Raw genomic sequence first — 53857 nt, forward strand, 5'->3', positions numbered from 1 at the left:
CCGCGCCGGCCGCGGGCTTCATCAGGTCGAAGCTGCAGTCGAACACCATCAGCGGCGTGCCGGCGGCCTGCAGGGCCTGCAGTTGTTCGGCGGAGATCAGGGTGTCGTAGCGGGGGGTGGACATGGGAGCTCCTTGCAGGAACGTGGGGAGGAACGTCAGTGTTCTTCGGCCGGCGCCTTGGGCAGCGAGCGCTGGCGCAGGAAGGTGGCGGCGATGCCGCTCAGGATGATCAGGCCCATGCCGGCCCAGCCGCTCAGGTCGAGCCGGTCGTCGAACAGCACGGCGCCGTAGAAGGCCGCGAAGATGATGCCCGAGTACTGCAGGTTGGCGACCAGCAGCGTGCCGCTTTCGGTCTTGGCGGTGGCGTAGGCGCGCGTCATGCACAGCTGGCCCAGTGCCGCGAGCACGCCCACCGGCAGCAGCCAGGCGGCGTGCGCCCACGACCATTGGGCCCAGGGCGTGAAGCCGTCGATCACCGTGACCAGCCCACCCGCGACGGCCGAGCCGACCGCGAAGTAGAAGACGGTCCGGGCTTCGGGCTCGCCGGCCCGCGAGAGCGCCACCACCTGCATGTAGGCGAAGGCGGCGGTCATGCCCGAGAACAGGCCCATCAGGCTCGCGAAGCCCTGGCTGCCATCGACGCTGGGCTTGAGCATCATCACCACGCCCGCGAAGCCGATCAGCACCGTCAGCACCATCGTTCCCTGGAACGGCGGCCGGGGGATCGAGCCGTCGCGCCCGGGCACCGGCACCCAGGCCAGCAGCGCGCCGCCGACCAGGAAGGCCGCGATCCAGACGCTGCTCATGTAGTTGAGCGTGACCGCGGTGGCCAGCGGCAGGTGCGCGATCGCATAGAACCAGGCGCCCAGCGACACCACGCCGATCAGGCTGCGCCACGCGTGCATGCCGGGGTAGCGCGTGCGCAGCGAGACGCCGCGGTTGCGCGCCAGCAGCCAGAGAAAGACGATGCCGATCAGGCCACGGTAGAACACCAGTTCGGCGCTGGTGAACCAGGCCGAGGCGATCTTCACGCACAGGCCCATGGTGGCAAAAAACAAGGCGCCCAAAACCATCCACAGAGCTTGCATCGCTTTTCAGTCGTCCTGCTTCAGCAGCGGTTCGGTATTTTCGTGGAACACCGCGGAACGGGCTTTGCCCGGCCGCTGGTGTTGCCCCCGGTAGGGGGTGGGAGTAGCGACACGCAGTGCGCTACGACCTGGGGGCGAGCCGAGACCTGTACCACTCGTGGAATTGCTGCATGCCGTCTTCCATCGGGCTTTGGTAGGGACCGGTCTCGTTGTCGCCGCGCAGCATCAGCGCGCGGCGGCCGGCGTCCATGCGCTCGGCGATCTCGTCGTCTTCCACGCAGGTCTCCATGTAGGCGGCCTGCTGGGCTTCGACGAACTCGCGCTCGAAGGCGACGATTTCCTCGGGGTAGAAGAACTCGACCATGTTGAGCGTCTTGGTCGGGCTCACCGGATGCAGCGTCGACACGGTCAGCACGTGCGGGTACCACTCGATCATCACGTGCGGGTAGTAAGTGAGCCAGATCGCGCCGTACTTGGGCGGCTTGCCGCTGCGGTATTGAAGCAACTGCTCCTGCCACTTCTGGTAGACCGGGCTGCCCGCGCGGCCGAGCCGGTTGGCCACGCCCACGGTCTGCACCGAGAACTCGCGGCTGAATTCCCAGCGCAGGTCGTCGCAGGTGACGAAGCTGCCCAGGCCGGGATGGAACGGGCCGACGTGGTAGTCCTCGAGATAGACCTCGATGAAGGTCTTCCAGTTGTAGTTGCACTCGTGCAGTTCGACGCGGTCGAGCGCATAGCCGCTGAAGTCGAGGTCGGCGCGCGGGCCCAGGCTGGCCAGGTCGGCCGCCACGTTGCGACCGCTGCCGTCGGGGTTTTTCTCGAACAGCAGGCCGTTCCACTCCTCGATCGGGTAGTTGTGCAGGTTGAGGCAAGGGTCCTGCTCGAAATGCGGGGCGCCGATCAGCGTGCCGGTGGCGCGCGGGTCGGCGGCGGCATAGGTCCAGCGGTGCAGCGGGCAGACGATGTTGCCGCCGGTGCGCGCATCGAGTTCGCCGCGGCCCTGCAGGATCAGCGCCTGCCGGTGGCGGCAGACGTTCGAGATCAGCTCGACGCCCTTGGGCGTGTGCACCAGCGCACGGCCATCGTGCTCCTGCGGCAGGGTATGGAAGTTGCCGACCTCCGGCACGGACAGCCGGTGACCGACATAGCGCGGTCCATGGGCGAACAGCGTCTGCAGCTCGCGAGCGAAAAGGGCTTCGTCGAAGTACGCGGAAACCGGAAGTTGGCTCTGGGCCTGCTGCAGTTGAAGACTTAAATCAGACATGGGTGACCTGACCAAGCTCCCCACAGGGAGAAAAAAGGGAAAGGCGGCGCCGTCTGGCGGATGCGACGGCCCGAAAGAACATCGCCGGCGGGCGCCGGCGTGGAAGAGGGGTGATTGTACCCGGCGGACCTTTTCCTGCACGCCGAAGCGGCATCGTCCCCAGAAGCGCTCATGGCATTTTCCCTCGCCGGGGCTGCCGGTGGTGCCGGTTTTTGGTGCATGTGCCGGCACGCTGCGCCGTGGAAACTAAAATGCGACGTTTCATCCACGATCTCCCGCATGCCCAAGGCGCTTCCCCCTCTTTCCCAGACCGCTCCGGCCACCGCGGCCGACACCGGGCCCCTGCCGGCCAGCTACGAAGCCGGGCTGCAGGAACTCGAACGGCTGGTGAACGAACTCGAGTCCGGCCAGCTGCCGCTCGACCAGCTGCTGGGCAGCTACCAGCGCGGCGCGGCCCTGCTGGGCTTCTGCCGCGACAAGCTGCAAGCCGTGGAAGACCAGATCAAGGTGCTCGACGCGGGCCACCTCAAGGCGTGGTCGGCCGAATGACGGCCGTTCACACGGCAGCGGGCTGGGACGCGCAGCGCATGGCGAGCTGGAGCGGCCCGCACCTGGCCAGCGTCGAGGCTGCGTTGTCGGCCTGGGTCGGCGTCGATGCGCCGGTGCAACTCGGCGATGCGATGCGCTATGCGGTGCTCGATGGCGGCAAACGCCTGCGGCCGCTGCTGGTGCTGGCGGCCAGCGAGGCCGTGGGCGGCGTCGCTGCCGCCGCATTGCGCGCGGCCTGCGCCACCGAACTCATCCACGCCTATTCGCTGGTGCACGACGACCTGCCCTGCATGGACAACGACGTGCTGCGCCGGGGCAAGCCCACGGTGCACGTGCAGTTCGGCGAGGCCGATGCGCTGCTCGCGGGCGATGCCCTGCAGGCGCTGGCCTTCGAACTGCTCACGCCCGATGACGGCAGCGTCGCGCCCGCGGTGCAGGCCGCGCTGTGCCGGCTGCTGGCGCGCGCGGCCGGCAGCCAGGGCATGGCCGGCGGCCAGGCGATCGACCTGGCCAGCGTCGGCGTGGCCTTGAACGAAGCGCAGTTGCGCGAGATGCACCGCCTGAAGACCGGCGCGCTGCTGCAGGGCAGCGTCGACATGGGCGCGGCCTGCGCGCAGCAGGTGGCCCCCCAGGCGCTGGCCGCGCTGAGCGCCTACGGCGCGGCGCTGGGCCTGGCCTTCCAGGTGGTGGACGACATCCTCGATGTCGTCGCCGACTCGCAGACCCTGGGCAAGACCGCCGGCAAGGATGCCGCGGCCGACAAGCCGACCTACGTGTCGCTGCTGGGCCTCGACGGCGCGCGCGCGCAGGCCACGCAACTGCTGGGCGAGGCCCTGGTCGCGCTCGAACGCAGCGGTCTGGCCGACACGAATGCGCTGCGTGCGCTGGCACACATGGTCGTGGACCGCGACCGATAACAACAACACATCCATGGCCGAGCTGCTCCCCACCCTCCACGATCCTTCGGTCCTGCGTCAGTACGACCGCGCCCAGCTCAAGCAACTGTCCGACGAGGTGCGTGCCTGCGTGCTGGACAACGTGTCGCGCACCGGCGGCCACCTGAGCTCGAACCTCGGGACCGTGGAGCTCACGGTCGCGCTGCACCATGTGTTCAACACGCCGCACGACCGGCTGGTGTGGGACGTGGGCCACCAGACCTACCCGCACAAGATCCTGACCGGCCGGCGCGAGCGCATGCCCACGCTGCGCCAGCAAGGCGGCATCTCGGGCTTTCCGCAGCGCGCCGAGAGCGAGTACGACACCTTCGGCACCGCCCATTCGTCGACCAGCATCTCGGCCGCGCTCGGCATGGCGATGGCGGCCAAGCAGAAGGGCGAGGACCGGCATGCCGTGGCCATCATCGGCGACGGTGCCATGACCGCGGGCATGGCCTTCGAGGCGCTCAACAACGCGGGCGTGTCGGACTGCAAGCTGCTGGTGATCCTGAACGACAACGACATGTCGATCAGCCCACCCGTGGGCGCGCTCAACCGCTACCTCGCGCAACTGATGAGCGGCAACTTCTACGCGGCCGCGAAGAACGTGGGAAAGAGCGTGCTGCGCGCCGCGCCGCCGCTGTTCGAGTTCGCCAAGCGCTTCGAGCAGCATGCCAAGGGCATGGTGGTGCCGGCCACGCTGTTCGAGCAGTTCGGCTTCAACTACGTCGGCCCGATCGACGGGCACGACATCGATTCGCTGGTGCCCACGCTCGAGAACCTCAAGCAGCTCGATGGCCCGCAGTTCCTGCACGTCGTGACCAAGAAGGGCCAGGGCTACAAGCTGGCCGAGGCCGATCCGGTGGCCTATCACGGCCCGGGCAAGTTCGATCCGCAAGTGGGGTTGGTGAAATCGACCACGGTCGCCAAGCAGACCTTCACGCAGGTGTTCGGCCAGTGGCTGTGCGACATGGCGGCCCAGGACGGGCGGCTGGTCGGCATCACGCCCGCGATGCGCGAAGGCTCGGGCATGGTGGAGTTCGAGCAGAAATTCCCGGCCCGCTACCACGATGTCGGCATTGCCGAGCAGCATGCGGTCACGTTCGCTGCGGGCCTGGCCTGCGAAGGGCTCAAGCCGGTGGTCGCGATCTACTCGACCTTCCTGCAGCGCGCCTACGACCAGCTGATCCACGACGTGGCGATCCAGAACCTGCCGGTGGTGTTCGCGCTCGACCGCGCAGGCATCGTGGGTGCCGACGGTGCCACGCATGCGGGTGTCTACGACATCCCGTTCGTGCGTTGCATCCCCAACATGAGCATCGCCTGCCCGGCCGACGAGCGCGAGTGCCGCCAGTTGCTGAGCACGGCATATGCGCAGAACCATCCGGTGACGGTGCGCTACCCGCGCGGCGCGGGCGCCGGCGTCACGCCGCACCTCACGCTCGAAGCGCTTCCTTTCGGCAAGGGCGAAATCCGTCGCGAAGGCCAGCGCATCGCGATCCTCGCCTTCGGCACGCTGCTGTATCCCGCGTTGACGGCCGCCGAGTCGCTCGATGCCACGGTGCTCAACATGCGCTGGGCCAAGCCTCTGGACGTCGAACTGCTGCTGCAGGTCGCCGCCACGCACGATGCCTTCGTCACGCTGGAAGAGGGCGCCGTCATGGGCGGCGCGGGCAGTGCGGTGCTCGAGGCGTTGCAGGCCGCGGGCATTGCCTTGCCGGTGCTGCAGCTCGGTTTGCCTGACCAGTTCATCGAGCACGGCGACCCGGCGAAGCTGCTGGCCGGTGTGGGCCTCGACGCCGCCGGCATTGCGCGCGCGATCGAGGCGCGCTTCGACACCTTGATTTCCGCAGGGTAAACCCCCGCCGGACGCTGGAAGCCGTTTCTTACAATCTCGGCGACCCAAAAGGTCTTCAACGCGGTCATGGCCGCGTTTGTTTTTTTCCCCTTTGCAATCGGAGTCAATTCCAATGGATCGTCGTTCCCTTATCAAGAATGCCGGCATCGCTGGCGTGCTCGCCGCCGGCATCGCGCCCGCAGTGCACGCCCAGGCGGCCGTGCGCTGGCGTCTCGCTTCGAGCTTTCCCCGGTCCTTGGACACCATCTTCGGCAGCGCCGAAATGCTCTCGAAGACCGTGAAGGCCCTGTCGGGCGGCAAGTTCGAAATCACGCCGCATCCCGCCGGCGAACTGATGCCCGCCTTCGGCGTGGTCGATGCGTTGCAGGGCGACACCATCGAAATGGCACAGAGCGCTGCCTACTACTTCACCGGCAAGGACCCGATCTTCGCGTTCAGCTGTGCCGTGCCCTTCGGCCTGACCGCCCGCCAGAACGATTCCTGGAAGGAATACGGCAACGGTCGCAAGCTGCTGGACGCCTTCTTTGCGCAGTACAACTTCCGCACCGCCAGCGCCGGCAACACCGGCACGCAGATGGGTGGCTGGTATCGCAAGGAAATCAAGACCGTGGCCGACCTCAAGGGCCTGAAGATGCGCATGGGCGGCGGCGTGTTCGGCGAATCGATGGCCAAGCTCGGCGTGATCTCGCAGAACATGCCCGGAGGCGATGTGTACCAGGCGCTCGAAAAGGGCACGCTGGATGCGGCCGAATTCGTCGGCCCCCATGATGACCTGAAGCTGGGCTTCAACAAGGTCGCGCCCTTCTACTACTACCCCGGTTGGTGGGAAGGCGGCGCCGACCTCGAGTTCTTCATCAACAACAAGGCCTTCGCCAAGTTGTCGGACGAGAACAAGGCCATCCTGGATGCCGCCACCAAGGTCGCGGCCCGCGACATGACGGCCAAGTACGACGCCTACAACCCGGTGGCGCTGAAGAAGCTGGTGGCCGACAAGACCCAGCTCAAGGCCTTCCCGAAGGCCGTCATGGACGCCGGCTTCAAGACCGCCATGGAAGTCTTCGCCGAGCACGAAGCCAAGTCGCCGGAGTTCAAGAAGATCCACCAGGACATGCGCACCTTCCAGCGCGACCAGATCCTGTGGAACCGCTTCTCCGAGTTCCCGTTCAACCAGTACATGAACGGCGTGAAGGTCTGAAGCCGACGCCGGCCCTGTGGCCGGCGCCCCAAAGAAAAACCGCGCGATGCGCGGTTTTTTTTCGCCTGCGAACAGGCGGGGGAGCGGGGCGCCGAAGCGCCCCGGGTTCTCAGGGGCTCTTGGGCTTGAGCGCGTCCTGCAGCGCTTTCAGCGGATCGTCCGCGGTGGCCTCCGGCGCTGCGGGCGAGGGCTCCGCAGACGGCGGCTGGGGCGCGGCGCCGCCTTCGGGTGCGGGCTCTGCCGGTGCCGACGGTTCGGTGCCGGGCTCCTCGTTCGCACCGTAGCCACCGTCGGTGCTGCTCTCGGGCTGCAACTGCTCGCGCATCTGTTCGCCCACCTTGTCGAGGTCGTAGTTCTGCACCTTGTCCAGGCTGCCGGTGACCAGGCCCGGGAACGCGATCAGCACGCCGACCATGACCAGCTGGATGAGCACGAAGGGCACCGCACCGCGGTAGATCTGCATGGTCGTGACCGGCTGCATGATCTTCTGCGTGACGCGGTCGACGTAGGGCTTTTCGGGCGCCACCGAGCGCAGGAAGAACAGTGCGAAGCCGAAGGGCGGGTGCATGAACGAGGTCTGCATGTTGACCGCGAGCAGCACGCCGAACCAGATCAGGTCGATGCCCAGCTTGTGCGCGACCGGTGCCAGCAGCGGCACCACGATGAAGGACAGCTCGAAGTAGTCCAGGAAGAAGGCCAGCACGAAGATCAGCAGGTTCACCACGATCAGGAAGCCGATCTGCCCGCCCGGCAGGCCGGTCAGCAGGTGCTCGACCCAGATCGGGCCGTCCGCTGCCTGGAAGACCAGCCCGAAGACGGTCGCGCCGATCAGGATGAACATCACGAAGCTGCCCAGCTTGGTGGTCACGGTCAGCGCCTGCCTGAGCAGGTTCATGTCGAGCCGCTTGCGCACGACACCCATCACCAGCGCCCCGATCGCACCCATGGCGCCGCCTTCGGTCGGCGTGGCCACGCCCAGGAAGATGGTGCCCAGGACCAGGAAGATCAGCAGCAGCGGCGGGATCAGCACGAAGGTCACGCGTTCGGCCAGGCGCGACAGCAGCTTCAGGCCGGTGAGCTTGTTGAAGACCGCGATCACGAAGGCCACGAAGGTGCCGCCGCACATGGCGACCACGACCTTCTCGTCGGTCGCGACGAACGTGACTTCCTGGCCTTGCCACCAGGTGTGCAGCGCCGTCATGTTCTGCGCCAGCAGGATCGCGGCGACGGCCGAGATCGTCATCAGCACGACCAGCGACATGTAGCCGCTGCCGCCGTTGGGCTCGCGGTAGATGCGGGCCTCGGGCGGCAGCGCAGGCACGCGCTCGGGCTTGAAGATCGCCAGAAAGACGACGTAGAGGACGTAGAGGCCCACCAGCATGAAGGCCGGGAGAAACGCGCCCTTGTACATGTCGCCGACGCTCTTGCCCAGCTGGTCGGCCATGATGATCAGCACCAGCGAGGGCGGGATGATCTGCGCCAGCGTGCCCGAGGCGGCAATCACGCCCGAGGCCATGCGCCGGTCGTAGCCGTAGCGCAGCATGATGGGCAGCGAGATCAGGCCCATCGAGATCACCGAGGCGGCGACCACGCCGGTGGTGGCGGCCAGCAGCGCGCCCACGAAGATCACGGCGAGCGCCAGGCCGCCGCGCATCGGACCGAAGACCTGGCCCACGGTGTCGAGCAGGTCCTCGGCCATGCCGCTTCGCTCCAGGATCAGCCCCATCAGGGTGAAGAACGGAACGGCCAGCAGGGTGTCGTTGGCCATGATGCCGATGAGCCGCTGCGGCAGCCAGGCCATGACGGAAGACTGGAACACGCCCAGTTCGATGCCGATGAAACCGAAGAACAGCCCGCAGGCGCCGAGGCTGAAGGCCACCGGGAAGCCCAGCAGCAGAAAGATGATCAGCCCCGCGAACATGATCGGGGCGAAATTGGCAGTGATGAATTCCATGGTGTGTGTGCGTTGCGCTTCGTTCAGCGGGCCTGGGGCGCCGGCTCGGGCGTTCCGGGCTGGAGGCCGGCACGTTCGCGCAGCACTTCGGCCAGTTCTTCCTCGGCCGATTTCTCGCCCACCTTGAGCGTCGGGTCCGGCCCGTCGCCGCGCAGGAACGCGACGCGCTTGATCAGTTCCGACCAGCCCTGCAGCAGCAGCAGCGTGAAGCCCACCGGCAGCGCCAGCCACACCGGCCAACGGATCAGGCCACCGGAGTTGCCGGACATCTCGCCCGACTGGTACTGCGAGATCAGCATGGGCACCGTGTAGTACAGCACCACGAGGCACAGCGGCGTGAGGAACAGCGCGAAGCCGAGGATGTCGATCCACATCTGCGTGCGTTTCGACAGCCGGCTGTTGAGCACGTCGATGCGCACATGCTCGCGATGGAGCAGGGTGAACCCCGCTGCGATCAGGAAGGACCAGGCGAACAGATACCACTGGACTTCGAGGTAGGCGTTCGAACTCGTGTTGAACACCTTGCGGACGACTGCGTTCAGCGTACTGATGGCGGTAGACGCCAGAATGATCCAGATCGCGTACTTGCCCACTTGGGCATTGAGCCAGTCGATGGCTCTCGACAACTTCATCAGGCCTTGCATAGTTGCTCCATGTTTTGGGCGTGCTTGATACGAACGCACCCGACACACCGGCGTTGTGCGCGGGCGGGTCGGGTGCAGTGAGCCAGATTTTATCGGTGCACGGCGGCTTCTCCATGCGGCGTTTGCCCGTAGGGAGTCATTGAGCGGTGCACCGCGATAATCCGCGCATGTCTGCTGCCCCTGGTCCTGCATCGTTGCCCGCACATGCGACCCCGCACTCGATCGACTCGCCCGACATGCGGCGCGCCGGCCGCGAACTGCTGTCGCTGGCGCTGATCGACGCGCGCAACCACACGCTGCATCTGCTGTCGCTGTGGGAACAGGCGCAGGGGCGCGGCACCGCGTTGACGGAGGTCCAGGAGGGTGTGGTCCCGCCGTTCTGGCTGGGCGGGCATATCGCCTGGTTCTCCGAATGGTGGATCGCCCGCAACACGCAGCGCGCTTTCGGCCTCGACTGCCCCGCGCGCCCGACGCGGCTGGCGTCGATCGAGCCGCGCGCCGACGACTGGTGGAGCCAGCCGCCCGGTGCCAACGCCGAGCTGCCCGATGCCGAAGCCACGCGCGCCTACCTGCTCGAGACGCTGGAGTGCACGCTCGACCTGCTCGCGCGTGCGGCCGAGACGGACGCGGGCCTCTACTTCTACCGGCTGGCGCTGCTGCACGAGGACCTGCGCGGCGAGCAGCTGATCGTGATGGCCCAGAGCCTGGGCCTGCCCCTGGACATCGCGCTGCCGCCCGCGGCCGCACCGCGCGCGCCGCTCTTGATGCCGGCCACCCATTGGACGCTGGGCCAGCCCGCCGACGCGCCCGGCCTGGCGCTCGCCCAGGAAACCGGCACCGTGTGCATCGCGGTGCCCGAGTTCGAGATCGATGCACAGCCGGTGAGCTGGCAGCAGTTCGCGGAGTTCGTCGACGACGGCGGCTACGACTGCCAGGACCTCTGGCATGCGAGCGGCTGGCAATGGCTGGCGCAGCAACACGACGGTCGCCGCGCACCGCGCCATGTGGAGCAGATCGGCGCAGGGCCTCGGGGGGCCGGCGGCGCGGTGCTGCAGCGCCGTTTCGGCCGCATGGTGCAGGCCGGGGGCCACCACGCCGCGGTGCACCTGAGCTGGTGGGAGGCCGACGCGTGGGCGCGCTGGGCCGGGCGCCGCATCGCCACCGAGGTCGAATGGGAGATCGCGGCCCAGGCCGGCGCACACCGCGGTTTCGGCTGGGGCGGGGTGCACGAATGGACCGCGGGCACATTGCAGGCCTGGCCGGGTTGGCGTGCCGACCCGTGGAGCATCGGCACCGATTTCGATCCCGCACCCGCCTTCGGCACGGCGCGCGTTTTGCGCGGTGCGTCGTTCGCGACCCGCGCACGCATGCGCTCGACGCACTGGCGCGGCTTCGCGCTGCCGGCGCGCGACGACGGCTTCTTCGGCTTTCGCAGCTGCACGCTTTGAACCGGATGCGGGCCGGCCATGACCTGCGAGGTCATCGACGCTGCGCGCGCCCGGCGCGATCCTTCGTGCACCCCGCGCCGTTGCGGGGAGCCCGCACCAAAGGAATCTCATGAACACCGCAACTCTCGATGCCACCGGCATCGCCAATGGCTACATCGCCGTCTGGAACGAAACCGATCCGCTTCGCCGCCGTCGCCTGCTCGAAGCCGGCTGGAAGGCCGATGCCAGCTATGTTGACCCGATGGCGCAGGCGCGCGGAATCGACGCCATCGATGCGCTGGTCGGCGCCGTGCAGCAACGCTACCCCGGCTTCCGCTTCAGCCTCAAGGGACAGGCCGATGCGCATGGCGACAACCTGCGTTTCGCCTGGACGCTGGGGCCTTCGGGCGCCGAGGACCTGATCGAGGGCTCGGATTTCGCGCAAGTCGACGGCGGCAAGCTGCACGCGGTCGTCGGTTTCCTGGACAAGGTGCCGGCTGGCGCCTGAGACGGTTAGCGCGTCGGCCCGACACGGCCTTCGTCGAGCGACACCACCGACTGCGCCAGCGCCTCGACATCGCTCGGGTCGTGCGTCACCAGCAGCGTCGGCACCTGCACGCGCTCGAGCATCTCGGCCAGTTCGGCGCGCAGCCGGACCCGCAGGACCGTGTCGAGCGCCGAGAGCGGCTCGTCGAGCAGCAGCACGCGCGGCTGCGGCGCCAGCGCCCGGGCCAATGCCACGCGCTGGCGCTGGCCACCCGACAGGTGGCGCGGCCGGGCCGTGCGCAAGGTGGCCAGGTCGAACTGATGCACCAGCGCGTCGATGCGCGCGCGCTGGGCCTCGTCGGGGCGCTGGCCCAGCCGGCAGAGGCCGAAGGCCAGGTTCTGCTCGACCGTCATGTGGGGGAACAGCGCGTAGTCCTGGAACACCAGGCCGACACCGCGCGCACGGGTCGGCAGGTCGATGCCCTGGGCGCTGTCGAGCAGCGTTTCGCCCGCCACCCGCACATGGCCGCGCGCATGCGGGGCCAGCCCCGCGATCGCCATCAGGACGGTCGACTTGCCGGAGCCCGAAGCGCCGATCAGCGCGGTGCGCCGCGTCGTGGAAGTGAACCGCGCATCGAGCTCGAAGCGCCGCCCGGGCGATTCCAGCAGGGTCTGCACATGGATGTCGAGCACGGGGGTCATGGGCGTCAATGCCTGGCCTGCAGCATGCGGCCGGACACCACCAGCACCACCACGCACACCACCGAGATCACCAGCGTGAGCCACAGCGCCTGCGCGTCGTTGCCGGCCTGCACGGCGTCGTAGATGGCGATCGACAGCGTCTGCGTCTTGCCGGGCAGGTTGCCGGCGATCATCAGCGTGGCGCCGAACTCCCCCATGGCGCGCGCAAACGCGAGCATCAGACCGGCCGTGATGCCCCGCACGGCGAGCGGCAGCGCCACGCGCGCGAAGATCTCGAACTCGCCCGCGCCCAGCGTGCGCGCGGCATGCAGGAAGCGGCCGTCGACGTCCTCGAAGGCGGCGCGCGCGGCCTTGTAGATCAGCGGCAGCGAGACCAGCGAGGCCGCGATCACCGCGCCCTGCCAGGTGAACATCAGGTTGATGCCGAACCAGCGGTCGAGGTACTGGCCCAGCACGCCGTTGCGGCCGATCACCACGATCAGGTAGTAGCCCAGCACCGTCGGCGGCAGCACCATCGGCAGCATCAGCAGTGCGTCGACGAAGTTCTTGCCGGCGAATTGCCGGCGCGCCATCCACCAGCCCAGCGCGATGCCCACCGCCCCTGCGAGCAGCGTGGCCAGCAGGGCGATCTTGAGCGTGAGCCAGAGTGGGGCGAGCAAGGATCAGGGCCTGGAGAAACCGAAGCCGTCGAGGATCTGCTGGCCGGCGGCGCTGCGCACGAAGGCGACGAAGTCCTTGCCGCCGGCCGCGTTCCTGCTGGTGGCGATCTGCGCGATGGGGTAGCTCACGGGCGTGGTGGTGGGCACGGTGAGCGCGATGCGCGTCTTCTCGCGTTCGACCAGTGCGTCGGTGCGGTAGACGAAGCCCGCATCGACCTCGTTGCGCGCCACGTAGTTGAGCACCTGGCGCACGCTCTCGCCGTAGATCCACTTGGGTTCGAGCGCGGCGGCGAGGCCGGCTTCCTGCACCGAGGCCATGGTGTAGCGGCCCACGGGCACCGACGACGGCGTGCCCGTCGAGATGCGCTTGTACGCGGCGTCGGACAGATCGGCCAGCCTGGCGGGCGAGGCCTTGGCACTCGCGGGAACGATCAGCACCAGCGTGTTGCGCGCGAAGTCGGCACGCGTGCCCTCGGCCAGCAGATGGGCCTTGGCGGCGCGGTCCATGGTGTCCTGGTCGGCCGAGGCGAAGACGTCGACCGGCGCGCCTTGCTGGATCTGCGCGAGCAGCGGGCCCGAGGCGGCGAAATTGAAGGTCACCTTGGCGCCCGGGTGCGCCTTTTCGTAGGCTTGCCCGACGGCCTGGAAGGCATTCGTCAGGCTGGCCGCGGCGGACACCACCAGCTCCTGCGCATGGAGCGCGACGCTGCCCAGCGAAAGAGCGGCTAGGAAGGTGGCCTTGTGCAGCCAGCGGGGAGTTGTCTTCATCGCGCGTCCTTCGGTTCGCTATTCAAATCGGGAATAGCGAAATCATAACAACGCCTGCATGCCTCTCGCTGGCGCAAGCGCTTGAAGCCAAACGATCCACGAGCGGTGTCGCGGCGGATATCGCCGTGGCCATTGCACAATGCCCCGCATGGCAAGCCCCCGACTCATCGACGCGCTCGGCCACGGCCCGAGCGACAAGCGCATCGACCTGCTGCGCGGCATCGCCCGCAGCGGCAGCATCTCGCAGGCCGCGCGCGATGCGGGCGTGAGCTACAAGGCCGCCTGGCAGGCCATCGACACACTGACCAACCTCGCAAGCGTGCCGCTGGTCGAGCGTGCGGTGGGCGGCGCGGGCGGTGGCGGCGCCGTGCTCACGGCCCATGGCGGCCATCTGCTCGAACTGGCCGAGGCGCTCGACACCGCGCGACGCGAGGTGCATGCGCGCTGGGCGGCCGGTGGGGCCGAGGCGGCGCCGCGGGCCGACGCCACCATGGCGCGATTGGCGGTGCGCACCAGCATGCGCAACCAGCTGCCGGCCGTGATCGAGGCCTTGCAGCCGACCGGCCGCACGGTGCGCGCCGTGATGCGGCTCGGCGATGCGATCGAAGGAGGCCGCATCGCCGCGCGTATCACCCAGGAAAGCGCCGAGCTGTTGGGCCTGCATGAAGGCTTGCCGGTGCTCGCACTGTGCAAGGCCACCGCGGTGCGCGTGTGCCGTGCCGACGCCGCGCCAACCACCCGGCGTGCGACCGGCAACCGGCTCGACGGCGCCGTGACGAGCGTGCTGCGCGGCGCGGGCGGCGACGAGATCGCGGTGCTGATCGGCGCCGGTCTGCAACTGGTCGGCTTCGCACCGCGCGACGTCGCGCTGCGCACGCGGCAGCGCGTGGCCGTGGTGGTCGACGAAGCGGCCGTGGTGATCGCGCTGCCGGCCTGACGCGGCCGGCGCGCGCGATCCGCACAGATCTTGTGCGGCAGGACGGCTGGCGCGCCGCGGCACGCGCTTCTACCATTCGAGCCGCCACATCGCATCGGGCATGAAAGGCACCCGCTCATAAAGCATTCCGGTATCCGCCAGATCACCGGCCCTGGCGATTCGGTCGGGCCACGGGGCGCGGATCGTCATCGATTTTCAGAACGCATCTCTCCGGGGCGAGCCCGTCTCGCACCCGGTTGCGTCGCGGCGTCCTCTTACTGTTTGCTGTCACACCCAAGGGAAAAATCATGAAGAAGAACACATTCAACTACCGCATCGGCGCCCTGAGCCTGGTGGCTCTGGCGGCGCTGACCGGCTGCGGCGGCGGAGGAGGGAGTGCGACGCCGACCGAAGCACTGGTCTCGCTGCCCGCCAAGGACCTCCAGTGGCACGACGTCCCCGGCACCGGCGGCATCCGCGCCGCGAACGTGCGCGGCGACATCACGGGCCAGGGCCCCTACGAGGCCTTCGTGGAATTCCCGGCCGGCTATGTCAACCCGCACCACTTCCACACGCAGGCACTGCCCACGGTGGTGCTGAGCGGCGTGTTCTATGCGATCTTCGAAGACGGCAAGAAGGTGCAGTACCCAGCGGGTTCGTACTACGACATCCCGGGCAAGCTGCCGCATTTCAGCGGCTGCGAGCCGGGCACCGACTGCCTGCTGTTCCAATACCAGGCCGACCACTTCGACCTCGTGCCCACGCCCGCGACCCGGTGAGCGACGGGGAGCGGGTAAAATACGTGCAGGGTGGCATGCCAATCAGGGCATGTCAGGTCATTGCGAAGGTCGGGCCGCCTCGCAGTTTCGTCACGATCGAAAACCATGACCGACACCCCGATCCAATGGATCGCGGCAGCCATCTTCGCTGTTGCCCTGCTTCACACCTTCGCCGCCAAGCAGTTCGAGCGGCTGTCCCATCGCCATCCCGCCCACGCCGGCCTGTTCCATCTGCTGGGCGAGGTCGAGGTCGTGTTCGGCTTCTGGGCCATCGTGCTGGTGCTGGCGATGGCCTTCGTCACCGGCGGCACGCAGGCGCTGGACTATGCCGAATCGCGCAACTACACCGAGCCGTTGTTCGTCTTCGTCGTGATGGTGATCGCCGCATCGCGGCCGGTGCTGCGCACGGTGATGGCGAGCGTCGACACCCTCGCGCGGATGCTGCCGGTGTCCACGCCGCTGGCCAGCGCCTGGCTGGGGCTGGCTGCGGTGCCGCTGTTCGGCTCGCTGATCACCGAGCCGGCCGCGATGACGATTGCCGCCCTGATGCTGGCACCGCAGATCTTTCGTCCCGAGGTGCCGGAGCGCGTCAAGTACCTGGCCCTGGGCGTGCTGTTCGTGAACGTCTCGATCGGCGGCACGCTCACCTCCTATGCGGCGCCGCCGGTGCTGATGGTCGCCACGACCTGGCAATGGGACAGCGCCTTCATGTTCGCGACCTTCGGCTGGAAGGCCGCGCTCGCGGTGCTGGTGAATGCGAGCGTTGCGACCTTCGTGCTGCGCCGCCATCTGCGTCCCGCGTCCGCGGCGTCCGACGGGAAAGCATCCGAGACGCGCGTGCCGCCGACGGTGGTGGCCGTGCATTTCGGCCTGCTGGCCGGCGTGGTGCTGTTCGCCCATCACCCCGTGTTGTTCCTGGGCCTGTTCCTGATGTTCCTCGGCTTCACGCAGGCCTATGAGCGGCACCAGAGCCCGCTGATCATCAAGGAAGCCCTGCTGGTCGGCTTCTTCCTGGCCGGCCTGGTGGTGCTGGGCGGCATGCAGCAATGGTGGCTGCAGCCCATCGTCTCGGGCCTGACGCCGGTCGCACTGTTCCTCGGCGCGCTGGGCCTGACCGCCATCACCGACAACGCCGCGCTGACCTACCTCGGCTCGCTGATCGTGGGCATCTCCGAGGAGTCGAAGTACATGCTGGTGGGCGGCGCGGTCGCGGGCGGGGGGTTGACGGTCATCGCCAACGCGCCCAACCCGGCCGGCGTGGCCCTGCTCAAGCGCGGCTTCGCCGACGAGACCGTCGGCGCGGGCGGCTTGCTGCTCGGGGCGCTGGGGCCCACGGCGGTGGCTGCGGCGGCCTTCCTGTTCCTCTGAGAAAAGAAGGCACCGGGCCGCCGCGTCCGTTCGGCGGCCTTACTTCTTCATGGCGTCCTTGGACATCGCGTCCTTGCCCATGGCGTCCTTCTTCATGCCGTCCTTCGACATCGCGTCCTTGGACATGCCGTCCTTCGCCATCGAATCCTTCTTCATGCCGTCTTTGGCCATCGAATCCTTCGCCATCGAATCCTTGGCCATGCCGTCCTTCTTCATCTCGTCGGCGGCGAAGGCCGAGACCGAACCGAGGGCGATGAAGGTGGCGAGGAGGGTGGTGCTGAGCTTGTTCATTGGGGTTTCCTTGATGTGATGAGAAAGTCGTCTTGAAGGGAATGGCCGGGTTCGACAGGGCGCCGGCCTCGCGTTGCAGCAGCGCTGAGCCTCGAGGTGCTCAGTTCCTGCCGAACCCGTTGTCACCCTGGTCTTCCCAATAGCTGCCAGGGTGGGTGTTGGTGAAGAAGGTCGCCTCGCTACCGCCAGCGCGTTGAGCCAGTGGGTGATGCGCATCCACACCGGGTGGATCGGGGTGCGATCGGGGGTGAGGTGGCGGTCTTGCATGGGGCGGATTGTTGGGGCCACCTGCTGGCCGAATCCTCACGAAGAGTTCAATAATTCGTGATAACTCCCGCGGCCGTCCCGTCGCAGAATGGGCCGACATGGAAACCGCCAAACGCGTGCTGATCGTCGAGGACGATGCCCACATCGCCGAGCTGCTGCGCATGCACCTGCACGACGAGGGCTATGCCGTGACCCATGCGGCCGACGGCGATGCGGGCGCACGCGAACTCGAGCGCGGCAGCTGGGACGCGCTGATCCTCGACCTGATGCTGCCCGGCATCGACGGCCTCGAGATCTGCCGCCGCGCTCGCGCCATGACGCGCTATACGCCGATCATCATCACCAGCGCACGCTCGAGCGAAGTGCACCGCATCCTCGGGCTGGAGCTGGGGGCCGACGACTACCTGGCCAAGCCCTTCTCGGTGCTGGAGCTGGTGGCACGCGTGCGTGCGCTGCTGCGGCGCACCGAGGCGATGGCGCGCAACGCGCGCATGGCGTCGGGCCGGCTCGATCTCGGCAACCTGGGCATCGACCCGGTGGCGCGCGAGGTCTGGGTCGACCGCAAACCGATCGAACTCACGCCGCGCGAGTTCGACCTGCTGTATTTCTTCGCGCGCCATCCGGGTCGCGTGTTCTCGCGGCTCGACCTGCTCAACCAGGTCTGGGGCTACCAGCACGACGGCTACGAGCACACGGTCAACACGCACATCAACCGGCTGCGCATGAAGATCGAAGCCGACCCGGCCGAGCCGCGCCGCATCCTGACGGTCTGGGGGCGCGGCTACAAGCTGGCGCCCTCCGACGCGCAAGAGGCCGCAGCATGAAGACGGGCTTCGCTTCGGCCAGCCTCTCGCGCCGGCTGTCGGCCGTCTTCGCGGTGCTGCTGCTGGCCTGCTGCGGCGCCTCGGCCTGGCTGCAGTGGTCGGCCGGCGGACGGCACGAGCAGGAGGTGACGCAGCGCCTGTCGATGGGCCTGGCCACCCACATCGCGGGCCATGCCGCGCTGATGCGCGCCGACGGTCTCGACGACACCGCCGTGCGCGCGCTCTTCGACCAGCTGATGGCGGTCAACCCCAGCGTCGAGGTCTATCTGCTGGCGGCCGACGGCCGCATCGTCGCGCAGGCCGCGCCGCCAGGGCATCTCAAGCGCGACCGCGTCGACCTGGCGCCCATCCGCCGCTTGCTGGGCGGCGCGGCGCTGCCGGTGTTCGGCGACGATCCGCGCGGCGAGGGCGGGCGCAAGGTCTTCAGCGCCGCGCCGCTGCAGGCCGACGGGCGCGACGCGGGCTACGTCTACGTGGTGCTGTCGGGCGAGGACCGCGACGCCGTGGCCGCCAACGTCGCGGCCGGCAGCGTGATGCGCACCACGCTGTGGTCGATGGCGCTGGTTGCGATGCTGGGCCTGGTGGCGGGGCTGGTCGCCTTCCGGCTCATCACGCGGCCGCTGCGCGAACTGACCGGCGCGGTCGAGCGCTTCGAGCGCGAGGGCGTGGCCTCGCTGGAGCAGGCCGCCCCTGCGCTGGACCGCGTGGCGCAAGGCGGCGGCGAGATCGGCCTGCTGGGCCAGGCCTTCCAGAAGATGGCGCAGCGCATCGCCGAGCAATGGCGCGAGCTCACGGTGCAGGACCAGCAGCGGCGCGAACTCTTCGCCAACATCTCGCACGACCTGCGCACGCCGCTGACCTCGCTGCACGGCTACCTCGAGACGCTGCAGATGAAGGCCGACACGCTCGCGCCTGCCGAGCGCCGCCGCTACCTGGAGATCGCGCTCGGCCAGAGCCGCAAGGTCGGCCGGCTCGCGCAGGCGCTGTTCGAACTGGCGCGGCTGGAGTACGGCGTGGTCAAGCCCGAGAAGGAACGCTTCGCGCTGGCCGACCTGGTGCAGGACGTGTTCCAGAAGTTCGAACTCGCGGCCGAGGCGCGCAAGCAGCGTCTGGTGGCCGACATCGCGCAGGGCCTGCCGGCCGTCCACGCCGACCTGGGCATGATCGAGCGCGTGCTCACCAACCTGCTGGACAACGCGATCCGGCACACGCCCGAAGGTGGCGAGGTCAAGGTCCGGTTGTCGGGCGAGGGCGCGGGCATACGCGTCGAGGTGAGCGACACCGGGCCGGGCGTGCCGCAGGAACTGAAGCCGGTGATCTTCACGCGGCCCGCGTTCGCGGCAGGCCGCCAGCGTGAAGGCGGGCTGGGGCTGATGATCGTCTGGCGCATCCTGCAACTGCATGGCAGCGACATCCGGCTGGAGCCGCACGAGGGGCGAGGGGCGGTCTTCAGCTTCGGGCTGCAATAAAAGAAGGTGACAGTGCTTGACTTCGAGTGCGCTCGAACTTCGAGAATGCACGCATGGACTCTCCGCTCAGCATCGACCAGGTGTCGCACCGCACCGGTCTCACGGCGCACACGCTGCGCTACTACGAACGCATCGGCCTGATCGCTGCGGTGACGCGCGCTTCCGGCGGCCAGCGCCGCTATGCGGCCGCTGACCTCGAATGGATCGGTTTTTTGCTGCGCCTGCGCGAGACCCGCATGCCGATCGCCCAGATGCAGGCCTTCGCCACCTTGCGCAGCCAGGGCGATGCCACGGCCGCGCAGCGGCGCCAGATGCTCGAGACGCACCTGGCCGAGGTACAGGCGTCCATCGCCGAGATGCAGCTCGCTGCCGGCATCCTGACCGACAAGATCACGCACTACCGCGCCGTCGAGCGCGGCCCTCATTCATCGCAAAAGGAAAAAGCAGCATGAAGCAACGTTCCATCGGCCAGAGCGGCCTCCAGGTCGGGGCGCTCGGCCTCGGGTGCATGGGCATGTCGGAGTTCTACGGCGAAACCGACGACGCCCAGTCGCTGGCCACGCTCGATCACGCGCTCGACGCGGGCGTAAGCCTGTTCGACACCGCCGACGCCTACGGCTTCGGCCTCAACGAGGCACTGCTGGGCCGCTTTCTCAAAGGCAAGCGCGAGCGCGTCACGGTCGCCACCAAGTTCGGCCTGGTGCGCAAGCCCGGCAGCTACGAGCGCCGCGTCGACAACTCGCCCGACTACATCCGCTCGGCCTGCGAGGCCTCGCTGCGCCGGCTGGGCGTGGAGACCATCGACCTCTATTACATCCACCGGCTCAACCTCGAGACGCCGCTGGAGGATTCGATCGGCGCCCTGGCCGAACTGGTGAAGGCCGGCAAGGTCCGCGCCATCGGCCTGTCGGAGGTCTCACCCGAGACGTTGCGGCGCGCGGCCGCGCTGCATCCGATCGCCGCCGTGCAGAGCGAATACTCGCTGTGGACGCGCGACCCGGAGCAGGGCGTGCTGCAGGCCTGCCGCGAGGTGGGCGCGGCCTTCTGCGCCTACAGCCCGCTGGGCCGCGGCTTCCTGACCGGCCAGGTCACGAGCGACACGCTCGACGCCAAGGACTTCCGCCGCTCCAACCCGCGCTTCGCCGAAGAGAACCTGCAGGGCAACCTGCGCATCGTCGAGACGGTGAAGGCGCTGGCGGCCGAGAAGGCCTGCACGCCGGCCCAGCTCGCACTGGCCTGGCTGCTGGCGCAGGGCGACGACGTGATCCCGATCCCGGGCACCAAGCGCATCCGCTACCTCGACGACAACCTGGGCGCGCTGAACGTCGTGCTGTCGGCCGACGATCTGGCCCGCATCGGCGCGGCGCTGCCGATCGGCGTGGCGGTGGGCGGGCGCTACACAGACGAAGGAATGAAGGGCTTGAACGCTTGAACGCCGCGGCTCAGCGCACGCGCGCCGACAGCTTGCGGTAGACCGTCGCGCGGCTGATGCCCAGCGTGCGCGCGGCCTCGGCCACGTTGCCGCGGGCCTCCTCGACCGCCTTGCGGATCAGCGCCGTTTCCACGTCGCGCAGCCGTGGGCGGGCCGAAGCGGGTGCCGTGCCGTGCGCCGGCAGTTCGGGCCAGGCCTGCAGGCGCAGGCCGGACCACAGCGGGATCTCGAGCGTGCGGTCTTGTCGGGCGGCGTCCCACAGCAGCCCCGTGGGCAGGGCGAACAGCGTGTCGGCCGCGGGTGCCGCGCCGGCCCCGGTACGCAGCGGCGCGTTCAGCATCTGCCGCGCGGCGGCATTGGCCGCGACCACGCGCGCATCGGCGTCGAGTGCGAGCAGTCCTTCGGATTCGTCGCCGCTCGCGCAGCCCGGCCAGTTCAGGCGCAGCATCAGCGCGTGCGGCTGCGCGCGCACCAGCGCGTTCCCGATGCTGCGCGCCGACCCGGCCGCCAGATGCCGCAGCTCGGGGCGTTCGACCGCCTGCACGCCGGTCAGGTCGAGCATGCCGATGCAGTCGCCCTGCGGCCCGAACAGCGGCGCGCCCGCGCAGCTGTAGATGCCGGTGTCGTCGAAGAAGTGTTCGGCGCGGTGCAGCCACACCGGCGCACGCTCGGCCAGCGCGGCCCCGATGGCCGAGGTGCCGACGGCGCGCTCCGACAGGTCGATGCCCACGCGGCCGATGTCGTGCGCGCGGCGCACCGAGTCGTCGCTGCCGGTCGGCAGCGCGCCGACCTCGATCACGATGCCGTCGGCATCGGTCAGCAGCGCGAAGTAGCGGGTGTCGGCGATGGCGCGCGACAGCCGCGCAAGCACCGGGCGCGCCGCAACCAGCAGCGCCTGGTGGCGTTCGTCCGTGTCGCGCACCGCGGTGGGCGACACCGGCTCGAAGCTCAGCCGCTGCTGCGGCCGGTGGCCGGCCGCCAGGCAGCGGCGCCAGGAGCGCAGCAGCCAGGGTTCGACCGGCGCGGCCAGGGCCAGGTCCTCGCCATGGATGCACTGCCGGCGCGCCTGGGCGATGGCAAGGAGGCGGCTGCCGTCGCGGGGCGAATGGGCGGGAGTGGTGATCATCTTGGGGTGAGGCGAAGCGGCGGCAGGGGGCGCGAAGCGGGGCGCGCTGTGCCATTTTGAGAATTTCACGGCCGACCTGCAAGCGGCAAGGGTTTTGCCTAGGGTAGGCCCCCGACCCCGCGCACAAGATGCCTGGGCCTGTTCACCCTATTTCCGGGGATCGCGACCCCGGAAATAGGGTGAACAGGCCCCAACCAGCCATCACCTACACGGAGACAGCCACATGCAGGTTTCTTTCACCGTCAACGGCCGCGCGGCCACGGTCGACGCCCCGCCCAACACCTTCCTCGTGCACGCGATCCGCGAGCATCTGCACCTGACCGGCACCCACGTAGGCTGCGACACCGCCCAGTGCGGCGCCTGCACCGTGCATGTGAACGGCCGCGCGATCAAGTCCTGCAACGTGCTCGTGGCCCAGGTGGCCGGCGCCGAGATCACGACCATCGAGGGCGTGGCCGAGGCCGACGGCACCATGCATCCGATGCAGGCGGCCTTCAAGGAGTGCCACGGCCTGCAGTGCGGCTTCTGCACCCCGGGCATGGTGATGAGCGCCATCGACCTCTGCACCTACCACCCGAACGCCAGCGAGACCGAGGTGCGCGCGCTGCTCGACGGCAACCTGTGCCGCTGTACGGGCTACCAGAACATCGTGAAGGCCGTGCAGTTGGGTGGCAAGAACATGACCGCGGCGGCTGGCAAGCCCGTCACGGCCTGAGGAGCACGCCATGGGTGCATCCGATTTCGCCAAGCTCCCGCACATCGGCGAGGCCATCCGCCGCAAGGAGGACTACCGCTTCCTGACCGGTGCCGGCAACTACACCGACGACGTGACCATGGCCGCGCAGAGCCATGCGATCTTCGTGCGCTCGCCGCACGCGCACGCCACCATCCGCTCGGTCGACACCGCCGAGGCGCTGAAGATGCCCGGTGTGATCGGCATCTTCAGCGGCAAGGACATCGAGGGCAAGATGGGCGGGCTGCCCTGCGGCTGGCTGATCAACAACCCCGACGGCACGCCGATGAAGGAGCCGCTGCACCCGATCCTGGCGATCAAGAAGGTGCGCTACGTCGGCGACCACGTCGCGATGGTGGTGGCCGAGACGGTGGAGCAGGCCAAGAACGCGGCCGAGGCCGTGGTGGTCGACTACGACGTGCACACCGCGCTGGTCAGCGTGGCCGACGCCGCGAAGAAGCAGAGCGGCGTGACGATCCACGACGAGGCGCCCGACAACCAGTGCTACAAGTGGACGCTGGGCGACAAGGCCGGTGTCGACGCGGCCTTCGCCAATGCGGCGCATGTGACGCAGCTCGACCTGGTCAACAACCGGCTCATCCCCAACCCGATCGAGCCGCGCGTGGCCATCGGCAACTACAGCCGGGCGACCGAGGAGTACGTGCTTTACGTGTCGAACCAGAATCCGCACGTCGAGCGCCTGCTCATGACGGCCTTCGTGCTGGGCCTGCCCGAGCACAAGGTGCGCGTGATCGCTCCCGACGTGGGCGGCGGCTTCGGCTCCAAGATCTACCTCTATGCCGAAGACGTCTGCCTGACCTGGGCCGCCAAGCAGCTCAACCGCAGCATCAAGTGGACCGGCGAGCGCTCGGAGTGTTTCCTGTCCGACGCGCACGGCCGCGACCATGTGAGCCATGCCGAGATGGCGATGGACAAGGACGGCAAGTTCCTCGCGATGCGGGTGCACACCGACGCCAACCTGGGCGCCTACCTGTCGACCTTCTCCACGGCCATCCCGACCATCCTCTACGCCACGCTGCTGGCCGGCCAGTACGCCACGCCGCAGATCTACGTCGAGGTCGATGCCTGGTTCACCAACACCGCGCCGGTCGATGCCTACCGCGGCGCAGGGCGGCCCGAAGCGACCTACCTGCTCGAGCGGCTGGTGTCGCGCTGTGCCTGGGAAATGAACCTTGCGCAGGACGAGATCCGGCGCCGCAATTTCATCAGCAGCTTCCCCTACCAGACGCCGGTGGCGCTGCAGTACGACACCGGCGACTTCCCCGCCTTGCTGAACCGCGCGAACGAACTGGCCGAGGTCTCGGGCCTGGCTGCACGCCGGGCCGAGAGCGAGAAGAACGGCAAGCTGCGCGGCATCGGCTATTCCAGCTACATCGAGGCCTGTGGCCTGGCGCCATCGAACGTGGCGGGCGCACTCGGTGCGCGTGCCGGCCTGTTCGAAGCCGGCGAGGTGCGCGTGCATCCGACCGGCAGCGTGACGGTGTTCACCGGCTCGCACAGCCACGGCCAGGGCCACGAGACCACCTTCGCGCAGCTGGTGGCGGCGCGCCTGGGCATTCCGGTCGAGAACGTCGACATCGTGCACGGCGACACCGGCCGCGTGCCCTTCGGCATGGGCACCTACGGCTCGCGTTCGCTGTCGGTGGGCGGCACGGCCATCATGAAGGCGCTCGACAAGATCGAGAACAAGGCCAAGAAGATCGCGGCCCACCTGATGGAGGCCAGCGACGCCGACATCGAGTTCGCCAACGGCGAGTTCACGGTCAAGGGCACCGACAAGAAGATCCCCTTCGGCCAGGTGGCGCTCACGGCCTACGTGCCGCACAACTACCCGCTCGACAAGCTCGAACCCGGCCTCAACGAGACGGCCTTCTACGACCCGACCAACTTCACCTACCCGGCCGGTACCTACATCTGCGAGGTCGAGATCGACAAGGGCACGGGCGAGGTCACCATCGACCGCTTCACCGCGGTCGACGACTTCGGCACCATCATCAACCCGATGATCGTGGAGGGCCAGGTGCACGGCGGCATCGTGCAGGGCATCGGCCAGGCGCTGATGGAGAACTGCGTCTACGACAACGAGACGGGGCAACTGCTCACCGGCAGCTTCATGGACTACGCGATGCCGCGCGCCCAGGACTTCCCCAACTTCAAGCTCGACACCTTGAGCACGCCCTGCACCCACAACCCGATCGGCTCCAAGGGTTGCGGCGAGGCCGGTGCCATCGGCTCGCCGCCGGCGGTGATCAACGCGGTGCTCGACGCGCTGGCGCCGCTGGGCGTCAAGGACTTCGACATGCCCGCGTCGCCGCACCGCGTGTGGGAGGCGATGCAGAAGGGCGCCACCACGCCGACCCAGCAACCGCAGACCCCGTCGCTCGCCGCGAGCACCCAGGGCCGTCCGCCCGTTTGAACCAGGAGCGACATCCATGTATCCCTTCACCCTCGAACGTCCGGCCAGCGTGGCCGATGCCGCGAAGCTCGCCACTGCCGGCGGCAAGCCGCTGGCCGGCGGCCAGACCCTGCTGGCCTCGATGAAGCTGCGGCTCTCGGCGCCCGAACAGCTGGTCGACCTCGGCGGCATCGCCGAACTCGCGACCATCAAGAAAGAAGGCGACGCCTTCGTGATCGGCGCGATGGCGCGCCACCTCGACGTGGCGAACCATGCCGAGATCAAGGCTGCCTACCCGGCGCTGGCCGACCTGGCCTCCCGCATCGGCGACCGCCAGGTGCGCGCCATGGGCACGCTCGGCGGCTCGGTCGCCAACAACGACCCGGCGGCTTGCTACCCGAGCGCCGTGCTGGGCTCGGGCGCGACCATCGTCACCGACCAGCGCGAGATCGCGGCCGACGACTTCTTCCAGGGCCTGTTCACCACCGCGCTGGCCGAGGGCGAACTGATCACCGCGATCCGCTTCCCGATCCCGAAGCGCGCGTACTACGAGAAGCTGCGCCAGAAGGCCTCGCATTTCCCGCTGGTCGGCGTGTTCCTCGCGCAGTACGACGCGGGTGTGCGCGTGGCCATCACGGGTGCGGGCAACGGCGTGTTCCGCCATGCCGGTCTGGAAGATGCGCTCAACAAGAGCTTCACGCCCGAGGCGGTCGCGGCGGTGAAGATCGATGCGAGCGACCTCAACAGCGACCTGCATGCATCGGCGGCGTACCGGGCGAACCTGATCACGGTGCTGACGCAGCGGGCGGTGGGGAAGGCGCTGGGCTGAGGACTCGAAGACGGACTGCCGGACGCAGAGGACGCAGAGATTTCGCAGAAGACGCAAAAAACATCCAGTTTGAGTTGTCACTTCTGCGTTCTCTGCGGAACCTTTGCGAGATCCGCGTCCGGAAGTCCGTTCCCTCATCCGCTACCCTCACTCATGACCTTCCCCAGCATCGATGCCGTCACTCTCGCGCTCCAGGGCGCGGGCTACTTCGCCGACCGCCGGCTCGCCACCGCCGTGTTCCTCGCGCTCAAGCTGCAGCGCCCGCTGCTGCTCGAAGGCGAGCCCGGCGTGGGCAAGACCGAACTGGCCAAGGCGCTGTCCATCGCCCTGCAACGCGAGCTGCTGCGCCTGCAGTGCTACGACGGCCTGGAGCAGCGCGAGGCGCTCTACGAATGGAACTACGCAGCGCAGCTGCTGCACATGCGCGCGGCCGAAGCCCACGGCGCTTCGAGTGACATCGAATCCGAGGTCTACCAGCCCCGCTACCTGATCCGCCGCCCCCTGCTGCAGGCGCTGCAGACGCCGGCCCCCGGCGCGGTGCTGCTGATCGACGAGGTGGACCGTGCCGACGAGCCCTTCGAGGCCTTCCTGCTCGAGTACCTGGGCGAGTACCAGGTGAGCATTCCGGAGCTCGGCACCGTGGCGGCCGTGGTGCCGCCGGTCACCATCCTCACCAGCAACCGCACGCGCGAACTCAACGACGCGGTCAAGCGCCGCTGCCTCTACCACTGGCTCGACTACCCCGAGCGCGAGCGCGAACTCGCGATCGTGCGCGCGCAGGTGCCCGAGGCCGGCGAGGCGCTGTCGCGCCAGGTGGCGGACTTCATCGGACGCGTGCGCAGCATGCCTTTCGCCAACGCCTTCCAGCGCGCACCCGGCATCGCCGAGAGCGTGGAGTGGGCGCGCGCGCTGGTCGCGCTCGATGCGCTGGTGCTCGACCCCGAAGTGGTGGTCGACACCGCGGGCATCCTGTTCAAGCAGCGCGACGACGTGGCCGCAGTGACGCAGGCGCTGGCGGCCGAGCTGCTGAGGCCCGAGGAGGCGGGGGCATGAAGACCGGACGCAGACGACGCGAAGGTTTCGCGAAAGAAAGCCAAAAGAAACCAAAAGAATTTCGGGTCTTCTTTTCATTGGGATTTTTCGCGTCCTTCGCGAAACCTTCGCGTCCTCTGCGTCCGGCCAAGTCCGAATTCGATACCGCGCCGTGGAACAGCTAGGAGACGCACGCCGCGGCAAGATGGCCGGCAACATCGCCGGCTTCGGCCGCGCGCTGCGCCGCGCCGGCGTGCCCACCGACGCGTCGCGCATCGCACTCGCCACCGAGGCCGCGGTGTGGGTCGGCGTCGATGCGCGCGAGGACCTCTGCGCCGCGATGGAGGCCGTGATGGTCAGCCGTGAACAGGACCGTGGCGTGTTCCGCGAACTGTTCGACGCCTGGTTTCGCGACCCCGAGCTCGCCAACAAGATGCTCGCGCAGATGCTGCCCAGCGCCGAGGGCAAGATGGAGCCGTCCAAGCGCCGGCCTCGGGTGCGCGAGGCCCTGGCCGCGCCGCGCGACGCCGATCTGCCCGCGCAGAGCGATCGCGAGGTCGACTTCGACGCGGCCATGACGGCCAGCGACCTGCAGCGCCTTCAGCATGCCGACTTCAACGCGCTGGGCGCGGCCGAGTACCGGTTGGTCGAGCGGCTGGCGCGCGACATCGCGCTGCCCGTGCCCACGCTGCCGTCGCGCCGCCTGCGTGTGGTGGCCGGCGGCGGCGCGCATGCGCGCATGCACTGGCCCGGCGTGCTGCGCGAGGCGGCCCGCACGGGCGGAGAGATGCTGCGCCTGCCGCGGCTCGCGCGCCGCGCGCAGCCCTTGCCGCTCTTGGTGCTGATCGACGTGTCGGGCTCGATGGAACGCTACGCGCGGCTGCTGCTGGCTTTTCTGCACGCGGCCACGCGCCGGGCGGGGCGGCGCGACGTGTTCGCCTTCGGCACGCGCCTGACCGACCTGACCCCGGCCTTCGCCATCGCCGATGCCGACGCGATGCTGGCCGCAGCCAGCGCCGCCATCGACGATTTCGCGGGCGGTACGCGCCTGGGCGATTCGCTGCACGAACTCCGGCGCACGCATGCACGGCGGCTCACCGGCCGCCGCACGATGGTGCTGGTCATCAGCGACGGGCTCGACACCGGCGAGCCGACGGTGCTGGAAGACGAACTGCTCTGGCTCAAGCGGCACGCCCGGCGCGTGCTGTGGCTCAACCCCCTGCTGCGCTTCGAGGGCTATGCCCCCCTTGCGCGCGGTGCGGCCATCCTGCACCGCCATGCGGACGCGATGCTGGCGGTCCACAATCTCAACGCGCTCGGCCAGTTGGCCACGAGCCTGGCGACGCTGATGCGCGCGGGCCGATAGCAGCGCATCGCCCACGACACAAGGAAGAACACCATGGAAATGCTCGGCAACCGACGCCTCGGCGTCACGCAGCAACAGGCGTGGGAAGCGCTCAACGACCCCGAAACGCTGAAGAAATGCATCCCCGGCTGCGACAAGTTCGAGCTGACCGGCGACGACCAGTACAGCGTCACCGCCGCGGTCAAGGTCGGTCCGGTGTCGGCCAAGTTCTCCGGCAAGGTCACGCTCACCGACATTGCGCCGCCCGACGGCTACAAGCTCAGCTTCGAAGGGCAGGGCGGCGTGGCCGGCTTCGCCAAGGGCGCCTCGAGCGTCACGCTCAAGCCGGTGGCCGACGACGCCGGCGCCTGCGAACTCGACTACACGGTGCAGGCCCAGGTCGGCGGCAAGATCGCCCAGCTCGGCCAGCGCCTGATCGACGGCGCCGCCAAGTCCACCGCCGACGATTTCTTCAAGCGCTTCGACGCCGAAATGCAGCGCCGCTACGGCCCCCCACCGGCCGAGGCGGACGCGGCGGTCGAGGAGAAGAAGGGCGCGGTGGCCGGCTTCATGCAGAAGATCGGCCTGGGCGGCAAGAAGGACGCGGACGCGAGCTGAACCGGCGATGGAAAACCTCGACGTGATGGTGCTGCGCACGCTGCGCGACTGGCGCCGCGCCGGCCGGCGCGCGCTGCTCACGACCGTGGTGCGCACCTGGGGCTCGTCGCCGCGCCCGGTGGGATCGATCATGGCCCTGGCCGAGGACGGTGCGGTGGTCGGTTCGGTCTCGGGCGGCTGCATCGAAGACGACCTGATCGCGCGCTACAGCCGGCTGCACGGCGCGGCCGAGCCGATGCCGCCTGCCGGTGCGCCGGCGCTGGTCAAGTACGGCATCACGGCCGACGAGGCGCACCGCTTCGGCCTGCCCTGCGGCGGCACGCTGGAGCTGCTGCTCGAATACGACCCCGACGCCGCATCGCTCGACACGCTGGTGGCCGCGCTCGAACGCGGCCAGCTGATGCAGCGCACCGTGTCGCTGGCCGACGGCGGCGTGCGGCTGGCCGAATCGGGCGCGCCCGACGCCTTGCACGTCGACGCGCAGGCCCTCACCAACACCTTCGGCCCCGAGTACCGCATGCTGCTGATCGGCGCGGGCCAGCTGGCCGAGTACCTGTCGACCATGGCCCAGTTCAGCGGCTTCGCGGTCACGCTGTGCGACCCGCGCGTGGAGTACCGCAGCGCCTGGTCGGTGCCCGGCGTGGCGATCACCACCGAAATGCCCGACGACGCGGTGGCGGCCTTCCGGCCCGACCGCCGCAGCTGCGTGGTGGCGCTCACGCACGATCCGAAGCTCGACGACCTGGCGCTGCTCGAGGCGCTGGCCAGCGAGGCCTTCTATGTCGGCGCCATCGGCTCGCGGCGCAATGCCGAGGCGCGGCGCGAACGCATGGTCGAACACTTCGGCCAGACGGCCGCCTCGCTGGCGCGCCTGCGCGGCCCGATCGGCATCTACATCGGCAGCAAGACGCCGCCCGAGATCGCGGTCAGCGTGATGGCGGAGATCCTCGCGGTGAAGAACGCGGTCACGCTCCCGCGCGAGACCGAGGTGGCCAACGCCAAGGCGCTGCAGGAAGAAGCCGGTTGAGCGCGCTGGCGTGCCGGGCCGACTGCGGTGCCTGCTGCACCGCCCCCTCGATCAGCAGCGCGATCCCCGGCATGCCCGACGGCAAGCCCGCCGGCGTGCGCTGCGTGCAGCTCATGGCCGACCAGCGCTGCGCGATCTTCGGCCAGCCGCAGCGGCCCGCGTGTTGCGGCGGCCTGCAGCCATCGCGCGAAATGTGCAGCGACTCGCGCGGCCGGGCGATGATCTGGCTCACCGAGCTGGAGCTGGCCACCGCGCCTGGATGAACACCCCATGCGCATTCCTACCGTTCCCGTGATCGCCATCCATGGCGGCGCCGGCACCGTGCAGGCGTCTGCACTCGACACGGCCGCGGCCGCTCGTTATCACGACGCGTTGCAAGGCATCGTGCGGGCCGCGCAGGCTCTGCTGAACGAGGGCGCGAGTGCGCTCGATGCGGTGTGCCTGGCGGTGGCCCTGCTGGAAGACTGTCCGCTCTTCAATGCGGGCCATGGCGCGGTGTTCACCGCCGACGCCACGCACGAACTCGATGCCGCCGTGATGAGCGGTGCCGACCTTGCGGCGGGTGCGGTGGCGGGCGTGAGCCGGCTGCGCAACCCGGTGCGCGCGGCACGCGCGGTGCTCGACGACGGCCAGCATGTGCTGATGGCCGGCGCGGGCGCCGAGGCCTTCGCCATCGCACGGGGCATTGCGGCGGTCGACCCGTCGTACTTCTCGACCGCCTTCCGGCGCGACCAACTGGAGCGCGCCCGCTCTGCTCAACGCGTGGTGCTGGACCACGACGGTGCGCCGCTGAATGAAGACCGCAAGCTGGGCACCGTCGGTGCAGTGGCGCTCGATGTGCACGGCCACCTGGCGGCCGCCACCTCGACCGGTGGCATGACCAACAAGCGCGTGGGCCGCATCGGTGATTCGCCGCTGATCGGTGCCGGCACCTACGCCGACGACCGCGGCGCCGCGGTGTCGTGCACCGGCACCGGCGAGGCCTTCATCCGCATCGCGGCGGCCTACGACGTCAGCGCGCGCATGCGCTACGCGGGCGCGACCTTGACCGAAGCCGCCGAGACGGTGGTGCGGCAGAGCCTGACCGGTCTGGGCGGCAGCGGCGGCCTGATCGCGCTCGATGCCACGGGCCGGCTGTGCATGCCCTTCAACACCGAAGGCATGTACCGCGCCCATGCACGCGGCGCCGAGGCGCCGCGGAGCGCGATCCACCGCTGAGCGCTCATTCCGCGATGTCGGCCCCGCGCGCCGCCAGCAGGCCGCGCAGCAGCGAGCGGTGGCAACGCGCTTCGTCCTCGCAGTAGCAGCCGACCGCGATCGATGCGTGGTGCGACAGCGCGGCCAGCAGGTCGAGGCTGCGGCTCGCGTCGGGCTCGGCCATCTCGCGCTGGTAGTGGCGAGTGAAAAGCGCCCACTGTGCAGATGTCTCGGCCAGCTGGCCCAACTTCATGGTCTCGGCCGAGGGCGCGAGGTTCGGGTACCAGACGTCGTACCAGTCCTGGCTGGCGAATTCGGTCTTGGGCACGCCACGCGGCGGGCGCCGCACGGTGCCGATGCGCAGGCCTTCGCCGGGGCTGCGCGGACTGCCGAGGCGGACGATGTGAACGGGCATGGCGGTCTCCTCTTTCCGAATGATCGCGATCAGCTGCCGACGATGCCCCCGTCGCGCCGCTGCACCACCACCGTGGCCGAGCGCGGCCGGGTGCTGACCGGCGTCGCGCCATCGGGCCACGCAGGCTGCAATGCGCCCGTGGCTGCGTCGACGCGTTCGCCCGGATGCTGCACGTTGACGAACAGCGTGCGCCGGTCGGGCGTGAGCACGCAGCCGGTGATCTCGCAACCGTTCGGGCCGACCAGGAAGCGGCGGATGCGTCCGCTCGCCGGGTCGGCGCACAGCAGCTGGTTGTTGCCCATCGGCGCCTGCGTGGCGCTGCCCCGGCGCTCGGTGCCGCCCATGTCGGTCTGCACCCAGAGCAAGCCGCCGCGGTCGAAGTGCAGGCCGTCGGGCGAACCGAAGGCGTCGTCGTCGGCCTGCGGATAGCGTGCGCCCGCGCCGGGTTGCGCAGGGTCGCCGGCCAGCACGAAGTGGTCCCAGGCGAAGCCCAGGCCCGCGGCATCGCCGTCGTCCTCGCGCCAGCGCAGGATGCCGCCCGAGACGTTGCGCTCGCGCGGATTGGCCGCATCGGCCGCGGGCTGGCCCGGCTCGCCGCGCAGGATGTTGTGGGTGAGCGTGACGTAGACCTCGCCGGTCTGCGGATGCACCGCGATCCATTCGGGCCGGTCCATCTTCGTGCCGCCGACCACGTCGGCCGCGAGTCGCGCATGGAGCAGCACCTGCGCGGGGTCCGCGAAGCCGCTGGCGGCGTCGATGCCGTCGCGGCCGTGCGTGAGTTCGAGCCAGCGGCCGCGGCCGTCGGCGTCGTAGCGCGCGACGTAGAGCGTGCCGGTGTCGAGCAGCGTACGGTTGGCCGCGCGTGCCGCCGCGTCCTGGCCCGGACGCACGGTGTCGCGGCTCACGAACTTGTAGATGTACTCGAAGGCTGCGTCGTCGCCCATGTAGACCGCCACGCGGCCGTCGCGGGTCAATCTGCAGGTCGCGCTCTCCTGGCGCTTGCGGCCGAGCGCGGTGCGCTTGACCGGCGTGGACTTGGGGTCGAAGGGGTCGATCTCGACCACCCAGCCGAAGCGGTGCGGTTCGTTGGGATGCTTCGACAGGTCGAAGCGCTCGTCGAAGCGCCAGTATTCCACCCATTGCGTGCCGGCCACGGTGCCGTAGCGTCTCTGGGCTGGCGTGGCCTCGGCCGCGGCCTGTTTGGGGCCGCCGAAGTAGCCGTGGAAGTTTTCTTCACAGGTGAGGTAGGTGCCCCAGGGCGTGACACCCATCGCGCAGTTGGCGAAGGTGCCCAGCGCACGCGTGCCCGCGGGGTCGGCGGCGGTGCGCAGCCAGGGCGTGCCGGCGGCCGGGCCGGCGATGCGCATCGGCGTCGCGCCGTGGATGCGGCGGGCGTAGCGCGAGGGCAGCACCTGACGCCAGCCTTCGGTGGTGCGCTGGATTTCGATCACCGAGACGCCCATCGCATGCAGCGACTTGCGCACCTTCTCGGCGGTCCAGTGGCCCACGCCGTCGGTGTGCAGCCAGCGCTCGTCGGTGTACTCGTGGTTCATCACCAGAAGCCCGCGCCGGCCGTCCGATCCGAGCGGAAAGAAATGCATGCCGTCGTGGTGCATGCCGGCCTGCAGCGCCTGCTCGGCCGCGCTGTTGCTGCCGTCGGGCGCGAAGGCCGGCATGGCGCCGGCGATGCCGGTCGGCGTGCCCCAGGGGTAGAGAATTTCGGCGGCGTACTCGGCCGGCAAGGTGATGCCGTCGTGCAGCGTGATGGGCACCGGGCCGAAGCCCAGCATCGGAGGTGAGGGCGTGCGCGGCGCGCCAACGGCGGACGGGCCCAGCAGGGCCACCAGCGCAGCGGCGCCGGATTGCAGGAAGACGCGGCGGTCGAGGCTCATCGTCTCGCCGTGCACGGAAGGGGGGGAGGGCAGGCTTGCATCCCCCAATGATGCCGCGCCCGCGGCGGGGGCTCAGCGCGTCGTTTCGGGGCCCTGGTTGGCCAGGCCCACCGTGGGCAGGCGGCACTCGATCACCGCATTCAGCGTGCCATTGGAAAGCACGTAGCGCACCTCGGTCACTTCCATGCGCTGGACCGTGGCGTCGTCGAGGCCGGTTTCGATGATCTCGCCCAGGCGGGGCACCGCGCTTGCGGCATCGAGCTGGATGTCCTGGGCCGTTCCGTTGGTCAGCAATCTCAGTAGGGTGGGCATGGGTGTCGCTCCTGGAGCATGAAAACCATGACTCTGCCGCGCCGCGCTGGCGGCCCCTGTGGGGCAACACGCATCGGGTACGCAGGACGGCGCGGGCGAGGGGTTTGACAACGACAGCCGGGCGCCAGGTTTCGCGCCAAGTGGTGGCCCTTCCTGCCTGTGAGGAGGCCGACATGAGAGTCGCGTGAAGTGAGGGCGTCGTCTCCCGCGCCGGCGGCAGTCGGTCTAGAATGAGAACCATTCTTGTTTAAGGGCGGCCCGTGCCGTCGTGCCCTGCCGCCATGTCCGCCGCCGAACCTGTTCTGCATTCGCACATCCGCATGCTCTACAGCGCACACCACGGCTGGCTGCAGGGCTGGCTGCGCAAGAAGCTGGGCAACGCCTTCGACGCGGCCGACCTGGCACAGGACACTTTCGTGCGCCTGCTCTCTGCCCCCGACGACACGCCCGAGAAGCAGGGCGACTGGCAACTGCGCGAACCGCGGGCCTACCTGACGGTCATTGCCAAGCGGCTGATGGCCAACCTGTACCGGCGCCGCTCGCTCGAGCAGGCCTACCTCGAGGCGCTGGGCGCAATGCCCGAGCCGATGGCGCCGTCGCCCGAGCAGCAGGCCATCCTCCTCGAGACGCTGCAGGAGATCGACGCCATGCTCGACGGCCTGGCGCCCCCGGTGCGCACGGCCTTCCTGCTGGCGCAGCTCGACGGGCTGGGCTACGCGGAGATCGCAGTCGAGCTCTCGGTGAGCGAACGCACTGTCAAGCGCTACATGGCCGAGGCGATGGCACGCTGCATCCTGCTGACGAACGAATGAGCGCCATCCACGAGGACGTGGCCCTGCAGGCCGCGCAATGGTTCTTTCTGATGAACTCCGGCGAGGCGACGGCTGCGGATCGCCAGCGCTGGTCGCAATGGCGCGCCGCCGACCCCATGCACGACATCGCCTGGCAACGTGCCGAACGCGTGAGTCTCAAGTTCGACCTGCTGCCACGCCCGCTCGCCGCCCCGGTGCTCGGCCGCTCGGTGCGCGTCGACCGGCGTGCGGCCGTGAAGGCGCTGGCGCTGCTGGTCGCGGCCGTGCCCATGGGCTGGCTGGCCTGGCGCACCGTGCCCGCACGCGAATGGCTGGCCGTGCACCGCACCGCGACGGGCGAACGGCGCGAACTGCGGCTGCCCGACGGGACGCGCCTGCAACTCAACACCGCGAGCGCGCTCGACGTGGCCTACGACGAACGCGTGCGCCTGCTGCGGCTGCGTGCTGGGGAGATCCTGGTCGAGACCGCGCCGGATGCGGTGCCGCCCGATCATCCCGGCTACCGACCGCTGGTGGTCGAGACCACGCAGGGTCGGCTGCGTGCGCTCGGCACGCGTTTCGTGGTGCGGCAGTTCGACGACGGGCGCAGCCATGTCGCGGTGCTCGAAGGCGCGGTCGAGGTGCGGCCGGACCGTGCCGCGGATCGGCCCGTGGTGGTGCATGCGGGCGAGCAGGCGGGCTTCTCGTCAGCCGCTGTGGAGGCGGTCACTGCGGCCGGCCCGCAGGTCGACGACTGGTCGCGCGGCATCCTGCGCGCCCGCGACATGCGGCTGCAGGACTTCGTGGTCGAACTGGGTCGCTACCGCCCCGGCGTGCTGCGCTGCGATCCCGCGGTGGCCGAGCTGCGCATCTCCGGCGTGTTCCAGCTGCGCGACACCGGGCCGGTGCTCGACAGCCTGCCGCAGGCGCTGCCGGTGGACGTGCTGTATCGCACGCGCTACTGGGTGACGGTGGTCGCGCCGGGCACCTGAAGCCGGTCGTGGCGGGATGCGTCGCCGCGCACCGGAGATTTTTTCGACGGACCGTGGCCCTTTTCCCTCTCTCGCGTGTGAAGCCTTGAGGAACAACAACTTCACACCCTTCCGGAGAGAGAAATCATGGCCCGCCGCCGACCTGCTTCCGCTTTCGTTCTTCACACCCCTTCGCGCCGCGTGCTTTCGCTCGCCGTCCATGCAGCCGTGCTGGCCATGGGCTTCGCATCGGCCGGCGCCTCGGCGCAGTCCGCCGCATCCACCATGGCCGCCGCACCCGAGACACTCAAGGTCTATCGCATCGCGGCCGGCCCGCTCGATGAAGCGTTGGGCGGCTTCGCGGCCGCGGCCGGCGTGAGCATCACCGTGCCGCCCGCGCTGGTGCAGGGCAGGAGCACGCGCGGTCTCGACGGCGGCTTCAGCGTGCGCGAAGGCTTCGCGCGGCTGCTGGCCGGTTCGGGCCTCGAAGTGACCGGCGGTGCGGGCGGCGCCTTCGCGCTGCGCCGGGCCGTGGCCGGCGACACCGAGGCGAGCGGCAGCACGCTGGCCTCGGTCACCGTGACGGCGCAGGCGGAGCGCTCGGCGACCACCGAAGGATCGCGTTCGTACGCGGCACGCGCCACCACCATCGGCAAGGGCACGCAGGCGCTCAAGGACATCCCGCAATCGGTCAGCGTGATGACGCGCCAGCAGCTCGACGACCAGGGCATCACCGACCTGCGCGACGCCGCCAACCTCGTGACCGGACTGGTCGGTGCCAAGGGCATCGGCCCGGGCATGGTGCTGTCGGCGCGCGGTTTCCAGATCGATGCCTGGCAGTACGACGGCGTGCCGATCTCGCGCAACAACTACGCGCTGGGCAACTGGGGCACCGAAGGCATGGTGTTTTTCGACCGCATGGAAGTGCTGCGCGGTGCCTCGGGCCTGCTGCAGGGCGCGGGCAGCCCCGGCGGCGCGGTCAACCTGGTGCGCAAGCGAGGGCTGGCGGACAGGACGGTCACACTCACGACCAAGGCCGGTTCATGGGACCGCTACGGCGTGCAGCTCGATGCGGGCGGGCCGCTCAATGCCGAAGGCTCGCTGCGCGGGCGCGTGGTGCTGGACGAGGCGCGCGGCCATTCCTTCATCGACTACGTGAACGGCCGCACGCATTCCTTGTATGCCGCGCTGGACTACGACATCAGCCCCGACACCACCGTCGGCCTGGGCCTGAGCCGCTCGGACCACAAGGGGCGCCCGATGATTCGCGGCCTGCCGCGCTATCCCGACGGCAGCGACATCGGCCTGCCGCGCTCGACCTATGTCGGCGCGTGGTGGAACCGGTCGGAGATCGAGCAGACCACGCTGTTTGCCGACCTGTCGCATCGCTTCGATCCGGATTGGACGCTCAAGGTCGCGGCCCTGCGCATGAGCGAGAAGAACACCGCGCTGCACCAGCGCATGCACGGCAACGTCGCAGCCGACGGCAGCGGGCTGACCTTCGCCAACTGGGTCACCGACTTCGATTCGGTCAAGACGGGCGTCGATGCGCACGTCAACGGCCGCTTCCGTGCGTTGGGCCTGGAGAACGAGGTCACTTTCGGTGCCGACTATTCGAAGTACACCTCCACCGACCTGACCGCGCGCACTTTCCAGCCCGGCGGCAACATCTTCGCCATCGACCACGACCGGCCCCTGCAGAGCCTCGCGCTGATCATGGCGCAGGGCGGCGTGCGCAGCGACTCCACCTACGACGTGGAACAGAAGGGCATCTACGGCACCTGGCGCATGAAGCTGAGCGATCCGCTGACCGCCATCGTGGGCGCGCGCGTGAGCTGGTACGACTACCTCTACACCGCCGCCCGGCCCTCGCCCAATACGACGCACGGCGAGGTCACGCCCTATGTCGGCCTGGTCTACGCGCTGAACCCGCAATGGTCGGCCTACGGCAGCGTGACCAGCGTGTTCGAGTCGCAGTCCGAACGCACCGTCGGGGGCCAGGTGCTGGACCCGATCACCGGCACCAACTACGAGCTGGGCCTGAAGGGCGAGCTCATGGACGGCCGCGTGAACACCTCGTTCGCGGTCTTCCGCTACGACCACAAGAACCGGGCGGTGAACGACGAGGCATCGGGCTACGCGTGCGACGGTTGGTACTGCGCGACGCCGTCGGGCAAGGTGCGCAGCCAGGGCCTCGAGGCCGAGCTGAGCGGCGAAGTGCTGCCGGGCCTGCAGGCGATCGCCGGCTACACCTACAACACGACCGAGTTCCTGCGCGACCCCACCAACCAGGGCAAGGTGTTCAGCCAGTGGACGCCCCGGCACATGCTGCGCGTGTGGACCGACTACCGCCTGCCCGGCGAGTGGAACCGGCTCAGTATCGGCGGCGGCGTGACCCTGCAGAGCCACACGCTGGGCTACGACCGCACGTTCAAGGTGCCGGGCTTCGACGTGTGGGGTCTGCGCCTGGCCTACCAGGCGACGCCGGAGCTCAGCTTCGCGGTCAACCTGAACAACGTGTTCGACAAGCGCTACTGGACGCCCGGTTATGCCGAGAAGAACGGTGCCAACGAGTACGGCGACCCGCGCAACGTGATGTTCACGGTGAAGTACACGCCGAAGCTTTAAGGAGCTGTCGACGCCCGTCACCGGGCGTCGATTCGGTCCCTAGAACTTGCCGCGCAGGGTCACTGTGGCGCTGCGCGGCTCGCCGTAGAAGTTGCCCCAGGCCGGCGCGCCGATGGTCTGGTAGTAGGTCTTGTCGAACAGGTTGGCCACATTGAGCGAGGCCGACCAGTGGCGGTTGATCTGGTAGCCGATGCGCGCGCCCCAGACCGCGTACGAGGCCTGCTCCAGCGTGATGGCGCCGGTGGTGCGCGTGCTGGCGGTCTGGAAGTTCACGCCGCCGCCCAGGGTCCAGGCGTTGAGCGTGCCGGGCAGGCGGTAGTCGGTCCACACGCGCAGCATGTGCTTGGGCGAGTAGGTGCTGGCGAAGTCCAGGCCGGCATCGGCGGTGTTGTTCAGGTACTTGAAGTGGTTGAAGGTGTAGCCCGCGAACACCTGCCAGCCGCGCGCCAGCTCGCCGCTGATCTCCGCATCGAGCCCCTGGCTGCGCACCTTGCCGATGGACACCGAGCAATAGGTGCTCACGGTGCAGACATTCACCAGGTCTTCCTGTGCGCGGTTGCTCTGGTCGATGCGGAACAACGCGAGCGAGGCGTTGACCTTGCCGTCGGCCAGCTCGCCCTTCAGGCCCGCTTCGTAGTTGCGGCCCTTGATGGGCGGCAGCAGCTCGCCCGCGGCCGTGATCGCGTTCTGCGGCTGGAAGATGTCGGCATAGCTCACGTAGGCCGACCACTGCGGGTTGAAGGCATAGACCAAGCCGCCGTAGGGCGTCAGCACGCCGCTTTCGCTGAAGGGTGCGCTGGTCGCGGCACCGGTCAGGCGGTCGGTGTTGTCGCGCTGGAAGCGCGTGATGCGGGCGCCGGCGACCAGCGTCAGCGGGTCGCTGAGGCTCAGGCGTGCGACGCCGTAGGCGCCCGATTGCGTCAGGCGCGCCTCGGTGTCGCCGCCGCGGTACCGGTTGGCCACGAAGGTGGCGTTGCTCGGTTCGGCGATGGCCGAGACCGGGTCGAAGACGTTGTTGCGCACGCCCGGCAGCTGGATCAGCGAGAAGTCGCTGTGGTTGAACATGCGACCGGTGCTGGCACCGAAGCTCACCGAATGCCGCCGGCCGAAGGCATCGAACTTGCCATCGACCGCGAGGTCCAGCGTCTTGTTGTCGGTCTCGAAATCGAACAGGCCGCCGTACATCACGTTGCCGGCCAGGGTGCTTGGGTTCACGGCTCCGAGCGCGAAGGCGTACTTGATGTCCTGCTGCTCGCGCACGTAGCCCGCGGTGAGCTTGAGCGACCAGTCGGCGTCGAAGCGATGCGCGAGCTCGGCGAAGACCGACGTCTGTTCGTTCTGCCATCTATTCCAGTCGGCCGCCAGATAGGTCGAGCGGCGCAGGTGCAGGTCGGCGCCGGTGGCGTAGCGCGGCAGGCCCTGGAAGAAGGGCGTGGAATTCAGCTTCTCGTGGCTGGCACCGATGGTGAGCACGGTCTGCGGCCCGATGTCGGCCTCTAGCACGCCGTACAGCACGCCGGTGCGGCTCTTTGCCGTGTCGTAGAAATAGTCGCGGTCGTTGGCGCTCGCCACCACGCGGCCGCGCAGCGTACCGGCCTCGTTCAGCGGGCCGCTGGCATCGACCTCGGTGCGCAGGTTGTTCCACGAACCCGCGCTGGCCGACAGCTGCAGTTGCTTGTCCGCCGTCGGGCGCTTGCGCACCATGTTGATGGTGGCGCTCGGCGCGCCGGCGCCCTGCAGCAGGCCGGTGGCGCCACGCACCACCTCGACCCGGTCGAGGGTGGCGGCGTTGCTCGTGAAGCTGTTGGCCTGCGGATAGTAGAAGGCGCGGTTCACGCCGTCGTACTGGTAGGCGTCCACGCGGAAGCCGCGCGAGAAGACGTAGCGGCCGCCCATCGGGCTGTCGTACATCGTGATGCCGGTGGTCTGGGCCAGCACGTCGTCGATGGTGTGCAGGTTCTGGTCGTCCATCTTCTGGCGCGTGACCACCGTGATGGACTGCGGGATTTCCTTCAACGTCTGCTCGCCCTTGCCGACCGTCACGATGCGGCTCGCGTACGAGCCGGTGCCTTCGGTGGTCGCGCTGCGTTCGGCCTGCGCCGTGACGCGCACTTCGGCGAGCGTGTTCGTGCCGGCCTGCGCGGGCGTGCTCGCACCTGCGCCGGGCACCGACTGACGCAGCGTGTAGCCACCTCCCGCGCGCGGCACCGCGTCGAGCCCCGTGCCGGCGAGCAGGCGGGCGAAACCATCGCCCACCGCATGGCTGCCGCGCAGCCCCGCGGTCTGGCGGCCTTCGGTCAGCGAGGGGTCGAAGGACAGCGTGACGCCGGCCTGGGCGGCGAAGCGCGAGAGCGCGGGACCCAGGGCGCCGGCGGGGATGTCGTCGCTGGCGCTGGCGGCGGCCGGCGGGTTCGCCTGCGCCACCGCACCGCCCGTGGCGGCGAGCGCAAACGCCAGGCACAGCGTGCGCACGCCCTGGGTCACGGCGCTCGGCGACGTGGGCAGGCGGCGGGAATCGAGCCGCAGGGGCGCGGTGCGGGAGGGATGCAATGCCATGGTCGTTGGTCCTGTTCTTGCCGTGCTCACAGCACGGCTCCATGGCTTGCCCGACGACGCACGAAAAAGGGACAGGGTTGCGCGAAAAAAACTGCGAGATCAGCTCGGCAGCACCGTCACCCACCAGCGTGTGCGCGTGACCACCTGCACCGGCAGCGTGCTCGCCACCATCGACAACACGTAGTCGGTGTCGCGCAGCTGAAAGGCGCCGGAGATGCGCAACTCGGCCACCTCGGGGCTGCAGTGGAGCAGGCCGGGCCGGTAGCGCGACAGCTCGGCGCAGAAGTCGGCCAGCCGCATGCGCTCGGCGTAGAGCACGCCCTGCGTCCAGGCCTGGCTTTCGGGCGACACCGCCGCCAAGGCCGAGGCGCCCTGGCCACGCAACAGCGTCTGCTGGCCGGCCGGCACCACCAGCGCGGGCGACGAGGCGTCGCGCAAGGTGACCTCGACCGCACCTTCGGTCACGGCCAACCGGATGTCGGACCGCGCTTCTTCGCCGTCCTGCCGCACGGTGAAGCGCGTGCCCAGTGCGCGCAGCCGGCCTTGCGTCGTCTCGACGATGAAGGGGCGTGCGTCGGCGGCGGTCGTGAGCTGGATCGCGCCCGCGCGCAGGTGCACCGTGCGTCGGGTGCCGTCGATGCGGACGTCGATCGCGCTGCCGGTGTCGAGCAGCACGCGGCTGCCGTCGGCCAGCCGCACTTCGCGCCGTTCGCCTGTGGCGGTGCGGTGGTCGGAAGTCCAGGCGTCCCAGGGCGCGAGCCGCCAGCCCAGCCAGGCGGCCGGCGCGGCGGTGGCCAGCAGGGCCAGCGTGCGCAACGCGGCGCGGCGGTTGTCGCGGGCCTGGCGCGCCAGCACCGGCACCCCGACCGTGGCGGGCACGGCGCCGAATTTCTGCGACAGCCGTTCGGCGCGCTGCCAGGCGTGTTCGTGCGCCGGGTCCGCCTTGCGCCAGGCCGCGCAGGCGGCGTGATCGGCTTCGCCGGCACGGCCCGAGTGCAGCCGCACCAGCCATCGGGCGGCCTCGCGCAGCACCGCGGCGTCGGGGGCGGGCGGTGGCAAGGCGCTCATTCCACGACCGCCAGGCAACGCTCGAAGCCCTGTGCCATGTAGCGCTTCACCGTGCGTTCGCTGACGGCCAGGCGCTCTGCGATCTGCGCATAGGTCAAGCCTTCGAGCTGCGACAGCACGAAGGCCTCGCGCGCCTTGGGCCCCAGGCCGTCGAGCATGGCGTCGATCTCGTCCAGCGTCTGCAGCAGCTGCAGCCGTTCTTCCGGCGACAGCGCCAGCGCCTCGGGCATCAGCGCGAGCGCCTCGAGGTAGGCACGCTCCAGCGCCTGCCGCCGCCAGTGTTCGCTGACCACGCCCTTGGCCAGCGTGGTCAGGTAGGCGCGCGGTTCGCGCAGCGCGGGCAGCGCCTGCGGTCGCAGCAGCACGCGAACGAAGGTGTCTTGCGCGAGATCGGCCGCGCTGTGCGCGCAGCCCAGGCGCCGGCGCAGCCAGGTGCTGAGCCAGCCATGGTGCGCGGTGTAGAGCGCCTGCACGGAGTGGAGGTCGGCGGAAGGCATGAAGAACAGGAGTGAGAGGACGTCAATGCAATTGAGAATTAATCTCATTTTATAATGATCGGTGTCCTGGCGCGCTGCGCGGGGTCCTTCCGCTTCTTCGCCCGAGTGCCGCCATGTCCGCCGCCCCCTCTGTCCACCATCGCCAGATCGACACCCTCTACAGCGACCACCATCGCTGGCTGCAGGGCTGGCTCGGTCGCAAGCTGGGCAACCCCTGCGACGCGGCCGACCTGGCGCAGGACACCTTCATGCGCCTGCTCGCGGCGCGCCAGCCCGAGCGCATCGTCCAGCCGCGGGCCTACCTGACGCGCATCGCGCAGAACATCCTCGTCAACTGGTACCAGCGGCAGGCGCTGGAGCGCGCCTATCTGGAGGCGCTGGCGCTGCTCCCCGAAGCCCAGGCGCCATCGGCCGAGCACCGGCTGATCATCCTCGAGACGCTGCACGAGATCGACGCGATGCTCGACGCGCTCAAGCCGCAGGCGCGGCGCGCTTTCCTGCTGTCGCAGATCGACGGCATGAAGTACGAGGACATCGCGCGCGAGCTCGGCGTGTCGCTGGTCACGGTCAAGCGCTACATGCAGCAGGGCTTCCGTGGCTGCCTGGCGTTGATGGAATGAAGTCGACGGTCGATCCACGCGTGCTCGACGAAGCCGCCGACTGGCTGATGCGCCTGCACGACAGCCGCGCGACGCCCGCGGACCGCCTGGCCTGCGAGCGCTGGCAGCGGGCCGATCCCGCGCATGCGCAGGCCTGGGCCCGTGCCGAGCTGCTGATGAACAAGTTGGGCGGACTGCCTTCGGCGCTGGCGATGCCGGCACTGGGCCGGCCCGCGCAGGCCGGCCGACGTGCCGCGCTCGGCAAGCTGGCCGCGCTGCTCGCGTCCGTGCCCGCGGGCTGGCTCGCCTGGCAGGTGGCGGACGCGCAGGGCTGGACCGCCGCGCACCGCACCGCCACCGGCGAGCGCCGAGAACTCATGCTGGCCGACGGCACGCGCGTGACGCTCAACACCGCAAGCGCGCTCGATGTGCGCTTCGATGCCGGGCAGCGCCTGCTGGTGCTGCGCGCCGGCGAGATCTCGGTCGCCACCGCACCCGACAACGCCGCCGTGCACCGGCCTTTTCGCGTGGTCACGCGCGAGGGTCTGCTGCAGGCGCTGGGCACGCGCTTCACCGTGCGGCAGGACGAGGGCCGCACGCGGCTCGCGGTGCTCGAGGGCGCGGTGCGCATCACGCCCGAGCGGGGTGGGGCGAGGCCGGTGGTGGTCGAGGCGGGCGGGCAGACCGCGTTCAGCCGCGACACCATCGACGCCACGCGCGCCCGCGACCCCGACGCCAGCGCCTGGACGCGCGGCATGCTCGTGGCCGATCGCATGCGGCTGGCCGACTTCGCCGCCGAGGTGGCGCGCTACCGGCCCGGCCTTTTGGCCTGCGGTGCGGCCGTGGCCGAACTGCGCGTGTCGGGCGCGTTCCCCATCGACGACACCGACCGCGTGCTGCGCATGCTGGTCTCGACCTATCCGGTGGAGGCGGTCTCGCGCCTGCGCGGGCACTGGGTCACGCTGGTGGCGCCTTGAATCTTTTTTTGCAGCGCGACTGATACTTTTTGCGATCTCGGCTGGCAAGGAGGGTGAACCCCTTTCTTGATCTGCTTGCCAAAGGTCCGCTTCCATGCCTGCCCGTCTCTCCCGTGCCGCGCCGCGCGCGCGCTTCCGCGCTGCTGCTTTCCCCGTCGCCCTGCATCGCGCGCTGCTGGTGCTCGCGCTCGGCGGCACGGCCTCGGCCTTCGCCGCCGGCCCGGTGGCGCTCGAGTCGGTCGCGCCGCGCGCCTACGACATTCCGGCCGGCCCGCTGGGCCGCACGCTGTCGGCCTTCGCGGCCGAGGCGGGTGTGGCGCTGTCCTTCGACCCGGCCCTGACCGATGGCCGGAACGGGCCCGCGCTCTCGGGCCGCTATGCGGGCCGCGAGGCCATGGCCGCGCTGCTGGCCGGCAGCGGCCTCGAGGCGGTGGCGCGCGACGACGGCAGCTACGTGCTGCGACGGCGCGCCGCGGTGGTGTCGTCGGCTGCCGCGGGCGAGTCGCTGCCCACGGTCACGGTCAGTGCCGATGCCGACCGCAGCGGCACCACCGAGGGCACGGGCTCGTACACCACGCGCGCGACCGCCGCGGCCACCGGCCTGTCGCTGGCGCTGCGCGACACGCCGCAGTCGGTCAGCGTGCTCACGCGCCAGCAGATCGAGGACCAGAACCTGGTCTCGCTCAACGAGGCGCTGCGCAGCGTCACCGGCATCCACGTGGTCAGCTCCGACAGCGACCGCTCGGACTTCTATTCGCGCGGCTTCTACATCGACAACATCCAGTACGACGGCGTGCCGACCTCGCTCGGTCTCTCGTTCTACGGCGAGTCGGGCAGCGACACCACGATCTACGATCGGGTGGAGGTGGTGCGCGGCGCGACCGGTCTGCTGACCGGCGCGGGCAACCCCTCGGCCTCGATCAACCTGGTGCGCAAGCGGGCCGACAGCAAGGTCTTCGCCGGCAACGCGTCGCTGGGCATCGGCTCGTGGAACCAGCACCGGGCAACGGTCGACCTGTCGACGCCGATCACCGAAGACGGCCGGGTGCGCGGCCGCTTCGCCGCCATGACCGAGGAGCGCGACTCGCACGTCGACCTCTACCACGCACGCAAGAACGCGTTCTACGGCGTGATCGATGCCGACCTGACGCCCGCCACCACGCTCAGCGTGGGCGCCGACTACCAGTCGAACCGACCCACGGGTTCCACCTGGGGCGGCCTGCCGCTGGTGTTCAGCGATGGCTCGGTGGCCGACTGGCCGACCTCCAAGACCACGGCCGCGAACTGGACGCACTGGAGCAGCACCAACCGCAGCGTTTTCGCCAACCTCGCGCACCGCTTCGACGGCGGCTGGTCGCTCAAGGCCAACCTGTCGCACCGCGAGAGCGACTACGACGCCAAGCTGCTGTACCTCTTCGGCCAGCCCGATTCCGCGACGGGCCTGGGCATGCGTGCGCTGCCCAACTACTCCGAGTACAGCTTTCAGCAGAACAGCGCCGACCTGCAGGCCACCGGCCCCTTCACGCTGCTGGGCCGCGCGCACGAGGCGGTGGTCGGGCTCACCAGCAGCCGGGCGCGCGAGGTCAAGGCCGGCCATGCGCGTACCGGCACGCTGGCCAGCACCGGCGACTTCCGCCAGTGGGACGGTTCCTTCGCGGAGCCGACCTGGGGCCCGCTGGCCATCAGCTCGCTGGACCGCACGCGCCAGGACGGTCTCTACGGCGCGTTGCGCCTGTCGCTGGCCGACCCGCTCAAGCTGATCCTCGGCGGCCGCCAGAGCAGCTGGGAAGTGCAGGGCCTGAGCGTGACGCGCAAGCACGATGTGTTCACGCCCTATGCCGGCCTGGTCTACGAGATCAACGGCACCTACTCGGCCTACGCGAGCTACACCGACATCTTCCAGCCGCAGAACTACCGCGACACCACCGGCGCCTACCTCGACCCGGTGACCGGCAAGAGCTTCGAGCTGGGCCTGAAGGGCACACACCTGGGCGGGCGCCTCAACACATCGTTCTCGGTCTTCCGCATCCGCCAGGACAACGTCGCGCAGCTCGACGGCAACCAGGTCGTGCCCGGCACCACCGACTTCGCCTACTTCGGTGCCAAGGGCGTGACGAGCCGCGGTTTCGAGGCGCAGGTCTCGGGCGAGATCACACCCGACTGGAAGCTCTCGGCCGGCGTCTCGCGCACCGTCGCCGAGGATGCCGAGGGCACCGCCGTCAACGCCTGGGCGCCGCGCACGCAGGTCCAGCTCTTCAGCAGCTACCGGCTGCAGGGCGCGTGGAGCCGCCTCACCGTGGGCGGCGGCTTCAACTGGCAGTCCGAGACCTCGGCCGAGTTCTCCACCGCCAGCGCCGACGTGGTGTTCCGCCAGAAGTCCTTCGGCCTGCTGAACCTGATGGCGCGCTATGCGTTCACGCCGCAGCTCTCGCTGCAGGTCAACCTGAACAACCTGACGGACAAGAAGTACGACGTCAACATCGATGGGCAGGGCCAGTCCGGCACGCCGCGCAACGTGATGGCAACGCTCAACTACAAGTTCTGACGGACGCCCAGGGCCGGCCGCGTCGAGGCGATTGGCCTGTGCGGGTCGATGCCGGAGGCCTTGGCATCGCGCTGGACGTACGAAGGGCGGAAATCTGTGGTTTTTTGGGGGGCAGGCCTTCCCGGATGACCCCTTTTTCGATCTCGTTGGTCATGTATCAGGAGAGGCGCTTTTCATGCGCCCCACCACACCACCACCCCGATGCCTTCTTCCTCCGTCCTCGCCCCTCCGGGCCTCCTCGTCCTGTCCCGCCTCGCGGCGGCCGTCTTCGGCGGCTACGCGCTGGCCGCGGCGGCTGCCGTGTGCCTCGCAGCCGTGCTGCCGTCCGCGCGTGCCGATGCGGTGCTGGCGGGCATGCAGTTCAGTTTCGTCGTCCACACGCTCGCCGTGATCTGGGCCTTCTCGCCGGTGCGCCCGGCCCGCGTCTGGCTTGGCCTGCTGGGGCCCGCCGTGGTGCTCGCGGTGCTCGGCGGGCTGTGGCCGCGCGTGGGAGGCTGAGATGAGCAATTCCCAGACGAAGGCGGCCCACAAGGCGCTGCGCAAGAAGGCGGCAGGCAACGGGGCCGGCGAGGGCGGTTTCCGCCAGGCGCAGGCCTGGCTGCACACCTGGTGCGGCCTGTGGTTTTCGTGGATGCTGTTCGCGGTGTTCCTGACCGGCACGCTGGCCGTGTTCGACGAGCCGATCTCTCACTGGATGACGCCCGAGCACCATGCCGAGGAAGAGGCCGCCGCTTCCGCGCCCAAGGTCGCCACGGGCGATCGCGCCCAGCGCCTCGCCTGGGGCATGGCCTACATGGCCGAGCACCACCCCCGGGCGCAGATGTGGGAGCTCTGGCCCTCCGATGCGCAGGGCGGGGGCGAACTCAAGGTGTACTGGTTCGATGCCAAGGGCCTGTACGTGGCCGCGGCGCTGAACCCCGCGACCGGCGCCGCGCTGGCCGAGAAGGCCGCCACGCCGGTGCGCGGCACCATGGCCGGCCACCATTTCGTCGACTTCCACTACGAGCTGCATGCAGGCCAGGTCGGCCTGTGGATCGTGGGCATCGCGACGCTGGCCATGCTGGTGGCGCTGGTCTCGGGCGTGATCACGCACAAGCGCATCTTCAAGGACTTCTTCACCTTCCGGCCGAAGAAGGGGCAGCGCAGCTGGCTCGACGCGCACAACGCGGTCGCCGTGCTCACGCTGCCTTTCCAGCTCATGATCGCCTACACCGGCATCGTGATCTCGGGCATGACCTTCATGCCCGCGGCCAAGCTCGTGCACTACGGCAGCGACAAGGCCGCGCAGCAGCAGTTCGTGGCCGACCTCAATGGCGGCAAGCCCGCGCGCAGCGGACGCGCGATGCCGGTGCCCGAACTGGAGTCCTTCGCCGCGCGCGGCCAGGCGCTCATGGGGCAGCCGGTGCGCGCGGTCGTGATCGACCACCCGGGCGATGCCGCGGCGCGCATCGGTGTCTACGGCTGGAACGGCGAAGCCGACGCGCTGCACCGGCTGAGCCCGACCAGCGGCATGGCCTCCTTCTCGGCCGCCACCGGCGAGGTGCTGCAAGTCCGTCTGCCCGGCGCGGCCGATGGCGGCACGGCCGCGCTCGCGCAATCCGCGATGGGCGGCCTGCACATGGCGAGCTTCGGCGGCTGGGCCGTGAAGTGGCTCTACTTCCTCTGCGGCCTGGCCGGCACCGCGATGATGGGCACGGGCGCGATCCTGTTCATGGTCAAGCGCCGCGGCAAGCACGGGACCGAATTCGGCGCCGCCACCGCACGCGTCTATCGCCTGATCGAGGGCCTCAACGTCGCCGCGATCGCGGGCCTGGGCATCGCCTGCATCGGCTACCTCTGGGCCAATCGGCTGGTGCCGCTGGGCCTCTCGCAGCGTGCCGACTGGGAGCTGGGCGTGTTCTTCGGCCTGTGGCTGCTGGCGCTGGTCCATGCGCTGCTGCGCAAGCCGGGCGCTGCTTGGCGCGAGCAGATGGGCCTGCTGGCCGCGCTGTGCCTGCTGTTGCCGGTGTTGAACTTCGCCACCACCGGCGACCACCCGCTGGCCCAGTGGCTGCGCGGCGATGGGGAGAGCGCTGGCGTCGAGGCGGTGTCGGTCGCCTTCGGCCTCGCCGCGGCCGGTGTCTTGCGCTACCTGCGCCGGCGCGAGCGGCACGGTGTGGCACACGCGTCGAAGAAGGCCGTGCATTCCACGACCACCGCCACCCACACCGCGGAGGCCGCGCCATGAGCACCACCACCGCATCGCTGCTGGCGCTCGCGCTGGCTTTCGCCGGCATGGGGGCGCTGGGCTTCGCGATGGACCGCCACCATGCGCTGCTCACGGGAGGGCGCGAGACGCCGACGCTGCAACGCAGGCTGTTGCGCGGCCTGGGCAGCCTGCTGATCGCGTTCGCGCTGGCGCCTTGCCTGCTCGCGTGGGGCGGCAGCGTGGGCACCGTCGTGTGGCTGGGTTTCCTGAGCGCCGGTGCGCTGGGCGTGGCGCTGCTGCTGCCTTGGCTGCCACGCGCTGCGGCCACGGCCGCGGCCTTGTCGGCCGTCGCCGGCGTGGCCTGCCTGGGCGGGTCGCTGGCATCGTCTTCCGTGCTTTTTTTCTGAGCGGCCTCCCATGGCCGCTCGCGAACTTTCTTCATCCGATGCTTCCGAGGTTCATCCACCCATGACGTTCCTGTCTTCGTTCCGTCTTCGTTCGCTGTCGTGGGCCGTTGCGCTCCTCTCGCTGGCCGGTGCCTCGCAGGCGCAATACCTCTGGCTGCAACGCGAAGGCCCGGTCGTCGAGGCGCGCATGGGCGATCTCGGCAAGGGCAGCCAGCCGCTCGCCGGCCTGCTCGCGCCGCGCGCCTTCCTGGCCGACGGCAAGGACCTGCCGCTGACGGCCGAGGCCGAGCGCCTGGCCGTTGCGGCGCCGGCAACCCCCGCCGACCTGCGCGTGGTCGGCAGCCGTGTCGACGGCGCTTCCGGCACGCCCGTCCTCCACTACTACCAGGCCAGGTTCGGCCGTGCCGAGACCAAGGCGGTGAACGACCTGGAGCTGGTGCCGACCGAGCCCGACGGCAACACCTTCAAGCTGGTATGGAAGGGCAACACCGTGGCCGCATCGCAGGTCAACGTCGACACCGCCGAGGGCTGGCGCCGCGTGCTCAAGCCCTCGAAGGACGGCACCGTCACGCTCGGCACGCCGTTCCCCGGCCTGTACCTGCTCGAGGTCACGGCGCGCGTCAACGGCGCGGTCACGGTCGACGGCAAGAAATACGAGGACGTACGCCACACCGCCACGCTGAGCTTCGAGGTGGCCCGCTGATGGCGGCGGCAGCGCGTGGCCGGCGTGCGCTCGCGATCGTGCTGGCCGCGGCCGTCGTGGCCGGCGGCGCGCTCTGGTGGTGGAAGGCGCAGCCCTCGGTCGTGTACCAGACCCAGGCCGTGGCGCGCGGTGAGGTCGAGTCGACCGTCACCGCCATCGGCACGCTGCAGCCGCGCAGCTATGTCGACGTGGGCGCGCAGGTGTCGGGGCTGATCCAGCGCCTGCCGGTGGAACCCGGCAGCGCGGTGAAGAAGGGGCAGCTGCTGGTCGAGATCGACCCGAGCGTGCAGCAGGCCACGGTCGATGCCGGCCGTGCGGCGCTGGCGGGCCTGCGGGCGCAGCGCACCGACCAGCAGTCGCAGCACCGGCTGGCCGTGCAGCAGCTCGCGCGCCAGAGGCAGATGGCCGCCGAGGGCGCCACGCGCGACGAGGACCTGCAGACGGCCGAGGCCACGCTGGCCTCGACCGCCGCCAAGGTCGCGCACCTCGACGCGCAGATCGCCCAGACCCAGGCCACGCAGCGCGCCGAGGAGGCACGGCTGGGTTACACGCGCATCTTCGCGCCGATGGCGGGCACGGTCGTTTCGCTGGAAGCGCGCGAAGGCCAGACCCTCAACGCCACCTACCAGACGCCGAACATCCTGCGCATCGCCGACCTGTCGTCGATGACGGTCTGGACCGAGGTCAGCGAGGCCGACGTGCGCCGCGTGAAGGCCGGCCTGCCGGTCTACTTCACCACGCTGGGCGGGCTCGACAGCGCGACCCCGCGCCGCTGGAACGCCACCGTGCGCCAGGTGCTGCCCGCACCGCCCGTGCCCGAAGGCTCCGCCGGTGCCAAGGCCGCAGGCGGCTCGGTGCCCGGTGCCGCGAAGGCCGTGGTCTACACGGTGCTGTTCGACATCGACAACGCCGACGGCGAACTCATGCCGCAGATGACCGCGCAGGTCGGCTTCGTCACCGCGCAGGTCAAGGGCGTGATCGCGGTGCCGCTGGCCGCGCTCACGGCCGTCGAAGGCGAGCAGGGCGCCTACACCGCGCGCGTGCTGGGCGCCGACGGCAAGCCGGTGGCGCGTACGGTGCGCGTGGGCATCCGCAGCCGCCACCTGGCCGAGGTGCAGCAGGGACTGGCCGAGGGCGATCGTCTGGTCGTCGGTGAAAAGCCCGTCGAAGGCGTGCGATGGATCCAGTGGTGAGCGATGCATCGTCGAGCACGCCGCTGATCGCGCTGCGCGGCATCCGCAAGCGCTACGGCGGCAACGGCAGCGGCCGGCCGGCCGTCGAGGTGCTGCGCGGCATCGACCTCGACATCCATCCCGGCGAGTTCCTCGCGGTGGTCGGCAGCTCGGGCTCGGGCAAGTCCACGCTGATGAACCTGCTGGGCTGCCTGGATCGCCCGAGCGAGGGCAGCTACCGCTTCGACGGCCACGATGTGGCCTCGCTCGGTGCCGACGAGCTGGCCTGGCTGCGACGCGAGGCCTTCGGCTTCGTGTTCCAGGGCTACCACCTGATCGCGAGCGAATCGGCGCGCGAGAACGTCGAGGTGCCGGCCATCTATGCCGGCATGCCCGAGCACGAGCGCGCACAGCGCGCGGCCGCGCTGCTGGGCCGGCTGGGCCTGCCCGACAAGCTCGCGCACCGGCCCAACCAGTTGTCGGGCGGGCAGCAGCAGCGGGTGTCGATCGCACGCGCGCTGATGAACGGCGGCCGCATCATCCTGGCCGACGAACCCACGGGCGCGCTCGACTCGAAGAGCGGCGCCGAGGTGATGGCACTGCTGCGCGAGCTGGCCGACGCCGGGCACACGGTGATCGTCATCACGCACGACCGCGAGGTGGCCGCGCAGGCGCGCCGCATGATCGAGATCCGGGACGGCGAGATCGTGGGCGACAGCGCGCAGGCAGCAGCACCGCTCCTCTCGGGCCACACGCTGCCGCCGCTGGACATCGCCGATGCGGCGAAGGGCGGCGGCGCGTCGTTCGCCGCCGATGTGCGCGAGGCCGCACGCACCGCCTGGCGCGGCATGCGGCTGAACCGCGCGCGCACCGGCCTCACGCTGCTGGGCATCGTGATCGGCGTGGCCTCGGTGATCGTGATGCTGGCCATCGGCGAAGGCGCGCGCCAGCGCGTGGTGCAGCAGATGGGCACCATGGGCACGGCCATCCTCTACCTGGGCAGCCGTCCGCCGCCCACGGGCGGGCCGGCCGGATCTATCACGCCCGAGGACCTCGAGGCGCTGGCCGAACTGCCCGAGATCCGGCGTGTGCTGCCGGTCATCGGCGACCCGGTCACGGTGCGCTACGGCAGCGCCGACCGCCAGGTCTACGTCTTCGCTTCCAGTGAGGAGATGCCGCTGGTGCACCACTGGCCGGTGGCGCTCGGCCGCTACTACACCGACGCCGAGGACCGCGACCTCGCACCGCTGGTGGTGCTGGGCCACAAGGCGCATCGCCACTTCTTCCCGGACACGCCCAACCCGCTGGGCAAGCAACTGCTCATCGGCCACTCGCCCTTCGAGGTGATCGGCGTGATGGCCGAGCGGGGCGCCGACTCGGGCGCACAGGACTACGACGACATGGTCTTCATCCCCTACCGCGCCGGCCGTGCACGGGTCTACCAGGTGCAGACGCAGCCCGACTACGTGGTGGTCGAGGCCGCGTCGTCGGCCGACGTGCTGCCGGCCGAGCGCGCCATGAAGGCGCTGCTGATGGCGCGCCACGGCCGTGAGGACTTCGGCATCGGCAACGCGGGCGCGCGTCTGCAGGCCGAGGCCGCCACGCGCCAGAGCATGACCGTGATGCTGGGCCTGATCGCCGCGGTGTCGCTGGTGGTCGGCGGCATCGGCGTGATGAACGTGATGCTGATGACGGTGCGCGAACGCACGCGCGAGATCGGCATCCGCATGGCGACCGGCGCCCGGCAGCGCGACATCCTGCGGCAGTTCCTGACCGAGGCCGTGCTGGTGACCGTCACCGGCGGCGCCGTGGGCGTGGCGCTGGGCGTGCTCGTCGCCGCGGTGCTGATAGCGCTCGAGGTGCCGGTCGTGCTCTCGGTGTCGGCCATGGCCGGCGCCTTCCTGTGCGCCGTGGTCACCGGCCTGGTGTTCGGCTACATGCCGGCCAAGACCGCTGCGCGGCTCGACCCGGTCGTGGCGCTGGCAGGGGAATGAAAGAACGCATGCAGAGAAGCCTCATCGCCCTCGGCGTCAGCCTGCTGCTCGCAGCCTGCGCGACGTCGCCGCGGCCCTCCGAGATCGCGGCCCCCGCGCTGCCGACGCAATGGCAGGCACCCTCAGCCACTTGCGCTGCCTGCACCGGCTGGCAGGCTTTCGGCAGCGCCGAGCTCGATGCGCTGACCGCGCAGGCGCTGGCGCGGAACCTCGACCTGTCCGCCGCGGCCGCTCGCGTGGCGCAGGCCGATGCGGCCGCACGCATCGCGGGTGCCGCACTGCAGCCCCAGGTCACGGCGCAACTTGACGCGAGCCGGCAGGACCGGCTGGGCGGCGAGGCCGTCGTCGCCGGTCGCAGCCTGGGCGCGAGCCTGAGCGCGCAGTACGAGATCGACTTCTGGGGCCGCCACCGCGCGGCCCGCGACAGTGCGCTGCGTGGCCTGCAGGCCAGCGTGTTCGACCGCGACACGGTGCGGCTCACGCTCGTGGCGGCTGTCGCGACGCGCTGGCTGCAGGCGGTGTCGGCCGCCGAGCGCAGTGAGATCGCCGCGCTCAACCATGCGCGTGCCGAGCGCGTGCTGGCGCTGGTCGAATCGCGTGCCCGCGCCGGCGCGGCCACGCCGCTCGAGCTCGCGCAGCAACGCGGCCTCGTGGCCACGCAGGCGCGCAGCCTCGCGGCGCTGCGCCAGCAGGCCGTCGATGCGCGCACTGCGCTGGCCCTGCTGCTGGGTGAGACAAGCGCGCGCGCGCTGCGCACCCTTTCGCTCGAAGCCCTGGCCCCGCCGGAATTGGGCGCGGGCGTGCCGTCGGAACTGCTGGCGCGTCGGCCCGACGTCGCCGCCGCCGAAGCCCGGCTGGCCGCAGCCGATGCCGACGTGGGCGCGGCGCGCGCTGCGATGCTGCCGCGCGTGACGCTGGGCGGCAGCGTGGGCTACACCGGCGA

The 53857-nt window shown here is 69.8% G+C and carries 52 protein-coding genes (2 of these 52 running past the window's edge); 36 read left to right on the top strand and 16 right to left on the bottom strand.

The window, feature by feature from the left end; genetic code table 11:
- From ACSFBC_RS11165 to ACSFBC_RS11175, 3 genes are all read right to left on the bottom strand, one after another.
- Positions 1 to 124 carry the start of a sulfurtransferase gene (locus ACSFBC_RS11165; RefSeq protein ID WP_435510389.1) on the bottom strand. 797 nt of this gene lie to the left of the window's left edge, so 124 of the gene's 921 nt are visible here — the first part of the coding sequence; the start codon lies at positions 122 to 124; its stop codon lies off the left edge, out of view.
- Between the two features lie 32 nt (positions 125 to 156).
- Positions 157 to 1089 (bottom strand): DMT family transporter, encoded by a 933-nt coding sequence (locus ACSFBC_RS11170; RefSeq protein WP_435510390.1) that lies wholly within the window; start codon positions 1087 to 1089, stop codon positions 157 to 159.
- 121 nt (positions 1090 to 1210) lie between these two features.
- Positions 1211 to 2353 (bottom strand): aromatic ring-hydroxylating oxygenase subunit alpha, encoded by a 1143-nt coding sequence (locus tag ACSFBC_RS11175; RefSeq protein ID WP_435510391.1) that lies wholly within the window; start codon positions 2351 to 2353, stop codon positions 1211 to 1213.
- A 279-nt stretch (positions 2354 to 2632) separates the two neighbouring features.
- Here ACSFBC_RS11175 and xseB point away from each other — a divergent pair, with 279 nt between their 5' ends.
- The 4 genes from xseB (at position 2633) to ACSFBC_RS11195 (ending at position 6890) form a co-directional block, all read left to right on the top strand.
- Complete coding sequence (gene xseB / locus ACSFBC_RS11180; protein WP_435510392.1) at positions 2633 to 2902, top strand: exodeoxyribonuclease VII small subunit; 270 nt, start codon at positions 2633 to 2635, stop codon at positions 2900 to 2902.
- On the top strand, positions 2899 to 3819 hold the full coding sequence (locus ACSFBC_RS11185; RefSeq protein WP_435510393.1) for a polyprenyl synthetase family protein: 921 nt from the start codon (positions 2899 to 2901) through the stop codon (positions 3817 to 3819). The genes xseB and ACSFBC_RS11185 overlap by 4 nt, the downstream gene beginning before the upstream one ends.
- Before the next feature lie 13 nt (positions 3820 to 3832).
- Entirely contained in the window at positions 3833 to 5695 is a 1863-nt protein-coding gene (gene dxs, locus ACSFBC_RS11190; RefSeq protein ID WP_435510394.1) for a 1-deoxy-D-xylulose-5-phosphate synthase, read from the top strand.
- A gap of 112 nt (positions 5696 to 5807) precedes the next feature.
- Complete coding sequence (locus tag ACSFBC_RS11195) at positions 5808 to 6890, top strand: TRAP transporter substrate-binding protein (protein WP_435510395.1); 1083 nt, start codon at positions 5808 to 5810, stop codon at positions 6888 to 6890.
- Between the two features lie 109 nt (positions 6891 to 6999).
- On the opposite strand, the gene ACSFBC_RS11200 is transcribed toward ACSFBC_RS11195, so the two are convergent.
- The gene (locus ACSFBC_RS11200) at positions 7000 to 8844 is read right to left on the bottom strand and encodes a TRAP transporter large permease (RefSeq protein WP_435510396.1); all 1845 of its coding nucleotides are present in this window, start codon (positions 8842 to 8844) and stop codon (positions 7000 to 7002) included.
- A 23-nt stretch (positions 8845 to 8867) separates the two neighbouring features.
- Entirely contained in the window at positions 8868 to 9488 is a 621-nt protein-coding gene (locus ACSFBC_RS11205) for a TRAP transporter small permease subunit (RefSeq protein WP_435510397.1), read from the bottom strand.
- 167 nt (positions 9489 to 9655) lie between these two features.
- Between ACSFBC_RS11205 and ACSFBC_RS11210 the strand changes: the two genes are divergently transcribed.
- Both ACSFBC_RS11210 and ACSFBC_RS11215 read left to right on the top strand, forming a co-directional pair.
- Positions 9656 to 10936, top strand: a complete 1281-nt coding sequence (locus ACSFBC_RS11210; protein ID WP_435510398.1) for an SUMF1/EgtB/PvdO family nonheme iron enzyme — start codon at positions 9656 to 9658, stop codon at positions 10934 to 10936.
- Between the two features lie 109 nt (positions 10937 to 11045).
- Complete coding sequence (locus ACSFBC_RS11215) at positions 11046 to 11423, top strand: nuclear transport factor 2 family protein (RefSeq protein WP_435510399.1); 378 nt, start codon at positions 11046 to 11048, stop codon at positions 11421 to 11423.
- A 5-nt stretch (positions 11424 to 11428) separates the two neighbouring features.
- On the opposite strand, the gene ACSFBC_RS11220 is transcribed toward ACSFBC_RS11215, so the two are convergent.
- From ACSFBC_RS11220 to modA, 3 genes are read right to left on the bottom strand one after another with little or no spacing between them, the layout of a single operon-like run.
- Positions 11429 to 12103, bottom strand: coding sequence for an ATP-binding cassette domain-containing protein (locus tag ACSFBC_RS11220; RefSeq protein ID WP_435510400.1), 675 nt, complete (start codon positions 12101 to 12103; stop codon positions 11429 to 11431).
- Between the two features lie 5 nt (positions 12104 to 12108).
- Positions 12109 to 12762 (bottom strand): molybdate ABC transporter permease subunit, encoded by a 654-nt coding sequence (gene modB, locus ACSFBC_RS11225; RefSeq protein WP_435510401.1) that lies wholly within the window; start codon positions 12760 to 12762, stop codon positions 12109 to 12111.
- 3 nt (positions 12763 to 12765) lie between these two features.
- On the bottom strand, positions 12766 to 13530 hold the full coding sequence (modA, locus tag ACSFBC_RS11230) for a molybdate ABC transporter substrate-binding protein (RefSeq protein ID WP_435510402.1): 765 nt from the start codon (positions 13528 to 13530) through the stop codon (positions 12766 to 12768).
- Positions 13531 to 13678: 148 nt separating this feature from the next.
- Here modA and ACSFBC_RS11235 point away from each other — a divergent pair, with 148 nt between their 5' ends.
- The 3 genes from ACSFBC_RS11235 (at position 13679) to ACSFBC_RS11245 (ending at position 16593) form a co-directional block, all read left to right on the top strand.
- A complete protein-coding gene (locus ACSFBC_RS11235) occupies positions 13679 to 14467 on the top strand; it encodes a TOBE domain-containing protein (protein ID WP_435510403.1) in 789 nt (262 codons plus the stop codon).
- 287 nt (positions 14468 to 14754) lie between these two features.
- The gene (locus ACSFBC_RS11240) at positions 14755 to 15225 is read left to right on the top strand and encodes a cupin domain-containing protein (protein WP_435510404.1); all 471 of its coding nucleotides are present in this window, start codon (positions 14755 to 14757) and stop codon (positions 15223 to 15225) included.
- Positions 15226 to 15330: 105 nt separating this feature from the next.
- Complete coding sequence (locus tag ACSFBC_RS11245) at positions 15331 to 16593, top strand: putative Na+/H+ antiporter (protein WP_435510405.1); 1263 nt, start codon at positions 15331 to 15333, stop codon at positions 16591 to 16593.
- Between the two features lie 39 nt (positions 16594 to 16632).
- On the opposite strand, the gene ACSFBC_RS11250 is transcribed toward ACSFBC_RS11245, so the two are convergent.
- Positions 16633 to 16884, bottom strand: coding sequence for a pentapeptide MXKDX repeat protein (locus ACSFBC_RS11250; RefSeq protein ID WP_435510406.1), 252 nt, complete (start codon positions 16882 to 16884; stop codon positions 16633 to 16635).
- Between the two features lie 365 nt (positions 16885 to 17249).
- Between ACSFBC_RS11250 and ACSFBC_RS11255 the strand changes: the two genes are divergently transcribed.
- Genes ACSFBC_RS11255 through ACSFBC_RS11270 form a run of 4 tightly spaced genes read left to right on the top strand, consistent with a single transcriptional unit; the run spans position 17250 to position 20876 of the window.
- Positions 17250 to 17975: a response regulator transcription factor gene (locus ACSFBC_RS11255; protein WP_435510407.1), complete on the top strand. Its 726-nt coding sequence runs from the start codon at positions 17250 to 17252 to the stop codon at positions 17973 to 17975.
- On the top strand, positions 17972 to 19444 hold the full coding sequence (locus ACSFBC_RS11260; RefSeq protein ID WP_435510408.1) for a sensor histidine kinase: 1473 nt from the start codon (positions 17972 to 17974) through the stop codon (positions 19442 to 19444). Before ACSFBC_RS11255 ends, ACSFBC_RS11260 begins: the two co-directional genes overlap by 4 nt.
- Positions 19445 to 19497: 53 nt before the next feature.
- A complete protein-coding gene (locus ACSFBC_RS11265; RefSeq protein ID WP_435510409.1) occupies positions 19498 to 19896 on the top strand; it encodes a MerR family transcriptional regulator in 399 nt (132 codons plus the stop codon).
- A complete protein-coding gene (locus ACSFBC_RS11270; protein ID WP_435510410.1) occupies positions 19893 to 20876 on the top strand; it encodes an aldo/keto reductase in 984 nt (327 codons plus the stop codon). The genes ACSFBC_RS11265 and ACSFBC_RS11270 overlap by 4 nt, the downstream gene beginning before the upstream one ends.
- A gap of 10 nt (positions 20877 to 20886) precedes the next feature.
- On the opposite strand, the gene ACSFBC_RS11275 is transcribed toward ACSFBC_RS11270, so the two are convergent.
- Entirely contained in the window at positions 20887 to 22002 is a 1116-nt protein-coding gene (locus ACSFBC_RS11275) for a helix-turn-helix domain-containing protein (protein ID WP_435510411.1), read from the bottom strand.
- 223 nt (positions 22003 to 22225) lie between these two features.
- Between ACSFBC_RS11275 and ACSFBC_RS11280 the strand changes: the two genes are divergently transcribed.
- From ACSFBC_RS11280 to ACSFBC_RS11325, 10 genes are all read left to right on the top strand, one after another.
- A complete protein-coding gene (locus tag ACSFBC_RS11280) occupies positions 22226 to 22717 on the top strand; it encodes a (2Fe-2S)-binding protein (protein WP_435510412.1) in 492 nt (163 codons plus the stop codon).
- Between the two features lie 10 nt (positions 22718 to 22727).
- Positions 22728 to 25172 (top strand): xanthine dehydrogenase family protein molybdopterin-binding subunit, encoded by a 2445-nt coding sequence (locus ACSFBC_RS11285; protein WP_435510413.1) that lies wholly within the window; start codon positions 22728 to 22730, stop codon positions 25170 to 25172.
- Between the two features lie 16 nt (positions 25173 to 25188).
- Complete coding sequence (locus ACSFBC_RS11290; protein ID WP_435510414.1) at positions 25189 to 25980, top strand: FAD binding domain-containing protein; 792 nt, start codon at positions 25189 to 25191, stop codon at positions 25978 to 25980.
- A 153-nt stretch (positions 25981 to 26133) separates the two neighbouring features.
- Complete coding sequence (locus ACSFBC_RS11295) at positions 26134 to 27033, top strand: AAA family ATPase (protein WP_435510415.1); 900 nt, start codon at positions 26134 to 26136, stop codon at positions 27031 to 27033.
- The gene (locus tag ACSFBC_RS11300; protein WP_435510416.1) at positions 27030 to 27197 is read left to right on the top strand and encodes a hypothetical protein; all 168 of its coding nucleotides are present in this window, start codon (positions 27030 to 27032) and stop codon (positions 27195 to 27197) included. Before ACSFBC_RS11295 ends, ACSFBC_RS11300 begins: the two co-directional genes overlap by 4 nt.
- 20 nt (positions 27198 to 27217) lie before the next feature.
- The gene (locus ACSFBC_RS11305) at positions 27218 to 28378 is read left to right on the top strand and encodes a vWA domain-containing protein (RefSeq protein ID WP_435510646.1); all 1161 of its coding nucleotides are present in this window, start codon (positions 27218 to 27220) and stop codon (positions 28376 to 28378) included.
- A 33-nt stretch (positions 28379 to 28411) separates the two neighbouring features.
- Positions 28412 to 28975, top strand: coding sequence for an SRPBCC family protein (locus ACSFBC_RS11310; RefSeq protein WP_435510417.1), 564 nt, complete (start codon positions 28412 to 28414; stop codon positions 28973 to 28975).
- A gap of 7 nt (positions 28976 to 28982) precedes the next feature.
- Entirely contained in the window at positions 28983 to 30002 is a 1020-nt protein-coding gene (locus ACSFBC_RS11315; protein ID WP_435510418.1) for an XdhC family protein, read from the top strand.
- Entirely contained in the window at positions 29999 to 30265 is a 267-nt protein-coding gene (locus tag ACSFBC_RS11320; RefSeq protein ID WP_435510419.1) for a YkgJ family cysteine cluster protein, read from the top strand. The genes ACSFBC_RS11315 and ACSFBC_RS11320 overlap by 4 nt, the downstream gene beginning before the upstream one ends.
- A gap of 7 nt (positions 30266 to 30272) precedes the next feature.
- Positions 30273 to 31220, top strand: a complete 948-nt coding sequence (locus tag ACSFBC_RS11325; protein WP_435510420.1) for an isoaspartyl peptidase/L-asparaginase family protein — start codon at positions 30273 to 30275, stop codon at positions 31218 to 31220.
- A 4-nt stretch (positions 31221 to 31224) separates the two neighbouring features.
- On the opposite strand, the gene ACSFBC_RS11330 is transcribed toward ACSFBC_RS11325, so the two are convergent.
- From ACSFBC_RS11330 to ACSFBC_RS11340, 3 genes are all read right to left on the bottom strand, one after another.
- Positions 31225 to 31614, bottom strand: coding sequence for a DUF488 domain-containing protein (locus ACSFBC_RS11330; protein WP_435510421.1), 390 nt, complete (start codon positions 31612 to 31614; stop codon positions 31225 to 31227).
- Positions 31615 to 31643: 29 nt separating this feature from the next.
- A complete protein-coding gene (locus tag ACSFBC_RS11335; RefSeq protein WP_435510422.1) occupies positions 31644 to 33506 on the bottom strand; it encodes a PhoX family protein in 1863 nt (620 codons plus the stop codon).
- Positions 33507 to 33578: 72 nt separating this feature from the next.
- The gene (locus tag ACSFBC_RS11340; RefSeq protein ID WP_435510423.1) at positions 33579 to 33818 is read right to left on the bottom strand and encodes a hypothetical protein; all 240 of its coding nucleotides are present in this window, start codon (positions 33816 to 33818) and stop codon (positions 33579 to 33581) included.
- Between the two features lie 281 nt (positions 33819 to 34099).
- Between ACSFBC_RS11340 and ACSFBC_RS11345 the strand changes: the two genes are divergently transcribed.
- From ACSFBC_RS11345 to ACSFBC_RS11355, 3 genes are all read left to right on the top strand, one after another.
- Positions 34100 to 34630, top strand: a complete 531-nt coding sequence (locus ACSFBC_RS11345) for a sigma-70 family RNA polymerase sigma factor (protein ID WP_435510424.1) — start codon at positions 34100 to 34102, stop codon at positions 34628 to 34630.
- The gene (locus ACSFBC_RS11350; protein ID WP_435510425.1) at positions 34627 to 35601 is read left to right on the top strand and encodes a FecR domain-containing protein; all 975 of its coding nucleotides are present in this window, start codon (positions 34627 to 34629) and stop codon (positions 35599 to 35601) included. Before ACSFBC_RS11345 ends, ACSFBC_RS11350 begins: the two co-directional genes overlap by 4 nt.
- Positions 35602 to 35727: 126 nt before the next feature.
- Positions 35728 to 38208, top strand: coding sequence for a TonB-dependent siderophore receptor (locus ACSFBC_RS11355; protein WP_435510426.1), 2481 nt, complete (start codon positions 35728 to 35730; stop codon positions 38206 to 38208).
- Between the two features lie 39 nt (positions 38209 to 38247).
- Here the strand turns inward: ACSFBC_RS11355 and ACSFBC_RS11360 are convergent, their stop codons facing one another.
- The 3 genes from ACSFBC_RS11360 to ACSFBC_RS11370 form a co-directional block, all read right to left on the bottom strand.
- Positions 38248 to 40764, bottom strand: a complete 2517-nt coding sequence (locus tag ACSFBC_RS11360; RefSeq protein ID WP_435510427.1) for a TonB-dependent siderophore receptor — start codon at positions 40762 to 40764, stop codon at positions 38248 to 38250.
- Between the two features lie 99 nt (positions 40765 to 40863).
- Positions 40864 to 41832 carry a FecR domain-containing protein gene (locus tag ACSFBC_RS11365; protein ID WP_435510428.1) on the bottom strand — a complete coding sequence of 323 codons (969 nt, stop codon included), beginning with the start codon at positions 41830 to 41832 and terminating at the stop codon, positions 40864 to 40866.
- Positions 41829 to 42329: a sigma-70 family RNA polymerase sigma factor gene (locus ACSFBC_RS11370; protein WP_435510429.1), complete on the bottom strand. Its 501-nt coding sequence runs from the start codon at positions 42327 to 42329 to the stop codon at positions 41829 to 41831. Before ACSFBC_RS11370 ends, ACSFBC_RS11365 begins: the two co-directional genes overlap by 4 nt.
- Before the next feature lie 113 nt (positions 42330 to 42442).
- Between ACSFBC_RS11370 and ACSFBC_RS11375 the strand changes: the two genes are divergently transcribed.
- The 10 genes from ACSFBC_RS11375 to ACSFBC_RS11420 form a co-directional block, all read left to right on the top strand.
- Positions 42443 to 42949, top strand: coding sequence for a sigma-70 family RNA polymerase sigma factor (locus tag ACSFBC_RS11375; RefSeq protein ID WP_435510430.1), 507 nt, complete (start codon positions 42443 to 42445; stop codon positions 42947 to 42949).
- The gene (locus ACSFBC_RS11380; RefSeq protein ID WP_435510431.1) at positions 42946 to 43905 is read left to right on the top strand and encodes a FecR domain-containing protein; all 960 of its coding nucleotides are present in this window, start codon (positions 42946 to 42948) and stop codon (positions 43903 to 43905) included. The genes ACSFBC_RS11375 and ACSFBC_RS11380 overlap by 4 nt, the downstream gene beginning before the upstream one ends.
- A 94-nt stretch (positions 43906 to 43999) precedes the next feature.
- Positions 44000 to 46450, top strand: a complete 2451-nt coding sequence (fhuE, locus tag ACSFBC_RS11385; protein WP_435510432.1) for a ferric-rhodotorulic acid/ferric-coprogen receptor FhuE — start codon at positions 44000 to 44002, stop codon at positions 46448 to 46450.
- 201 nt (positions 46451 to 46651) lie between these two features.
- Positions 46652 to 46948: a hypothetical protein gene (locus ACSFBC_RS11390; RefSeq protein ID WP_435510433.1), complete on the top strand. Its 297-nt coding sequence runs from the start codon at positions 46652 to 46654 to the stop codon at positions 46946 to 46948.
- 1 nt (position 46949) lies between these two features.
- On the top strand, positions 46950 to 48677 hold the full coding sequence (locus ACSFBC_RS11395) for a PepSY-associated TM helix domain-containing protein (protein ID WP_435510434.1): 1728 nt from the start codon (positions 46950 to 46952) through the stop codon (positions 48675 to 48677).
- Complete coding sequence (locus ACSFBC_RS11400; RefSeq protein WP_435510435.1) at positions 48674 to 49045, top strand: DUF3325 domain-containing protein; 372 nt, start codon at positions 48674 to 48676, stop codon at positions 49043 to 49045. The genes ACSFBC_RS11395 and ACSFBC_RS11400 overlap by 4 nt, the downstream gene beginning before the upstream one ends.
- A 61-nt stretch (positions 49046 to 49106) precedes the next feature.
- Positions 49107 to 49748 carry a hypothetical protein gene (locus ACSFBC_RS11405; RefSeq protein ID WP_435510436.1) on the top strand — a complete coding sequence of 214 codons (642 nt, stop codon included), beginning with the start codon at positions 49107 to 49109 and terminating at the stop codon, positions 49746 to 49748.
- The gene (locus ACSFBC_RS11410) at positions 49748 to 50941 is read left to right on the top strand and encodes an efflux RND transporter periplasmic adaptor subunit (protein ID WP_435510437.1); all 1194 of its coding nucleotides are present in this window, start codon (positions 49748 to 49750) and stop codon (positions 50939 to 50941) included. Before ACSFBC_RS11405 ends, ACSFBC_RS11410 begins: the two co-directional genes overlap by 1 nt.
- Positions 50938 to 52914 (top strand): ABC transporter permease, encoded by a 1977-nt coding sequence (locus tag ACSFBC_RS11415; protein ID WP_435510438.1) that lies wholly within the window; start codon positions 50938 to 50940, stop codon positions 52912 to 52914. Before ACSFBC_RS11410 ends, ACSFBC_RS11415 begins: the two co-directional genes overlap by 4 nt.
- A gap of 8 nt (positions 52915 to 52922) precedes the next feature.
- On the top strand, positions 52923 to 53857 hold the 5' portion of the coding sequence (locus tag ACSFBC_RS11420; RefSeq protein ID WP_435510439.1) for an efflux transporter outer membrane subunit. Its footprint extends 436 nt past the window's final position; only the first 935 of its 1371 coding nucleotides appear in the window; it begins with the start codon at positions 52923 to 52925; its stop codon lies beyond the right edge, outside the window.

It is taken from the genome of Variovorax frigidus (assembly GCF_051216515.1).
Classification (GTDB): Bacteria; Pseudomonadota; Gammaproteobacteria; order Burkholderiales; family Burkholderiaceae_C; genus Variovorax.

Excerpts from the sequence above, each read along its gene's own strand:
- ACSFBC_RS11200 (WP_435510396.1), bottom strand. The coding sequence starts at position 8,844 with ATGGAATTCATCACTGCCAATTTCGCCCCGATCATGTTCGCGGGGCTG.
- dxs (WP_435510394.1), top strand. The coding sequence starts at position 3,833 with ATGGCCGAGCTGCTCCCCACCCTCCACGATCCTTCGGTCCTGCGTCAG.
- ACSFBC_RS11305 (WP_435510646.1), top strand. The coding sequence starts at position 27,218 with ATGGCCGGCAACATCGCCGGCTTCGGCCGCGCGCTGCGCCGCGCCGGC.
- ACSFBC_RS11255 (WP_435510407.1), top strand. The coding sequence starts at position 17,250 with ATGGAAACCGCCAAACGCGTGCTGATCGTCGAGGACGATGCCCACATC.
- ACSFBC_RS11350 (WP_435510425.1), top strand. The coding sequence starts at position 34,627 with ATGAGCGCCATCCACGAGGACGTGGCCCTGCAGGCCGCGCAATGGTTC.
- ACSFBC_RS11270 (WP_435510410.1), top strand. The coding sequence starts at position 19,893 with ATGAAGCAACGTTCCATCGGCCAGAGCGGCCTCCAGGTCGGGGCGCTC.
- fhuE (WP_435510432.1), top strand. The coding sequence starts at position 44,000 with ATGCCTGCCCGTCTCTCCCGTGCCGCGCCGCGCGCGCGCTTCCGCGCT.
- ACSFBC_RS11400 (WP_435510435.1), top strand. The coding sequence starts at position 48,674 with ATGAGCACCACCACCGCATCGCTGCTGGCGCTCGCGCTGGCTTTCGCC.
- ACSFBC_RS11290 (WP_435510414.1), top strand. The coding sequence starts at position 25,189 with ATGTATCCCTTCACCCTCGAACGTCCGGCCAGCGTGGCCGATGCCGCG.
- ACSFBC_RS11195 (WP_435510395.1), top strand. The coding sequence starts at position 5,808 with ATGGATCGTCGTTCCCTTATCAAGAATGCCGGCATCGCTGGCGTGCTC.
- ACSFBC_RS11395 (WP_435510434.1), top strand. The coding sequence starts at position 46,950 with ATGAGCAATTCCCAGACGAAGGCGGCCCACAAGGCGCTGCGCAAGAAG.
- ACSFBC_RS11245 (WP_435510405.1), top strand. The coding sequence starts at position 15,331 with ATGACCGACACCCCGATCCAATGGATCGCGGCAGCCATCTTCGCTGTT.
- ACSFBC_RS11405 (WP_435510436.1), top strand. The coding sequence starts at position 49,107 with ATGACGTTCCTGTCTTCGTTCCGTCTTCGTTCGCTGTCGTGGGCCGTT.
- modA (WP_435510402.1), bottom strand. The coding sequence starts at position 13,530 with ATGAAGACAACTCCCCGCTGGCTGCACAAGGCCACCTTCCTAGCCGCT.
- ACSFBC_RS11220 (WP_435510400.1), bottom strand. The coding sequence starts at position 12,103 with ATGACCCCCGTGCTCGACATCCATGTGCAGACCCTGCTGGAATCGCCC.
- ACSFBC_RS11210 (WP_435510398.1), top strand. The coding sequence starts at position 9,656 with ATGTCTGCTGCCCCTGGTCCTGCATCGTTGCCCGCACATGCGACCCCG.
- ACSFBC_RS11215 (WP_435510399.1), top strand. The coding sequence starts at position 11,046 with ATGAACACCGCAACTCTCGATGCCACCGGCATCGCCAATGGCTACATC.
- ACSFBC_RS11240 (WP_435510404.1), top strand. The coding sequence starts at position 14,755 with ATGAAGAAGAACACATTCAACTACCGCATCGGCGCCCTGAGCCTGGTG.
- ACSFBC_RS11300 (WP_435510416.1), top strand. The coding sequence starts at position 27,030 with ATGAAGACCGGACGCAGACGACGCGAAGGTTTCGCGAAAGAAAGCCAA.
- ACSFBC_RS11260 (WP_435510408.1), top strand. The coding sequence starts at position 17,972 with ATGAAGACGGGCTTCGCTTCGGCCAGCCTCTCGCGCCGGCTGTCGGCC.
- ACSFBC_RS11280 (WP_435510412.1), top strand. The coding sequence starts at position 22,226 with ATGCAGGTTTCTTTCACCGTCAACGGCCGCGCGGCCACGGTCGACGCC.
- ACSFBC_RS11355 (WP_435510426.1), top strand. The coding sequence starts at position 35,728 with ATGGCCCGCCGCCGACCTGCTTCCGCTTTCGTTCTTCACACCCCTTCG.
- xseB (WP_435510392.1), top strand. The coding sequence starts at position 2,633 with ATGCCCAAGGCGCTTCCCCCTCTTTCCCAGACCGCTCCGGCCACCGCG.
- ACSFBC_RS11340 (WP_435510423.1), bottom strand. The coding sequence starts at position 33,818 with ATGCCCACCCTACTGAGATTGCTGACCAACGGAACGGCCCAGGACATC.
- ACSFBC_RS11360 (WP_435510427.1), bottom strand. The coding sequence starts at position 40,764 with ATGGCATTGCATCCCTCCCGCACCGCGCCCCTGCGGCTCGATTCCCGC.
- ACSFBC_RS11375 (WP_435510430.1), top strand. The coding sequence starts at position 42,443 with ATGTCCGCCGCCCCCTCTGTCCACCATCGCCAGATCGACACCCTCTAC.
- ACSFBC_RS11250 (WP_435510406.1), bottom strand. The coding sequence starts at position 16,884 with ATGAACAAGCTCAGCACCACCCTCCTCGCCACCTTCATCGCCCTCGGT.
- ACSFBC_RS11265 (WP_435510409.1), top strand. The coding sequence starts at position 19,498 with ATGGACTCTCCGCTCAGCATCGACCAGGTGTCGCACCGCACCGGTCTC.
- ACSFBC_RS11330 (WP_435510421.1), bottom strand. The coding sequence starts at position 31,614 with ATGCCCGTTCACATCGTCCGCCTCGGCAGTCCGCGCAGCCCCGGCGAA.
- ACSFBC_RS11170 (WP_435510390.1), bottom strand. The coding sequence starts at position 1,089 with ATGCAAGCTCTGTGGATGGTTTTGGGCGCCTTGTTTTTTGCCACCATG.
- ACSFBC_RS11390 (WP_435510433.1), top strand. The coding sequence starts at position 46,652 with ATGCCTTCTTCCTCCGTCCTCGCCCCTCCGGGCCTCCTCGTCCTGTCC.
- ACSFBC_RS11185 (WP_435510393.1), top strand. The coding sequence starts at position 2,899 with ATGACGGCCGTTCACACGGCAGCGGGCTGGGACGCGCAGCGCATGGCG.
- ACSFBC_RS11345 (WP_435510424.1), top strand. The coding sequence starts at position 34,100 with ATGTCCGCCGCCGAACCTGTTCTGCATTCGCACATCCGCATGCTCTAC.
- ACSFBC_RS11295 (WP_435510415.1), top strand. The coding sequence starts at position 26,134 with ATGACCTTCCCCAGCATCGATGCCGTCACTCTCGCGCTCCAGGGCGCG.
- ACSFBC_RS11275 (WP_435510411.1), bottom strand. The coding sequence starts at position 22,002 with ATGATCACCACTCCCGCCCATTCGCCCCGCGACGGCAGCCGCCTCCTT.
- ACSFBC_RS11370 (WP_435510429.1), bottom strand. The coding sequence starts at position 42,329 with ATGCCTTCCGCCGACCTCCACTCCGTGCAGGCGCTCTACACCGCGCAC.
- ACSFBC_RS11205 (WP_435510397.1), bottom strand. The coding sequence starts at position 9,488 with ATGCAAGGCCTGATGAAGTTGTCGAGAGCCATCGACTGGCTCAATGCC.
- ACSFBC_RS11365 (WP_435510428.1), bottom strand. The coding sequence starts at position 41,832 with ATGAGCGCCTTGCCACCGCCCGCCCCCGACGCCGCGGTGCTGCGCGAG.
- ACSFBC_RS11325 (WP_435510420.1), top strand. The coding sequence starts at position 30,273 with ATGCGCATTCCTACCGTTCCCGTGATCGCCATCCATGGCGGCGCCGGC.
- ACSFBC_RS11175 (WP_435510391.1), bottom strand. The coding sequence starts at position 2,353 with ATGTCTGATTTAAGTCTTCAACTGCAGCAGGCCCAGAGCCAACTTCCG.
- ACSFBC_RS11380 (WP_435510431.1), top strand. The coding sequence starts at position 42,946 with ATGAAGTCGACGGTCGATCCACGCGTGCTCGACGAAGCCGCCGACTGG.
- ACSFBC_RS11335 (WP_435510422.1), bottom strand. The coding sequence starts at position 33,506 with ATGAGCCTCGACCGCCGCGTCTTCCTGCAATCCGGCGCCGCTGCGCTG.
- ACSFBC_RS11315 (WP_435510418.1), top strand. The coding sequence starts at position 28,983 with ATGGAAAACCTCGACGTGATGGTGCTGCGCACGCTGCGCGACTGGCGC.
- ACSFBC_RS11285 (WP_435510413.1), top strand. The coding sequence starts at position 22,728 with ATGGGTGCATCCGATTTCGCCAAGCTCCCGCACATCGGCGAGGCCATC.
- ACSFBC_RS11410 (WP_435510437.1), top strand. The coding sequence starts at position 49,748 with ATGGCGGCGGCAGCGCGTGGCCGGCGTGCGCTCGCGATCGTGCTGGCC.
- ACSFBC_RS11235 (WP_435510403.1), top strand. The coding sequence starts at position 13,679 with ATGGCAAGCCCCCGACTCATCGACGCGCTCGGCCACGGCCCGAGCGAC.
- ACSFBC_RS11310 (WP_435510417.1), top strand. The coding sequence starts at position 28,412 with ATGGAAATGCTCGGCAACCGACGCCTCGGCGTCACGCAGCAACAGGCG.